Origin of the sequence: Streptomyces sp. NPDC053560, from assembly GCF_044544605.1 — a bacterium.
In the GTDB taxonomy this organism is placed as follows: Bacteria; Actinomycetota; Actinomycetes; order Streptomycetales; family Streptomycetaceae; genus Streptomyces.
On sequence record NZ_JBITXI010000019.1, the window covers coordinates 57,672 to 114,459 of the forward strand.

51 protein-coding genes (2 of these 51 only partly in view) are annotated in these 56,788 nt (G+C 71.8%); 21 read left to right on the plus strand and 30 right to left on the minus strand.

Annotated elements, in window-relative coordinates; all coding sequences use genetic code 11:
- The 4 genes from ACIGQF_RS34775 to ACIGQF_RS34790 all read left to right on the plus strand — a co-directional run.
- Nucleotides 1-784, plus strand: partial view of a class II fumarate hydratase gene (locus ACIGQF_RS34775; protein WP_399718888.1) — the 3' portion only. The gene continues 614 nt to the left of window position 1, outside the view; 784 of the gene's 1,398 nt are visible here — the last part of the coding sequence; the start codon falls outside the window, past its left edge; it ends in the stop codon at nt 782-784.
- A 56-nt stretch (nt 785-840) separates the two neighbouring features.
- A complete protein-coding gene (locus tag ACIGQF_RS34780; RefSeq protein WP_399718891.1) occupies nt 841-1,533 on the plus strand; it encodes a DUF402 domain-containing protein in 693 nt (230 codons plus the stop codon).
- Between the two features lie 280 nt (nt 1,534-1,813).
- Nucleotides 1,814-2,494 (plus strand): class I SAM-dependent methyltransferase, encoded by a 681-nt coding sequence (locus ACIGQF_RS34785; protein ID WP_361566745.1) that lies wholly within the window; start codon nt 1,814-1,816, stop codon nt 2,492-2,494.
- 47 nt (nt 2,495-2,541) lie between these two features.
- On the plus strand, nt 2,542-4,944 hold the full coding sequence (locus ACIGQF_RS34790; RefSeq protein ID WP_399718894.1) for a SpoIIE family protein phosphatase: 2,403 nt from the start codon (nt 2,542-2,544) through the stop codon (nt 4,942-4,944).
- A gap of 74 nt (nt 4,945-5,018) precedes the next feature.
- Here ACIGQF_RS34790 and ACIGQF_RS34795 read toward each other — a convergent pair whose 3' ends face one another.
- Complete coding sequence (locus ACIGQF_RS34795) at nt 5,019-7,250, minus strand: transglycosylase domain-containing protein (protein WP_399719083.1); 2,232 nt, start codon at nt 7,248-7,250, stop codon at nt 5,019-5,021.
- A 268-nt stretch (nt 7,251-7,518) separates the two neighbouring features.
- On the opposite strand from ACIGQF_RS34795, the gene ACIGQF_RS34800 reads away from it, so the two are divergent.
- The 7 genes from ACIGQF_RS34800 to ACIGQF_RS34830 all read left to right on the plus strand — a co-directional run bounded on the left by ACIGQF_RS34800 (nt 7,519) and on the right by ACIGQF_RS34830 (nt 15,713).
- Entirely contained in the window at nt 7,519-8,475 is a 957-nt protein-coding gene (locus ACIGQF_RS34800; RefSeq protein WP_399718897.1) for an SPFH domain-containing protein, read from the plus strand.
- Nucleotides 8,472-8,780, plus strand: coding sequence for a hypothetical protein (locus ACIGQF_RS34805; RefSeq protein ID WP_399718900.1), 309 nt, complete (start codon nt 8,472-8,474; stop codon nt 8,778-8,780). The genes ACIGQF_RS34800 and ACIGQF_RS34805 overlap by 4 nt, the downstream gene beginning before the upstream one ends.
- A gap of 143 nt (nt 8,781-8,923) precedes the next feature.
- Nucleotides 8,924-9,610 (plus strand): ABC transporter ATP-binding protein, encoded by a 687-nt coding sequence (locus ACIGQF_RS34810; RefSeq protein ID WP_399718902.1) that lies wholly within the window; start codon nt 8,924-8,926, stop codon nt 9,608-9,610.
- A complete protein-coding gene (locus ACIGQF_RS34815) occupies nt 9,607-12,009 on the plus strand; it encodes an FtsX-like permease family protein (protein ID WP_399718905.1) in 2,403 nt (800 codons plus the stop codon). Before ACIGQF_RS34810 ends, ACIGQF_RS34815 begins: the two co-directional genes overlap by 4 nt.
- An 85-nt stretch (nt 12,010-12,094) precedes the next feature.
- Nucleotides 12,095-12,619, plus strand: a complete 525-nt coding sequence (locus ACIGQF_RS34820) for a PadR family transcriptional regulator (RefSeq protein WP_399718908.1) — start codon at nt 12,095-12,097, stop codon at nt 12,617-12,619.
- A complete protein-coding gene (locus tag ACIGQF_RS34825; protein ID WP_399718911.1) occupies nt 12,616-13,302 on the plus strand; it encodes an ABC transporter ATP-binding protein in 687 nt (228 codons plus the stop codon). The genes ACIGQF_RS34820 and ACIGQF_RS34825 overlap by 4 nt, the downstream gene beginning before the upstream one ends.
- Nucleotides 13,302-15,713, plus strand: coding sequence for an ABC transporter permease (locus tag ACIGQF_RS34830; protein WP_399718914.1), 2,412 nt, complete (start codon nt 13,302-13,304; stop codon nt 15,711-15,713). Before ACIGQF_RS34825 ends, ACIGQF_RS34830 begins: the two co-directional genes overlap by 1 nt.
- 52 nt (nt 15,714-15,765) lie before the next feature.
- On the opposite strand, the gene ACIGQF_RS34835 is transcribed toward ACIGQF_RS34830, so the two are convergent.
- Nucleotides 15,766-16,725: a LysR substrate-binding domain-containing protein gene (locus ACIGQF_RS34835; protein ID WP_399718916.1), complete on the minus strand. Its 960-nt coding sequence runs from the start codon at nt 16,723-16,725 to the stop codon at nt 15,766-15,768.
- Between the two features lie 130 nt (nt 16,726-16,855).
- Between ACIGQF_RS34835 and ACIGQF_RS34840 the strand changes: the two genes are divergently transcribed.
- Together ACIGQF_RS34840 and ACIGQF_RS34845 are read left to right on the plus strand one after the other, a co-directional pair.
- Nucleotides 16,856-17,410 carry a peroxiredoxin gene (locus ACIGQF_RS34840; RefSeq protein WP_399718918.1) on the plus strand — a complete coding sequence of 185 codons (555 nt, stop codon included), beginning with the start codon at nt 16,856-16,858 and terminating at the stop codon, nt 17,408-17,410.
- Nucleotides 17,411-17,428: 18 nt separating this feature from the next.
- Nucleotides 17,429-17,965 carry an alkyl hydroperoxide reductase gene (locus ACIGQF_RS34845; RefSeq protein ID WP_399718920.1) on the plus strand — a complete coding sequence of 179 codons (537 nt, stop codon included), beginning with the start codon at nt 17,429-17,431 and terminating at the stop codon, nt 17,963-17,965.
- Nucleotides 17,966-18,218: 253 nt separating this feature from the next.
- Here ACIGQF_RS34845 and ACIGQF_RS34850 read toward each other — a convergent pair whose 3' ends face one another.
- The 4 genes from ACIGQF_RS34850 to ACIGQF_RS34865 form a co-directional block, all read right to left on the minus strand.
- On the minus strand, nt 18,219-19,784 hold the full coding sequence (locus ACIGQF_RS34850; protein WP_399718922.1) for an AI-2E family transporter: 1,566 nt from the start codon (nt 19,782-19,784) through the stop codon (nt 18,219-18,221).
- A 121-nt stretch (nt 19,785-19,905) separates the two neighbouring features.
- Nucleotides 19,906-20,619, minus strand: a complete 714-nt coding sequence (locus ACIGQF_RS34855; protein WP_399718925.1) for a transglycosylase SLT domain-containing protein — start codon at nt 20,617-20,619, stop codon at nt 19,906-19,908.
- Between the two features lie 452 nt (nt 20,620-21,071).
- Nucleotides 21,072-22,394 (minus strand): PhoH family protein, encoded by a 1,323-nt coding sequence (locus ACIGQF_RS34860; RefSeq protein ID WP_399718928.1) that lies wholly within the window; start codon nt 22,392-22,394, stop codon nt 21,072-21,074.
- 388 nt (nt 22,395-22,782) lie between these two features.
- Nucleotides 22,783-23,562 (minus strand): isoprenyl transferase, encoded by a 780-nt coding sequence (locus ACIGQF_RS34865; RefSeq protein WP_361566830.1) that lies wholly within the window; start codon nt 23,560-23,562, stop codon nt 22,783-22,785.
- 142 nt (nt 23,563-23,704) lie between these two features.
- Between ACIGQF_RS34865 and mgrA the strand changes: the two genes are divergently transcribed.
- Nucleotides 23,705-24,739 carry an L-glyceraldehyde 3-phosphate reductase gene (gene mgrA, locus ACIGQF_RS34870; protein WP_399718931.1) on the plus strand — a complete coding sequence of 345 codons (1,035 nt, stop codon included), beginning with the start codon at nt 23,705-23,707 and terminating at the stop codon, nt 24,737-24,739.
- Nucleotides 24,740-25,563: 824 nt separating this feature from the next.
- Here the strand turns inward: mgrA and ACIGQF_RS34875 are convergent.
- The gene (locus tag ACIGQF_RS34875) at nt 25,564-26,361 is read right to left on the minus strand and encodes a prepilin peptidase (RefSeq protein WP_399718934.1); all 798 of its coding nucleotides are present in this window, start codon (nt 26,359-26,361) and stop codon (nt 25,564-25,566) included.
- 161 nt (nt 26,362-26,522) lie between these two features.
- Here ACIGQF_RS34875 and ACIGQF_RS34880 point away from each other — a divergent pair, with 161 nt between their 5' ends.
- The gene (locus ACIGQF_RS34880) at nt 26,523-26,918 is read left to right on the plus strand and encodes a DUF192 domain-containing protein (protein WP_399718937.1); all 396 of its coding nucleotides are present in this window, start codon (nt 26,523-26,525) and stop codon (nt 26,916-26,918) included.
- Between the two features lie 48 nt (nt 26,919-26,966).
- Here ACIGQF_RS34880 and ACIGQF_RS34885 read toward each other — a convergent pair whose 3' ends face one another.
- The 15 genes from ACIGQF_RS34885 to ACIGQF_RS34955 form a co-directional block, all read right to left on the minus strand.
- Entirely contained in the window at nt 26,967-27,698 is a 732-nt protein-coding gene (locus ACIGQF_RS34885; RefSeq protein WP_399718941.1) for an Imm52 family immunity protein, read from the minus strand.
- A gap of 240 nt (nt 27,699-27,938) precedes the next feature.
- A complete protein-coding gene (locus tag ACIGQF_RS34890) occupies nt 27,939-28,553 on the minus strand; it encodes an OmpA family protein (protein WP_399718944.1) in 615 nt (204 codons plus the stop codon).
- A gap of 3 nt (nt 28,554-28,556) precedes the next feature.
- Nucleotides 28,557-29,171, minus strand: coding sequence for a hypothetical protein (locus tag ACIGQF_RS34895; protein ID WP_399718947.1), 615 nt, complete (start codon nt 29,169-29,171; stop codon nt 28,557-28,559).
- 45 nt (nt 29,172-29,216) lie between these two features.
- Nucleotides 29,217-29,915: a pilus assembly protein TadG-related protein gene (locus ACIGQF_RS34900; RefSeq protein ID WP_399719086.1), complete on the minus strand. Its 699-nt coding sequence runs from the start codon at nt 29,913-29,915 to the stop codon at nt 29,217-29,219.
- Nucleotides 29,912-30,154 (minus strand): Flp family type IVb pilin, encoded by a 243-nt coding sequence (locus ACIGQF_RS34905; protein ID WP_399719102.1) that lies wholly within the window; start codon nt 30,152-30,154, stop codon nt 29,912-29,914. The genes ACIGQF_RS34900 and ACIGQF_RS34905 overlap by 4 nt, the downstream gene beginning before the upstream one ends.
- A gap of 293 nt (nt 30,155-30,447) precedes the next feature.
- Nucleotides 30,448-31,758, minus strand: a complete 1,311-nt coding sequence (locus ACIGQF_RS34910; protein ID WP_399718950.1) for a response regulator — start codon at nt 31,756-31,758, stop codon at nt 30,448-30,450.
- Between the two features lie 14 nt (nt 31,759-31,772).
- Entirely contained in the window at nt 31,773-33,095 is a 1,323-nt protein-coding gene (locus tag ACIGQF_RS34915) for a sensor histidine kinase (RefSeq protein ID WP_399719089.1), read from the minus strand.
- A gap of 80 nt (nt 33,096-33,175) precedes the next feature.
- Complete coding sequence (locus ACIGQF_RS34920) at nt 33,176-34,045, minus strand: DUF5936 domain-containing protein (protein ID WP_399718953.1); 870 nt, start codon at nt 34,043-34,045, stop codon at nt 33,176-33,178.
- Nucleotides 34,046-34,056: 11 nt separating this feature from the next.
- The gene (locus tag ACIGQF_RS34925) at nt 34,057-34,995 is read right to left on the minus strand and encodes a type II secretion system F family protein (protein WP_399718956.1); all 939 of its coding nucleotides are present in this window, start codon (nt 34,993-34,995) and stop codon (nt 34,057-34,059) included.
- A gap of 45 nt (nt 34,996-35,040) precedes the next feature.
- Nucleotides 35,041-36,387, minus strand: coding sequence for a CpaF family protein (locus ACIGQF_RS34930; protein WP_361566680.1), 1,347 nt, complete (start codon nt 36,385-36,387; stop codon nt 35,041-35,043).
- The gene (locus ACIGQF_RS34935) at nt 36,384-36,764 is read right to left on the minus strand and encodes a TadE family protein (RefSeq protein ID WP_361566678.1); all 381 of its coding nucleotides are present in this window, start codon (nt 36,762-36,764) and stop codon (nt 36,384-36,386) included. The genes ACIGQF_RS34930 and ACIGQF_RS34935 overlap by 4 nt, the downstream gene beginning before the upstream one ends.
- A gap of 3 nt (nt 36,765-36,767) precedes the next feature.
- Nucleotides 36,768-37,166, minus strand: a complete 399-nt coding sequence (locus tag ACIGQF_RS34940; protein ID WP_399718960.1) for a TadE/TadG family type IV pilus assembly protein — start codon at nt 37,164-37,166, stop codon at nt 36,768-36,770.
- Between the two features lie 3 nt (nt 37,167-37,169).
- Nucleotides 37,170-38,468 carry a CpaE family protein gene (locus tag ACIGQF_RS34945; protein WP_399718963.1) on the minus strand — a complete coding sequence of 433 codons (1,299 nt, stop codon included), beginning with the start codon at nt 38,466-38,468 and terminating at the stop codon, nt 37,170-37,172.
- Nucleotides 38,469-38,476: 8 nt separating this feature from the next.
- Nucleotides 38,477-39,181 carry a Flp pilus assembly protein CpaB gene (gene cpaB, locus ACIGQF_RS34950; protein WP_399718965.1) on the minus strand — a complete coding sequence of 235 codons (705 nt, stop codon included), beginning with the start codon at nt 39,179-39,181 and terminating at the stop codon, nt 38,477-38,479.
- A 158-nt stretch (nt 39,182-39,339) separates the two neighbouring features.
- Nucleotides 39,340-40,224, minus strand: coding sequence for a hypothetical protein (locus ACIGQF_RS34955; RefSeq protein ID WP_399718968.1), 885 nt, complete (start codon nt 40,222-40,224; stop codon nt 39,340-39,342).
- Between the two features lie 619 nt (nt 40,225-40,843).
- Between ACIGQF_RS34955 and ACIGQF_RS34960 the strand changes: the two genes are divergently transcribed.
- Complete coding sequence (locus tag ACIGQF_RS34960) at nt 40,844-41,824, plus strand: chitinase (protein ID WP_399718971.1); 981 nt, start codon at nt 40,844-40,846, stop codon at nt 41,822-41,824.
- A 114-nt stretch (nt 41,825-41,938) separates the two neighbouring features.
- Here ACIGQF_RS34960 and ACIGQF_RS34965 read toward each other — a convergent pair whose 3' ends face one another.
- The 5 genes from ACIGQF_RS34965 to ACIGQF_RS34985 all read right to left on the minus strand — a co-directional run bounded on the left by ACIGQF_RS34965 (nt 41,939) and on the right by ACIGQF_RS34985 (nt 46,813).
- Entirely contained in the window at nt 41,939-42,850 is a 912-nt protein-coding gene (locus ACIGQF_RS34965) for a serine protease (RefSeq protein WP_399718974.1), read from the minus strand.
- A gap of 93 nt (nt 42,851-42,943) precedes the next feature.
- Nucleotides 42,944-44,416, minus strand: a complete 1,473-nt coding sequence (locus tag ACIGQF_RS34970; RefSeq protein ID WP_399718978.1) for a GntP family permease — start codon at nt 44,414-44,416, stop codon at nt 42,944-42,946.
- Between the two features lie 176 nt (nt 44,417-44,592).
- Complete coding sequence (locus tag ACIGQF_RS34975) at nt 44,593-45,003, minus strand: RidA family protein (RefSeq protein ID WP_361566655.1); 411 nt, start codon at nt 45,001-45,003, stop codon at nt 44,593-44,595.
- 8 nt (nt 45,004-45,011) lie between these two features.
- On the minus strand, nt 45,012-45,788 hold the full coding sequence (locus ACIGQF_RS34980; protein WP_361566653.1) for an IclR family transcriptional regulator: 777 nt from the start codon (nt 45,786-45,788) through the stop codon (nt 45,012-45,014).
- Complete coding sequence (locus ACIGQF_RS34985) at nt 45,785-46,813, minus strand: sugar kinase (protein ID WP_399719091.1); 1,029 nt, start codon at nt 46,811-46,813, stop codon at nt 45,785-45,787. The genes ACIGQF_RS34980 and ACIGQF_RS34985 overlap by 4 nt, the downstream gene beginning before the upstream one ends.
- A gap of 232 nt (nt 46,814-47,045) precedes the next feature.
- Here ACIGQF_RS34985 and ACIGQF_RS34990 point away from each other — a divergent pair, with 232 nt between their 5' ends.
- The 4 genes from ACIGQF_RS34990 to ACIGQF_RS35005 all read left to right on the plus strand — a co-directional run bounded on the left by ACIGQF_RS34990 (nt 47,046) and on the right by ACIGQF_RS35005 (nt 51,930).
- Nucleotides 47,046-48,338: an amino acid deaminase gene (locus ACIGQF_RS34990; protein ID WP_399718983.1), complete on the plus strand. Its 1,293-nt coding sequence runs from the start codon at nt 47,046-47,048 to the stop codon at nt 48,336-48,338.
- Between the two features lie 14 nt (nt 48,339-48,352).
- Nucleotides 48,353-49,978, plus strand: a complete 1,626-nt coding sequence (locus tag ACIGQF_RS34995; protein ID WP_399718985.1) for an amidohydrolase family protein — start codon at nt 48,353-48,355, stop codon at nt 49,976-49,978.
- A 255-nt stretch (nt 49,979-50,233) separates the two neighbouring features.
- Nucleotides 50,234-51,445, plus strand: a complete 1,212-nt coding sequence (locus tag ACIGQF_RS35000) for a pyridoxal phosphate-dependent aminotransferase (protein WP_361566646.1) — start codon at nt 50,234-50,236, stop codon at nt 51,443-51,445.
- Nucleotides 51,446-51,528: 83 nt separating this feature from the next.
- A complete protein-coding gene (locus tag ACIGQF_RS35005; protein ID WP_399718989.1) occupies nt 51,529-51,930 on the plus strand; it encodes a hypothetical protein in 402 nt (133 codons plus the stop codon).
- Between the two features lie 148 nt (nt 51,931-52,078).
- Here ACIGQF_RS35005 and ACIGQF_RS35010 read toward each other — a convergent pair whose 3' ends face one another.
- Nucleotides 52,079-53,929, minus strand: coding sequence for a phosphoenolpyruvate carboxykinase (GTP) (locus tag ACIGQF_RS35010; protein ID WP_399718992.1), 1,851 nt, complete (start codon nt 53,927-53,929; stop codon nt 52,079-52,081).
- Between the two features lie 229 nt (nt 53,930-54,158).
- Here ACIGQF_RS35010 and ACIGQF_RS35015 point away from each other — a divergent pair, with 229 nt between their 5' ends.
- On the plus strand, nt 54,159-54,884 hold the full coding sequence (locus ACIGQF_RS35015) for a hemolysin III family protein (protein ID WP_399718995.1): 726 nt from the start codon (nt 54,159-54,161) through the stop codon (nt 54,882-54,884).
- Between the two features lie 321 nt (nt 54,885-55,205).
- Here ACIGQF_RS35015 and ACIGQF_RS35020 read toward each other — a convergent pair whose 3' ends face one another.
- Both ACIGQF_RS35020 and ACIGQF_RS35025 read right to left on the minus strand, forming a co-directional pair.
- Nucleotides 55,206-56,225, minus strand: a complete 1,020-nt coding sequence (locus tag ACIGQF_RS35020) for an MDR family NADP-dependent oxidoreductase (RefSeq protein ID WP_399718998.1) — start codon at nt 56,223-56,225, stop codon at nt 55,206-55,208.
- A 130-nt stretch (nt 56,226-56,355) separates the two neighbouring features.
- Nucleotides 56,356-56,788, minus strand: the 3' end of a protein-coding gene (locus ACIGQF_RS35025) for a thioredoxin domain-containing protein (protein ID WP_399719001.1). Its footprint extends 1,598 nt past the window's final position; only the last 433 of its 2,031 coding nucleotides appear in the window; its start codon lies off the right edge, out of view; the stop codon is at nt 56,356-56,358.

Genomic DNA, 56,788 nt, shown 5'->3' on the forward strand with positions numbered 1-56,788 from the left:
GGTCCGGTACGGCGCCGAGCGGCTGCGGTCCTCGCTGCCCCGGCTCGCCGAACTCCCGCTGGGCGGCACGGCGGTGGGCACCGGCATCAACACCCCGCCCGGCTTCGCCGCCGCGGTCATCGAGGAGGTGGCGCAGGCCACCGGGCTGCCGCTGACCGAGGCGCGCAACCACTTCGAGGCGCAGGGCGCGCGGGACGGCATCGTGGAGACCAGCGGCCAGCTGCGCACGATCGCGGTCGGGCTGACGAAGATTGCGAATGATCTGCGGTGGATGGCTTCCGGGCCGCGTACGGGGCTGGCGGAGATCCAGCTGCCGGATCTGCAGCCGGGCTCCTCGATCATGCCGGGGAAGGTCAATCCGGTCATCCCCGAGGCGGCGCTGATGGTGGCCGCGCAGGTGACGGGGAACGACGCGACGGTGGCAGCGGCGGGCGCCGCGGGCAACTTCGAGCTGAACGTCATGCTGCCGGTGATCGCCAAAAACGTCCTGGAGTCGGTGCGACTTCTGGCCAATGTCTCGCGGCTGCTGGCGGACCGTACGGTCGACGGCATCACCGCCGACGTCGAGCGGGCGCGGGAGTACGCCGAGTCCTCCCCTTCGGTCGTCACTCCGCTCAACAAGTACCTCGGCTACGAGGAAGCGGCGAAGGTGGCCAAGAAGTCACTGGCCGAGCGGAAGACCATCCGCGAGGTGGTGATCGAGTCCGGATACGTCGAACGCGGCGCGCTGACCGAGGCCCAGCTGGACGAGGCCCTGGACGTGTTGCGCATGACGCATCCATGACGGTCGCTGCGGCCCACGTCACGGCAGTGCGGCGGTTCCGCCCCTAAGATCTGCGCATGACAGCGGATACGGTGGAGACAAGGGATGGCCATACGTCCGGGACCGCGCGCTGGGTGCCCGGCGAGCACATCCTGTGGCGCTATCGCGGCAATGCCACCGACCGCTTTCACATCTGCCGTCCCGTCACCGTCGTCCAGGACACCGACGACCTGCTCGCCGTGTGGCTGGCGCCGGGCACCGACTGCGTCAAGCCGGTGCTCGCGGACGGCACGCCGGTCCACCGCGAGCCGCTGGCCAGCCGGTACACCAAGCCGCGGCGCGTGGTGCGGGACCGCTGGTTCGGCACCGGCGTCCTGAAGCTGGCCCGGCCCGGCGACCCGTGGTCGGTGTGGCTCTTCTGGGAGCGCGGCTGGCTGTTCAAGAACTGGTACGTCAACTTGGAGGAGCCGCGCCGCCGCTGGGCCGGCGGCGTGGACTCCGAGGACCACTTCCTGGACATCGCGGTCTACCCGGACCGGCACTGGGAGTGGCGGGACGAGGACGAGTTCGCGCAGGCGCAGGCCGACGGGCTGATGCCGACCGCGCAGGCCGAGGAGGTACGGGTGGCGGCCCGCGCCGCGGTCGAGCGGATCGGCGAGTGGGGCGCCCCGTTCGCGGACGGCTGGGAGCACTGGCGGCCGGACCCGCAGTGGACCCTGCCGGCGCTGCCGGACGACTGGGCCCGGCTGTCCGGCCACTCCCCCTCGTGAGCGCCCCTTCGTGAGCGACCCCTCGTCAAAAAGCGGCCGCTTGTGCGGAATCCGCACCCACGGGAGTGAAGCGGCGGGCCTCAAGGCTGACGGAACCGTCCGAATTGCAGGGACTTCGGGGAACATGCGTTCCCATTTGCGCCATGCTCAGGGGCGAGCCCCCTTGCTGCGCCCCACGGGTTCAAACGTAGGATCGTCCTCCGCAAGAGGCCGAGAAGGCACAGACGCAACTCCAGAACTGGAAACCGAACTTGACCGCGGTCGCAGGAGGGGCGGGGTCGTGAGCGACAGCTACGACGGGTACGAGGGCCTGAACCGGTTAGCACTGGACCGGGCCGGGCAGGCCGAGGCGTTCAACGCGATCGCCTCGTCCTACGACAGCGCGTTCCCCCACAAGGAGGGGCAGCGTGCCGCCGGTGCCTGGCTCGCCGCCGCGCTGCCGGACGGCGCCCGCGTGCTGGACGTCGGCTGCGGCACGGGCCTGCCCACCGCTCAGCAGCTCTCCGGCGCCGGCCACCACGTCGTCGGTGTCGATCTCTCCGCCACCATGATCGAGATGGCGCGGGAGAACGTTCCGGCCGCCGAGTTCCACCGCCTCGATCTCGCCGATCTGCGGGACGGCCGGCTCGGCGGCCCCGGCTCGTTCGACGGCATCGCCGCGTTCTTCTCCCTGCTGATGCTGCCGCGCGCGGAGATCCCGTACGCGCTGCGGATGCTGCACTCACTCCTGCGGCCGGAAGGGCTGCTCGCCCTGTCGATGGTCGAGTCCGACGTGGACGACTACCCGATTCCGTTCCTGGGCAACACGATCCGGGTATCGGGTTACCTGCGGGACGACTTGCGCCATGTCGTGCGCGACGCGGGTTTCGAAGTCACCGGGGAGGACTCGTATGCGTATGCCCCGGCCAGTACGGACGTGCCACCCGAGATCCAGCTCTTTCTGCACCTGCGACGCGCTTGAGACGCAGCGCGCCCGGCGCGCAGCCCCGGACGGATGGAATCCCACGCGTGACGGAGCACCCCACCTCCCACCCTTCGCGACCGGCACCCCTGCCGGCCGCGCCCCCGGCCATGTCGCCGCGGGGGCTGCCGGAGACGACGGCGCACGGCGCCGCCGATCCGCGCAACGCCCTGCAGCGGCCCGTCGGCCCCGCCCCTGCCGACCTGCCGGGGTCCGCCCTGCCCGGTTCCGTGGCGGCCGGTCCGCCCGAGCGCACCGGCGGCTCCGGTGAACTGCCCGCGCCCCCGGGGCGCAGCGGGAAGAAGCGCCGACGCCAGCGGGACCGGCGGACCGCGGACGCCGCGGACCACAACGCCGCGCAGGGCGCCGGCGGCCACACCCAGGCCGGCGGGCCGGGCGGCGAGCCCGTCGGCGACCCGGCCCGGGACCGCGGTGCCACGCACGGCGGGGCACGGTCCCGTGCCGAGGAGCCGGACAGCGGCTCCGGCGCGCACGAGAACGGCGGTCCGGGCGGCATCGGCCGGCCCCGGGACGGCGAAGGCCGGGCCCGGCAGCGGCCGCAGGACTCCGCGGTACCGCCCGCGGGGCCGCGGCGCGGCCGCAGCACCCAGAACGGCGGCGGAACACGCCGGCAGGCCGAGGAGCCGGTGCGCCCGGAGGCGCCGCCGGCCCGTTCGGCACATCCGGCCGAGGGGGGTGAGCCGATGCCGGCACGGCAGCCCGGCGGGGACCGGCTGCGCTTCGTCGGCGCCGCCACCCGGCGGATCGCACGCGGTATCGACCTGGACGAGATCGTGCTCGGGCTGTGCCGGGCGACGGTCCCGACGTTCGCCGACGCGATCCTGGTGTATCTGCGCGACCCGCTGCCGGTGGGCGACGAGCGGCCGGCCGGCCCCGTCGTGCTGCGGCTGCGGCGTACCGACCGGATCCCCGAGGAGGCGGACACCAACGGCGGCCGGCTGCCCACCCTTCCCGCGCAGCCCGACCTGGGCCCGGCGATGGGCGGGTCGGCGGCCGAGCTGGCCGAGGTCGTGCCCGGCGGGCCGCTGGCCGAGGTGCTGCGCGGGGTGCGCCCGCTCTTCGGTGAGGCGCAGGCCGCGCAGGCGGCGCTGCCCGAACTGCTCGGTACCGGCACCCGCATGCCGCCGGGCCAGCGCGTCATCCTGGCGCCGCTGCGCGGCCGCCGCCGGGTGATCGGCGCCGCGGTCTTCCTGCGCCGCCCCGACCGGCCCGCGTTCGAGCCGGACGACCTGCTGGTGGCGGCGCAGCTGGCCACTCACACGGCGCTCGGCGTGGACAAGGCGGTGCTGTACGGGCGCGAGGCGTACATCGCCGACGCGCTGCAGCGCACGATGCTGCCCGACTCCCTCCCGCAGCCCACCGGCGTCCGGCTCGCCAGCCGGTACCTCCCGGCCGCGGAGACCGCCCGGGTCGGCGGCGACTGGTACGACGCGATCCCGCTGCCGGGGTCCCGAGTGGCCCTGGTCGTCGGCGATGTGATGGGCCATTCGATGACCTCGGCCGCGATCATGGGTCAGCTGCGCACCACCGCGCAGACCCTGGCCGGGCTCGACCTGCCGCCGCAGGAGGTGCTGCACCACCTCGACGAGCAGGCCCAGCGGCTCGGCACGGACCGGATGGCGACCTGCCTGTACGCGGTCTACGACCCGGTCGCGCACCGGATCATCGTGGCCAACGCCGGGCATCCGCCGCCGGTCATGCTGCACCGCGGCGGCCGCGCCGAGGTGCTGCGCGTCCCGCCCGGCGCGCCCATCGGCGTCGGCGGCGTGGACTTCGAGGCCGTCGAGCTGGACGCGCCCGCCGGGGCGACCCTCGTCCTGTACACCGACGGCCTGGTGGAGTCCCGGATACGGGACGTCTGGACCGGCATAGAGCAGCTGCGCGAGCGGCTGACGGAGACGGCCCGGCTGACCGGTCCGAACCCGCCGCCGCTGGAGCCGCTCTGCGACGAGGTGCTGGACATGCTCGGCCCGGGCGACCGGGACGACGACATCGCGCTGCTCGCGGCCCGCTTCGACGGGATCGCGCCGAGCGACGTGGCGTACTGGTATCTGGACCCGAAGGCGCAGACCGCCGGGCAGGCCCGCCGGCTGGCCCGAAGAGCCCTGCAGCGCTGGGGGCTCGAAGAGCTCACGGATCAGGTGGAGTTGCTGGTCAGCGAGGTCGTGACCAACGCCGTACGGTATGCGGAGCGGCCCATCACGCTGCGGCTGCTCCGCACGGACGTACTGCGCTGCGAGGTCGGTGACGACGTGCCGCAGCTCCCGCGGCTGCGCCAGGCGCGCCCGTCGGACGAGGGCGGCCGGGGCCTGTACCTGGTCAACCGGCTGGCCCGGCGCTGGGGCGCGACCCGCCTGAGCACCGGCAAGGTGGTGTGGTTCGAGCTGTCGATGCCGCCCGTGGCACGGCGGCTGCCGGGGCGGGAGTAGCCGCCCGCCCGGTTCCGCGTACGCGTGCGGCCCCCGTCCTCCGAAGAGGGCGGGGGCCGCACGGCGTGACCGGGTCAGTCGCCCAGCATCGGGTGCCTGCCGTTTCCGTTTCCGTTGTCCTCCTCGTCCCCGCCGGGCAGCGGGAGGTCCTCGGACTCGCTCGGTGACGGGGAGGTGGAGGGCGAGGGGGACGTGCTGGTTTCCGACTCGCTCGGCGACGGGGAGGCCGAGGGCGAGGGGGACTCGGAGGTCTCCGACGGGGACGGCGAGGGGGACTCGGACTCCTCGGTCTCGGTCGGCGTCGGGCTGGGCGGCGGGGCGACGCCGGCGCCCATGTCGGTGTCCAGGTCGAAGCGGGCCGTCAGGTCGTCGCCCAGCGCGTTCTGGGTGTAGGCGGCCCAGATCTCCGCGGGGTAGCCACCGCCGTTGACGCGGCCGCCGCCGCCCGCGCCCTTGAGCGTGACCTGGGGGTGCGGCGCGTCCGCGTCCTCGCCGAAGAGGCCGACGGCGGTGACCAGCCGGGGCGTGTAGCCCACGAACCAGGCCGACTTGTTGTCGTCGGAGGTACCGGTCTTGCCCGCGATGTCGTAGTCGGTGTTGCGGACCGCGGTGCCGGTGCCGTCCTTGACCACGCCCGTCAGCACGGAGGTCACGGTGTCCGCGGTCGTCCGGTTGAGGACCTGTCCGCCGACCGGGTCCGGCAGGTCGACCGGGTCCTCCTCGCCGCGCTGCGCGTGCGTCACCAGCTGCGGGGTGATCTTCTTGCCGTGGTTGTCCAGCGTGGCGTAGACGCCGGCCATCTGCAGCGGGCTGGCGCCCATCGAGCCGAGCGTCATGGCCGGGCGGGACGACATCTTCTCCGCGTCCATGCCGAGCTGCCCGGCGGTCTGCCGGACCTTCTCCAGGCCGACGTCCACGCCCATCTGCGCGAAGACGGAGTTGACGGAGTTGTTCATGGCCGTCTGGACGCTGATCGGGCCGTAGTCCTTCTCGTCCTCGTTGGGCGGCGCGAAGCCGATGGCGCTGCCCTTGACGGGCCGGCGGCTGGTGCCGTCGTAGACCGTGCTCGGGTTGATCGGCGTGCCGTCCTGGGTGGTGGAGTTCTTCTCCAGGGCGGTCGCGAGGATCAGCGGCTTGAAGGTGGAGGCGGGCTGGTAGTCGGCGCGGGTGGCGTTGTTGAGGTAGTGCTCCAGATAGCCCTTGCCGCCGTACATCGCCACGACGTGGCCGGTCTTGGGGTCGACGGAGACCGCGCCGGCCTGCGCGTCGGCGTCCACGTCCCGGACCTTCGGGTCGAGCTTGCTGGTCAGCTTCTCCTTGACGGCCGACTCCATCGCCTTCTGGCGCTTCTTCTCGACGCCGAGGGTGACGGTCCAGCCGCCGGCCGCGAGGTCCTCCTCGGTGACGCCCTGCTTCTCCAGCTCCTGGTCGGCGAGCTTGACCAGGTAGCCCTTCTGCCCCTTCAGGCCCGAGCTGGGCTTGGGGTCGTCCGGCACGGGGAACTTCAGGCCCTGCCGCTTCCCGGCGTCGAGCCAGTGCATCTCGACCATGTTGTCGAGGGTGTAGTTCCAGCGTGCCTGCACGCGCTTCCGGCCGGCGTCGGTGGCGCTCGCCCAGTCGTACTGGCTGGGCGCCTGGAGCAGCGAGGCCAGGTACGCGCCCTGGGCGACCGTCAGGTCGCGGGTGTGGACGCCGTAGTACGCCTGCGCCGCGGCCTCGATGCCGTACGCGCCGCGGCCGTAGTAGCTGGTGTTGATGTAGCCGGCCAGGATCTCGTTCTTGCCGAGCTTCTGGTCGACCTTCAGGGAGATCACGATCTCCTTGAGCTTGCGGCTGACCGTCTGTTCCTGCGTCAGGTAGTAGTTCTTCACGAACTGCTGGGTGATGGTCGAGCCGCCCTGCTTGCCCCGGCCGCGCAGGGTGTTGAGGATGCCGCGCGTGGTGCCCTTCAGGTCGATGCCGGAGTCCTTGTAGAAGGACTTGTTCTCGGCGGCGACGAAGGTGTGCTGGACATCCTTGGGGATGTCGCTGATCGGCACGCTCTCGCGGTTGAAGCCGGTACGGGCCAGGACGGAGCCGTCGGCGTACTTGTAGACGTTGCTCTGCGCGGCGGCCTGGCCGTTGGCGGAGGCCGGCACGTCGATGAAGAGGTACAGGCCGACGAAGCCGACGATGCCCAGCAGGCAGACGGTGAAGAACGCCCCGAGCAGCTTCTTGAAGGTGAAGAAGCGGCCCACGCCGCGTTTCTTCGCTTTCGCCCGGCGCCTGCCCCTTTTCTGCGCCCGTCTCGCCTCGGCTCGGCCCATCTCTGTCGTCACTCCAGTCGTTCCGCCCCCATTGACCCAGCCTCCGAAGCTAACCCCCTGGTGTCATCACATACTCATCGATCAAGCATTTTCCGGACGTGACAATGAGCACCCCATTCCTGTGCAACCGTTCGACGCTTCCCTCGATCGCGCCCGGCCGCTGCTTGCGCCGCCGCCACCCAGGGGCTTAAATAGCTATCACTTTGCTAGACCAGTGAAAGCACGCTGACGAGTACGGCCACGGAGTGCCGTACGGAACGGGGGACCCATGTCCGACTCCACGCCCACACCGCCCGCCGCCACCGATCCCGACGCCCCGAAGCTGCCGGAGCCGCAGGTCAGGGAGGTCACCGCACACAGCATCCCGGGCGGCCTCGGCCTGCTGCTGACCGTCGTCGGCTTCATCGGCGGCATCGCGCTGGCGATCCTCGGCGGGGCGTCCGCCTCGGGCGGCAGCAGGGCGCTCGGCGTCACGCTGATCGTCGTCGGCGTCGTACTGCTGCTCGTCTCGCTCTTCTGCATGGGCGGCGTGAAGATGGTGGCGCCCGGCGAGGCGCGGGTCATCCAGCTCTTCGGCCGGTACGTCGGCACGATCCGTACCGACGGCCTGCGCTGGATCAACCCGCTCACCAGCGCCACCAAGATCTCCACCCGGGTCCGCAACCACGAGACCGCGGTCCTGAAGGTCAACGACGCGTACGGCAACCCCATCGAGCTGGCCTCGATCGTCGTCTGGAAGGTCGAGGACACCGCGCAGGCGCTGTTCGAGGTGGACGACTTCCTGGAGTTCGTCGCCACGCAGACCGAGGCGGCCGTCCGGCACATCGCGATCGAGTACCCCTACGACGCGCACGACGAGGACGCGCTCTCGCTCCGCGGCAACGCCGAGGAGATCACCGAGAAGCTCGCCGCCGAGCTGACCGCGCGGGTCGAGGCGGCCGGCGTCCGGATCATCGAGGCGCGCTTCAGCCACCTCGCCTACGCCCCGGAGATCGCCTCGGCGATGCTCCAGCGGCAGCAGGCCGGCGCCGTCGTGGCGGCCCGCTACCAGATCGTCGAGGGCGCGGTGGGCATGGTCGAGTCGGCGCTCGACCGGATCAACGAGCAGGGCATCGTCGAGCTGGACGAGGAGCGCAAGGCCGCCATGGTCTCGAACCTGATGGTGGTGCTCTGCGGAGACCGTGCCGCGCAGCCCGTCCTGAACACGGGCTCGCTGTACCAGTGAGTGAGGAGCCCGGGGCACCGGGGCGGCGGCCGCGGCAGCGCAAGCAGGTGCTGCTGCGGCTCGACCCGGCCGTCCACGACGCGCTGGCGCGGTGGGCCGGTGACGAGCTGCGCAGCGTCAACGCGCAGATCGAGTTCCTGCTGCGCGGCACGCTGGCGGAGGCGGGCCGGCTGCCCAAGGACGCCGGGGCGATGCGGCGCCGGGGGCGGCCGCCGAAGAACCCGGAACCGGCGCCCGAGGAGACCGGCCCCGCGGACGGCTCGTCCGAGGAGACCGGACCTTCGGACGGCCCGACCGAGGAGTGACCCGAGCGCAACGGCCCCGAAGGCCCGACCGGCCTTCGGGGCTCACCCTCACCCATCTATACACTCGATGTATACATCTCGTGTAGTGTGCTCCGCATGCTCTTGGAACACCCCCACCCGTCCGTTCGTCCGGAGGCCCGCGCATGACACCGGCCGGTTCCCTGCTCGCCGCCCGCGACCTGCGCAAGGCGTACGGGCGCACTCCCGCGCTGGACGGCGCGGACTTCTCGGTCCACCCCGGCGAGGTGGTCGCCGTCATGGGCCCGTCCGGCTCCGGCAAGTCCACGCTCCTGCACTGCCTCGCCGGCATCGTCCGCCCCGACTCCGGCACCGTCCACTACGACGGCCGCGAGCTGACCTCCCTGCCGGACGCTGAGCGCAGCGCCCTGCGCCGCACCGACTTCGGCTTCGTCTTCCAGTTCGGCCAGCTCGTTCCCGAACTCACCTGCCTGGAGAACGTCGCCCTCCCCCTCCGACTCAACGGCGCCAAACGCAAGGCCGCCGAAGCCACCGCCCGCGAATGGCTCACCCGCCTGGAGGTCGACGACGTCCACGGCAAGCGCCCCGGCGAAACCTCCGGCGGCCAGGGCCAGCGCGTGGCCGTGGCCCGCGCACTCGCCGGCCGCCCCCGCGTCCTCTTCGCCGACGAACCCACCGGCGCACTGGACTCCCTCAACGGCGAACGCGTCATGACCCTGCTGACCGACGCCGCCCGCGACACCCACGCCGCCGTCGTCCTCGTCACCCACGAGGCCCGCGTCGCCGCCTACTCCGACCGCGAAGTCGTCGTCCGCGACGGCACCGCGCGGGAACTGGCGGGCACCGCATGAGCACCACCGACCAGCGGTCCCGCGTCCGCGCCGGGAACGCGCCGGCCCCACCCTCCGGCGTCACCGTCCGGCTGCGCGACCTGTCGATGGGTGTGCGCTTCGCGCTCGCCGGCGGCCGCGAGGGCTGGACCCGTACGCTGCTGACCGCCGTCGGCGTCGGGCTGGGCGTGGCCCTCCTGCTCGCCGCCACGTCCGTGCCGAACCTCCTGCAGAACCGGGCGGAACGCGGCGACGCCCGCCAGGTACCGGAGAGCACGAAGACGGTGTCCCGCGGGGACGACACCCTGCTGGCCGCCGAGGCCGAGACCGTTTACCGCGGCGACACGGTGCACGGCACGCTGCTGCGCCCCGACGGCTCCCGGCCGCCGGTCCCGCCCGGTATGACCGAAGTGCCGGGCCCCGGCGAGATGGTGGTCTCCCCCGCCCTGCGCGAGCTGCTGTCCTCCCCCGAAGGCCGGCTGCTGCGCGACCGGCTGGACTACCGGATCACCGGCACCATCGGGGACGCCGGGCTGGTGGGCCCGGCCGAGCTGACGTACTACGCGGGCAGTGACACCCTCACCGGCGGCGCGGCGCACCGTATCGCGTCCTTCGGTACGCACTCCGAGCCCGAGCCGCTCAACCCCCTGCTCTCCGTCCTGATCGTCGTGGCCTGCGTGGTGCTGCTGATGCCGGTGGCCATCTTCATCGCCACCGCCGTCCGCTTCGGCGGCGAGCGCCGCGACCGGCGGCTGGCCGCGCTCCGGCTGATCGGCGCGGACGCCGCGACGACGCGGCGGACCGCGGCCGGCGAGGCGCTGTTCGGCGCGGTGTGCGGGCTGCTGGCCGGCGCCGTAATGTTCCTGGCCGGGCGGCAGTTCATCGGCTCGTTCACGGTCTGGGAGGTCAATGCCTTCCCCGCCGACATGACGCCGGTACCGGCCCTGGCCGCGCTGATCGTGGTCGCCGTGCCGCTCGCCGCCGTGGTGGTGACGCTCTTCGCGCTGCGCGGCGTGACCATCGAACCCCTGGGGGTCGTACGGCACACGGTGGCCCCGCGGCGGCGCATGTGGTGGCGGCTCCCGATGCCCCTCGCGGGCATCGGCATCCTGCTGCTGGCCAGGGCGCTCAAGAAGGACGGGGTGGCGGCCCCGGCATTCGTCATCGCGAGCGGCACCGTGCTGGTGCTGCTCGGCCTCGCGCTGCTGCTGCCGTGGGCCGTCGAAGCGGTCGTGGCCCGCTTCTCGGGCGGCCCCGTGCCCTGGCAGCTGGCCGTCCGCAGGCTCCAGTTGTCCGGCGGCGGCGCGGCGCGCGCGGTCAGCGGGATCACCGTCGCGGTGGCCGGCGCGATCGCCCTGCAGATGCTCCTCGGCGCGATCCAGGCGGACTTCATGAAGGTCACCGGCCAGGACGGGCGCCGGGCCCAGCTGGATCTGTCGCTGCCGACCGCGGACGTCGGCACCACCCGGCAGATGGTCAAGGAGTTCCGCGGGACCGAGGGCGTACGCGGCATCATCGCCGGCATCGAGGCCGACGCGGCGCGTCCCGGACCGCTGCGCAAGGGCGAGGACTTCATCCCGCGCACCCGGTTCACGGTCGGCGACTGCCCCTCGCTGCGCGAGATGGCGCACCTGGGTTCCTGCCGGGACGGCGACGTCTTCATCGTCCACGACAGCACCGGCATGGTCCCCGACGACTACATCGGCGAGACCGCGCGCCCCGGCAAGCAGGTGATCTTCAACCTGGACGCCACGACGGACAAGCCCGACGGCCCGCCGCGGCTGTGGACCCTCCCGAAGTCCGCTCGTCCGGTCGACTCCCGCAAGGACCCGGCGGGCCGCACCACGTTCGGCATCTTCGCCACCCCGGGCGCCGTGGACACCGGGCTGCTCGATTCGCCCGTCGCCCGCGCCATGGTGAAGACCGACCCGCGGGTGCCTGACGCCGCCGAGTACGTCCGCAACACCGCGGCCCGGATCGACCCGCTGATGAAGGTCTCCACGCTGCAGAACCTCCAGCGGGACAAGAACTACGCGAGCGTGCGCACCGGCCTGCTGATCGGCTCGGCCGCGACCATGGCGCTGATCGCCGCGAGCATGCTGATCTCGATGGTGGAGCAGCTGCGCGAACGGCGCCGGCTGCTGTCGGTACTGGTCGCCTTCGGCACCCGGCGGACGACGCTGGGCTGGTCGGTGCTCTGGCAGACCGCGCTGCCGGTCGGGCTGGGGCTGGCGCTGGCCGTCGCGGGCGGCAGCGCGCTGGGCGTCACCCTGCTGGGGCTGGTCGGCAAGTCGGCGCCGGACTTGTCGGTGCTCTGGCCGCCGGTCGCCACCGGCGCCGCGCTGGTGCTGGCGGTCACCCTCATCAGCCTGCCGCCGCTGTGGCGGATGATGCGGCCGGACGGGCTGCGTACGGAATGAGGCAGTGCGGGCGGAGCCGGACGGCTCCGCCCGCTATGCACAGCACGTATACACGCAGCGCACACCACGACGTAGAGTGAGTCGCATGTCTATCGGTCATACCCTGCTGGGCCTCCTGGAGTCCGGACCCCGCCATGGCTACGACCTGAAGCGGGCCTTCGACGAGCACTTCGGCCAGGACCGCCCGCTGCACTACGGACAGGTCTACTCGACCATGTCCCGGCTGCTGAAGAACGGCCTGGTGGAGGTGGACGGCGTCGAGGCCGGGGCCGGGCCCGAGCGCAAGCGGTACGCCATCACCGACGCGGGCGTGACCGACGTGGCCCAGTGGCTGCACCGCCCGGAGAAGCCCGAGCCGTACCTGCAGTCCACCCTCTACACCAAGGTGGTGCTCGCCCTGCTGACCGGCCGGGACGCCGCCGAGCTGCTGGACACCCAGCGCACCGAGCATCTGCGGCTGATGCGCGGGCTGACCGAGCGCAAGCGCAAGGGCGACCTCGCCGACCAGCTGATCTGCGACCACGCCCTGTTTCACCTCGAAGCCGATCTGCGCTGGCTGGAGCTGACCGCGGCCCGCCTCGACAAGCTGGCGCAGGCGGTCCGCACATGACGCCGGAGGGCTCGGTCCTCTCCGGCGAAGGACTCCACAAGCACTACGGGCGCACTCCCGCGCTGGACGGCGCGGACTTCTCGGTCCACCCCGGCGAGGTGGTCGCCGTCATGGGTCCCTCCGGCTCCGGCAAGTCCACGCTCCTGCACTGCCTCGCCGGCATCGTCCGCCCCGACTCCGGCACCGTCCACTACGACGGCCGCGAGCTGACCTCCCTGCCGGACGCTGAGCGCAGCGCCCTGCGCCGCACCGACTTCGGCTTCGTCTTCCAGTTCGGCCAGCTCGTCCCCGAACTCACCTGCCTGGAGAACGTCGCCCTCCCCCTCCGGCTCAACGGCGCCAAACGCAAGGCCGCCGAAGCCACCGCCCGCGAATGGCTCACCCGCCTCGAAGTGGACGACCTCGCCCGCCACCGCCCCGGCGAGACCTCCGGCGGCCAGGGCCAGCGCGTGGCCGTGGCCCGCGCACTCGCCGGCCGCCCCCGCGTCCTCTTCGCCGACGAACCCACCGGCGCACTGGACTCCCTCAACGGCGAACGCGTCATGACCCTGCTGACCGACGCCGCCCGCGACACCCACGCCGCCGTCGTCCTCGTCACCCACGAGGCCCGCGTCGCCGCCTACTCCGACCGCGAGATCACCGTCCGCGACGGCCGGGTCAAGGAATTCCTGGCGGGTCTGTGATGGCCCTGCTCGACACGCGGGGCACCGGCAGCCGGTCCGGCCGCGCGCCCCACCGCCCGTCCGGCGGTCCCGCCGCCTGGCTGCGCGATCTCGCCCTGGGCGCCCGGTTCGCGGTCACCGGCGGCCGCGAGGGCTGGTTCCGTACGGCGCTCAGCGCGGTCGGCGTGGGCATCGGCGTCGCGGTGCTGCTGCTCGCCGCCTCGGCCCCCACGCTGCTCAACGCCTGGCACGGGCGGGAGAAGGCCCGCGAGAACCTCGGCCAGCTGCACGAGCCGCGCGCCTCCGACCACACCCTCCGCTACGCCCAGGCCGACACCTCCTTCCACGGCGACGCCGTCCGCGGCCGCCTGGTCAGGCCCGACGGCGCCCACCCGCCCGTACCGCCGGGGCTGCAACGGCTCCCGGGCCCCGGCGAGATGGTGGTCTCCCCCGCCCTGCGCGACCTGCTCGCGAAGCCCGGCAGCGGGCCGCTCCGCGACCGCCTGGACTACAAGGCCGTCGGCACCATCGGCGACGCCGGACTGCTCGGCCCGCAGGAGCTGACGTTCGTCGCGGGGATGGACGACCGGTCGGTGGGCGAGTCGTACCGCATCAGCCGCTTCGGGAAGATCTTCGACCCGCGGCCGCCGAGCACCCGGCTCGTCCTGCTCATCGTCCTGGCGTGCGTGGTCCTGCTGATGCCGGTCATGGTGTTCGTCGGAACCGCCGTGCGCTTCGGCAGCGACCGGCGCGAGGCCCGGCTCGCCGCGCTCCGTCTGGTCGGCGCCGACATCCCCACCACCCGCCGGATCGCCGCGGGCGAGGCGGTGGTCGGCGCCGTGCTCGGCCTGGCCGTGGGGCTGATGGTCTTCCTCGCGGGGCGGCAGGCGGCCGGCGCCGTCACCCTCTGGGACGTCAACGTCTTCCCCGCCGACGTGGTGCCGGCCCCGGCCCTCGCGGCCCTGATCGCCGTACTGGTACCGGCGGTGGCCGTCGGCGTCACGCTGTTCGCGCAGCGCTCGGTGACCGCCGAGCCGCTGGGCGTGGTCCGCGACCGCCCGGCACGGCGGCGGCGCATCGCCTGGCGTCTCGTCCTGCCGCTTACCGGCCTGGGCCTGCTGTCGTCGCTGATCTGGGCGCCGGACCCGGTCTGGTTCCGCGCCGTACGGCTGGGCGTCGGCTCGGCCCTGCTGCTCCTCGGGGTCACCACGCTGCTGCCCTGGCTGGTCGAGGCCGTGGTGGGGCGGCTGCACGGCGGGCCGGTGCCCTGGCAGCTGGCCGTGCGCCGGCTCCAGCTGTCCAGCGCCGCGGCCAACCGGGCCGTCGCCGGCATCACCGTCGCGGTGGCCGGCGCGATCGCCATCCACATGGTCTTCACCACCTACCAGGCCGGCTTCGCGCACGCGTACGCGAAGACCGCGTCCCGCCAGGTGATCGAGCTGAGCGGCAGCGCCGCCGACTGGCGGGGGACCGAGAAGGTGCTGGCCGCGCTGCGCGACACACCGGGCGTGACCTCGGCACACGGCAGTGTCGACGCGCTGGTGGGGCGGCCCGGCGACCGCGGCACCCGGGGCGCCGACGGCTTCGTCAGCTCCGACAGCGCCTTCGTGACCGTCGGCGACTGCGCCGAACTGCGGCGCCTGGCCCGGGTCGGCAGCTGCCGGGACGGCGACGTCTTCGTGACGGAGCCGCGCGGCAGCCACGCCGACCGGGCCGACTTCATCCGTCCCGGCGCCCGGCTGAACCTGAACCCGCCCGGCGGCTACACCACGCCCGGCCCGCCCCGGCCGTGGACCGTCCCGGACTCGGCCCGCCGGGTGACGGCCGTCCAGCGCCCCGGCGAGGAACTGCCCGGCGACCTCCTCGCCACCCCCGGCGCCCTGTCCCCCGCCCTGCTTCAGGCCCCCGAGATGAGGCTGCGCGTCGGGTACGACAAGGCCGGGGAGGCCGCCACGGTGGAGCGCATCCGCACGGCGGCGTTCCGCGCGAACCCGGGGATGCGGGAAATGTCCGCGATCGACAACCCGCACGACCGGCAGTACGCCGGGGTGCGCACCGCGGTGTACGTCGGTGCCGTGGTGGTCCTGCTGCTCATCGGCGCGGGACTGATCGTCTCCACGGTCGAGCAACTGCGCGAGCGGCGACGGCTGCTGTCCGTGCTGGACGCGTACGGCACCCCGCGCTCGACGATGGGCTGGTCGGTGCTGTGGCAGACCGCGATCCCCGTGGTGCTGGGACTGGGGCTGGCGGTCACCGCCGGCGTCGGCCTCGGCACGGTCCTGCTGACCACGAACAAGACCGGCGTCCAGGTGGACTGGCCGGTGGTCGCCGGCCTCGCGGGCAGCGGCGCCGGGCTGATCCTGCTGGTCACCCTGCTGAGCCTGCCGCCGCTGTGGCGCATGATGCGCCCGGACGGACTGCGTACGGAGTGACGGAGCGGGCGGGGGGGGGCGGCCGGCGGGCGCGTCCCCCGGGCGCCCGCCGTCAGGCCGCGATGCGTACCGGCAGCGGCCGCAGGGCCTCGCGCAGCGCCGCGGCGAACTCCTCGAACTCGCGCTGCCGCGCCGCGCCCGTCCGCATCGCCAGGGCGATCCGCCGGGAGGGTGCCGGGTCGTCGAAGTATCCGGTGGTCAGCGCCTCGTTGCGGCCGGTCTCCACGCGCAGCGCGGTACGCGGCAGCAGCGTGACACCCATGCCGCCGGCCACCAGCTGGACGAGAGTGGAGAGCCCGGCCGCGCTCGTCGTCACCGCCGCCCCCTCCTCGCGGCCCGCCTCCCTGCAGATGTCCAGCGCCTGGTCGCGGAGGCAGTGCCCCTCGTCCAGGAGCAGCAGGTCCAGCTCGCGCAGCGCGTCGCGGGGTATGTCGCCCCGGCCGCCGAGCCAGTGGTCCTTGGGCGCGACCAGCACGAAGTCCTCGTCGAAGAGCGGTACTTCGGTGACGCCCGCGACGCCGAGGGGGACGGCGAGCAGCAGCAGGTCCAGCCGGCCGTGCGCGAGCCCGTCCAGCAGCGAGGCGGTCTGCTCCTCGTGCACCTGGAGGTCGAGGTCGGGATAGGTGCTGTGGACGAGATTCAGCACGGCGGGGAGCAGGTACGGCGCGCAGGTCGGGATGACGCCGAGGCGCAGGACGCCGGTGAAGGGCGCGCGGGCCGCCTCGGCCTCCTCCATCAGATCGCCGACCGCCTCCATCACTGTGCGTGCCCGGGCCGCGACCCGCTCACCGGCGGGCGACAGCAGGACCTTGCGGGTCGTACGCTCCAGAAGCTGGACGCCGAGCGCGTCCTCCAGCGCCGAGACCGCACCGGAGAGCGCGGGCTGGCTCATACCGATCTCGGCGGCAGCCTCCCGGAAATGCAGGTGCTCAGCGACCGCGGCGAAGGCGCGGAGCTGCGAGAGCGAGGGCTGCCGGGGACGTCCGGCAGCCGGGGTAGTGGGTGAGGCCACTGATAACCACCTCCGATCAACACCCCCGAGTCTAGCTATTTCCCTGATCAATGCTCACTGTGGCACTGTGGACAGCGTCCAACCCCCAGGAAAGCCCCAAAAGGGATTTCCGACCCTGCAAGGAGTGCGCGTGCTCACTGTCGGTGACAAGTTCCCCGAGTTCGACCTGACTGCCTGTGTCTCGCTGGAGAAGGGCCAGGAGTTCGAGCAGATCAACCACAAGACCTACGAGGGCAAGTGGAAGATCGTCTTCGCGTGGCCCAAGGACTTCACCTTCGTGTGCCCCACCGAGATCGCGGCCTTCGGCAAGCTGAACGAGGAGTTCGCCGACCGTGACGCCCAGATCCTGGGCTTCTCCGGTGACTCCGAGTTCGTGCACCACGCCTGGCGCAAGGACCACCCGGACCTGACCGACCTGCCCTTCCCGATGCTCGCGGACTCCAAGCACGAGCTCATGCGTGACCTGGGCATCGAGGGCGAGGACGGCTTCGCGCAGCGTGCCGTGTTCATCGTGGACCAGAACAACGAGATCCAGTTCACCATGGTCACCGCCGGCTCCGTGGGCCGTAACCCCAAGGAGGTCCTGCGGGTCCTGGACGCCCTGCAGACCGACGAGCTGTGCCCCTGCAACTGGAGCAAGGGCGACGAGACCCTGGACCCGGTCGCGCTGCTCTCGGGCGAGTGAAAGGGAGACTGAACGCACATGGCTCTCGATGACCTGAAGTCCGCCGTTCCGGACTACGCCAAGGACCTCAAGCTGAACCTCGGTTCGGTGATCGGCAACAGCGATCTGCCGCAGCAGCAGCTGTGGGGCACCGTGCTGGCCTGCGCCATCGCGTCGCGCTCGCCGAAGGTGCTGCGCGAGCTGGAGCCGGAGGCCAAGGCCAACCTCTCCGCCGAGGCGTACACCGCCGCCAAGTCCGCCGCCGCCGTCATGGCGATGAACAACGTCTACTACCGGACCCGGCACCTGCTGTCGGACCCGGAGTACGGCAACCTGCGGGCCGGCCTGCGCATGAACGTCATCGGCAACCCCGGTGTCGACAAGGTCGACTTCGAGCTGTGGTCGCTGGCCGTCTCGGCCATCAACGGCTGCGGCATGTGCCTGGACTCGCACGAGCAGGTCCTGCGCAAGGCCGGTGTGGACCGCGAGACGATCCAGGAGGCCTTCAAGATCGCGGCCGTCCTGCAGGCGGTCGGCACCACGCTTGACGCGGAGGCGGCGCTGGCCGCCGAGTAGTACCGGTTGCTGCGGGCCGGCTGACCGGCCCCCGCATCCAAAAGGCCCCCGCGGACATCGCGTCCGCGGGGGCCTTCGCGCGCATGCCGCCCGGGTAACCCGGCGGCCCGCCGTAGAGGCCCGGCCCCGTGGCCGAGCGCGCCACCGTCGTGGCCGGTCGCGCAGTTCCCCGCGCCCCTGAAGGGGCGCGGGGAACTGCGCGAGCGACCAGCGCGGCGGGAGAGCCGGGCTACAAGGGCGGGCCCAACGGCGCCTAGGCGTCGGCGTCCCGGGACGGCATCACGCTCGCGGCCGTCGCGCCGTGTGGTGCCGGGGCCGTGCGGAGGGCCTGTTCGTGCGCGTACGCGCGCAGGTAGGTCGCCACCGTATTCGTGACGGCCACCAGCGGCACCGCGACCACCGCGCCGCCGATGCCCGCGACCAGGCCGCCCGCGGCGACCGCGAGGATCACGGCCAGCGGATGCACCCGCACCGCCCGGCCGAGGATGAAGGGCTGCAGGATGTGGCCCTCGATCTGCTGTACGGCGAGCACGACCACCAGCACCATCAGGGCGGTGAACACGCCCTGGGTCACCAGCGCGACCACGCACGCCAGCGCGCCCGAAACCACCGCGCCGACCAGCGGGATGAAGGCGAACAGGAAGATGAAGACCGCGAGCGGCACGGCCAGCGGCACGTTCAGGAAGTAGAGCCCTATGCCGATGAAGATCGCGTCGATCAGGGCCACGATCACCGTGCCCCGCACATAGGCGGTCAGCGTCCGCCAGGCCCGGGGCCCGGCGCCCGCCACGCCTCCGCGCGCCGCGCTCGGCACCAGCTTCAGCAGCCACTCCCAGATGCGCCGCCCGTCGTACAGCAGGAAGAGCGTGGTGAACATCGCGAGGAGGATGCCGGTGAGCATCTCGATGACGACCGTGACGCCTTCCAGACCGGCGCTGGTGATCTCCTCGGTGTTCGAACCGATGGCGTCCTGGAGGTTCTTCGCGATGTCGTTGATCTGGCCCTCGGTCACATGGAACGGGCTCTTCAGCAGCCAGTCCTTCAGCTCGCTGATGCCGTCCTGCACGCGGCTGGAGACCGAGTCGATGTTGTCCATGACCTGCCAGACCACGAACCAGCCGACCAGGCCCATGATGACGAAGCCGGCGATGAACGTGATCGCCGTCGCCGGCCCCCTCGGCAGCCCCCGGTGCCGGAGCCAGGCCACCGTCGGCTGGAGCAGCGCGGTGATCAGCAGCGCCGCGACGAACGCCAGCACCACGAGCTGGATGCTGGTGATGGCACGCGCCAGTACGTACACGGCGAGGGCCAGTACCAGCAGCCGCCAGCCGGCCTCGGCGGCGACCCGTATCCCCCAGGGCACCGCGTCCACCGGCTCGGGCCGGCGCTGAACGGCGGGTGCGTAGGCGGGCGGCGCGGGCACGGACGCGGCGGGCGGCCGGCCGTCGTCGGCCGTGCTGCCGTTCCCGCCGGCCTTGGCGGCGCCGTCAGCGGACGCTGTGGCGCCGGAAGTGGCTGCTGTGACGTCCGAGGCGGGGAAAGCGGCAGACGGCCCTTCCGCGGGCCCGGTGGCCGCCTCCACGGGCCCGTTGGCCGCTTCCGCGTGGCCGTCGTCGCCGCTCGGCACGGGCCGGCCGGGCACGACGGGCGGCTCCAGCGGCATGGGCGGCACCTCGTGACCGTTCCGCGCGCTGTGCCCCAGCCGCTGATCACCATCTGCGGCCGCGGCCTCCGTGCGCCGGCGCCGTTCTTCGAGGCGCTCGGCCAGCCGCGACAGGCCGGCACCCGCACCGCCGACCCACTGAGGCAGTCTGGACATGTCGCTTCCTCTTCCCCCCTCGTTACGCGTCACTGTCGGAACGACGTTACCCGGGCCCGACGCGCGAAACCCCCGACCCTTGTCCGGTCGGGGGTTTCGCGTCGCTGTACTGCGAGCCGGTCTAGTACCAGCTGTTGGCCTGCCAGAACGACCAGGCGCCGCAGGGGCTGCCGTAGCGGTCGTTCATGTAGCCCAGGCCCCACTTGATCTGGGTCGCCGGGTTGGTCTGCCAGTCGGAGCCGGCCGAGGCCATCTTCGAGCCGGGCAGCGCCTGGACGAGGCCGTAGGCGCCGGACGAGGCGTTGGTCGCACGGTAGTTCCAGCCGGACTCGTGGTCCACGATGTTGCTGAAGCACTGGAACTGGTCCGACGGCATCATCTGCCGGGCCATGGCCTGCGTCTCGGCGACCGAGTACGAGGCCTTGACGGCGATGTCACCGAGGGAGCCGCGCTCGGCGGAGCGGCTGGCGGCCTGCTCCTTCGCCTCCGCGCGCTCCTTCGCCGCCTGCTTCTCGGCAGCGACCTGCTTCTCGGCCGCTTCCTTCTTGTCCTGCGCGCTCTTGGCGGCCGCCTTGCGGGCGTCCTCCTGCGCGGACTTCAGGGCGGCGGCATCCGCCTGGGTGGACTGGTCATCCGCCTGCTGCACGAGGGACGCCGTCTCCACCTGGGCCTGCTGGCCCGCGGGGATGTCGGCGATCGTCGCGTCGGCAGCGGCGGCCTCGGTGTTGGCGACCGAGCCCGGCTGGCTGCCGGACGCGACGCCGACAACGGCGCCGACTGTGGTGACCGCGGTGGCGGAGGCCACGGCGAATCCCCGGACCGAAATCCGGCTCACACGTTTTCCTTCCAGCGTCGACCGCGACGTGACCATCGCGGACGCAATCGTGCCCCTGACGCTGGCCTCCGTATTGCTCCGTCCCCGAAGTGCTGGTGGGGTCGGCTGGTCACAGGAGGCACTGGCCCGGTACGTCCCCCTCGGGGGTCCGCGTGGTGCTCGGGCGGCATACGGCGAACGCTTTTCAGTTCTGTGGTTCTACACCGCTGGGGGTGCTGATGTGCCGTATGCGGGGCCTGACAGGTCCCAGACTCTGCCCGAAGCGGACGCACGGAATCAATTCCGAGCCGGGTGTGAAAGCTCACACCTCGTTTACGCCACAGACTTTCCGGATATCGCCGCGCGCGACAACGCCGCCCGGCTAGGCTCTCTGGCTTCGCCGGACGGCGCAGGTCACACAACGGGTCGGACCCCTCCGACCGCCTCATTCGGGGCGCGGCCCCTATACAGGATCAGATGCGGCCGTCCTCCAGCATTTCGGTCACCAGAGCGGCGATCGGCGAGCGCTCCGAGCGGTTGAGTGTGACGTGCGCGAAGAGCGGATGCCCCTTCAGCTTCTCCACGACGGCGACCACACCGTCGTAGCGCCCGACCCTGAGGTTGTCGCGCTGCGCGACGTCATGGGTGAGCACCACTCGCGAATTCGCCCCGATTCGGGACAGAACGGTCAATAGGACGTTCCGTTCCAGGGACTGCGCCTCGTCGACGATCACGAACGCGTCGTGCAGCGACCGGCCGCGGATGTGGGTGAGCGGCAGCACCTCCAGCATCCCGCGGCCCACCACCTCCTCGATGACGTCGGCGGAGGTCACGGAGGTGAGGGTGTCGAAGACGGCCTGGGCCCACGGGCCCATCTTCTCCGCCTCCGTGCCCGGCAGGTAGCCCAACTCCTGCCCGCCCACGGCGTACAGCGGCCGGAAGACCATCACCTTTCTGTGCTGCCGGCGCTCCAGCACGGCCTCCAGGCCCGCGCACAGCGCCAGTGCCGACTTGCCCGTACCGGCCCGGCCGCCCATCGAGACGATCCCGACCTCCTGGTCGAGCAGCAGGTCCAGCGCGATCCGCTGCTCGGCGCTGCGGCCGTGGATGCCGAACGCCTCCCGGTCGCCGCGCACCAGCCGCACCCGGCCGTCGGCGGTGACCCGGCCCAGCGCCTTGCCACGGTCCGACTGGAGCACCAGGCCGGTGTGGACGGGGAGCTCGGCGGCCTCCGGGACGTACGCGCTCTCCACGGAGAAGAGGTCGTCGACCTGTTCGGCGGTGATCGTCAGCTCCGCCATGCCCGTCCAGCCGGAGTCCGTGATCGCCAGTTCGGCGCGGTACTCCTCCGCCAGCAGGCCGACCGAGGACGCCTTGATGCGCAGCGGCAGGTCCTTGGAGACGACCGTGACGTCGTACCCCTCGGCCTGGAGGTTGCGGGCGACCGCGAGGATGCGCGAGTCGTTGTCCCCGAGCTGGTACCCCGCGGGGAGCACCCCCGGGTCGGAGTGGTTCAGTTCGACCCTCAGTGTGCCGCCGACCTCCCCGATCGGGATGGGGGCGTCCAGGCGGCCGTACCGTACGCGGTAGTCGTCCAGGAGGCGGAGCGCCTGCCGGGCGAAGTAGCCGAGTTCGGGATGGTGCCGCTTGGCTTCCAGTTCCGTGACGACCACTACCGGGAGCACTACTTCGTGCTCCTCGAAGCGGGCCATGGCGCCTGGATCCGCCAGCAGGACGCTGGTGTCGAGGACGTAGGTGCGCCGGTCGGCCTCACGGCGCTGCTTGCTGTTCACCACGGGTGGACGAACCCCCTCGGATGAGGTCGGGGTGCGACGGCGTCGCGGGGGATGGGGCCGGGCTCGGGCCGCGAAGCGCGGGCCGGGCACCGGCCCTCCGCGTCGGACGTGCGGTTCGCACGATCGTCCGTGGTGCGCAACGGGCCTCCCGGGCGGACGGCCCCATGCCGTCCGCTGCGAGCGGCACCCACTGGACCTGGCTTTTCGGGTGCCGTCCTGGAAGGGATATTCCCGGGAACACCTGCGGGCATGCCCCGGCACAGGTCGCACGGCCAGTGAATTCGTGGTTACGGATGAACCGCTGAGCCCATGTGACGCATCGGGCCCGCCCCCTGACAGCCCGTCGCCGCCCCCGAGAGGCCCGCCCCGACTGCTCCGAGAGGGTGTCCTAGACGCCGTACCGCCGGTGCCGGTAGGCGTAGTCGCGCAGGGCCCGCAGGAAATCCACCTTGCGGAAGGCGGGCCAGAAGACCTCGCAGAAGTAGTACTCCGAGTGGGCGCTCTGCCACAGCATGAAGCCGGACAGCCGCTGCTCGCCGCTCGTACGGATCACCAGGTCCGGGTCCGGCTGGCCGCGGGTGTAGAGGTGCTCGGAGATCTTCTCGACGTCGACGCCGTCGGCGATCTCCTCGACGGAGGCACCGCGTCCGGCCTCGTCCAGCAGCAGCGAGCGGACCGCGTCCGCGATCTCCTGCCGGCCGCCGTAGCCGACCGCGACGTTGACGACGATGCCGCCGATGTCGCCGGTGGCCTCCTCGGCCTCCTTCAGCACCCGCTGGGTGCCGGCGGGGAGCAGGTCACGGTTGCCGACGTGGTGCACCCGCCAGCGGCCGTCGGCCGCCAGCCGCCGCACGGTGTTCTCGATGATGCCGAGGAGCGGCTTCAGCTCCTTCTCCGGCCGGTCGAGGTTGTCGGTGGAGAGCATCCACAAGGTGACGACCTGGACGTCGGTCTCCTCGCACCAGCCGAGCATCTCCTCGATCTTCGCCGCGCCCGCCTGGTGCCCCTGCTCGGTGGTCAGGCCGTCGGCACGGGCCCAGCGGCGGTTGCCGTCCAGGATGACGCCGATGTGCTTGGGCACCTGGGAGTGGTCCAGCCGGCGCTCCACCCGGCGTTCGTACAGCTTGTACACGAACTCCCGCACAACAGGGGGATACGGGATACCCATCCCGGAAGATCGCAGCATGTGTGGTCCAGCCCCTCCGTGCCAATTGGCGGTCGCCCCCGTCGCCTCAAGGCCGCAACTTTACTTCTCAGGGGTGGCAATGACCCAATCAGGTGTGTCACAACTCCGTGATAAGGAGTGAAGCATGACAAGCACCTCCGGCTACCTGGCCGACGATTCCCGGTACGACTCCATGGAGTACCGCCGCACCGGCCGCAGCGGTCTGAAACTCCCTGCGATCTCTCTCGGGCTCTGGCACAACTTCGGCGACGACCGCACCCTGTCGTCGCAGCGCGCGATCCTGCGCCGCGCCTTCGACCTGGGCATCACCCACTTCGACCTGGCGAACAACTACGGTCCGCCGCCCGGCTCGGCCGAGCTGAACTTCGGGAAGATCTTCGCGCAGGACTTCCGGCGCTACCGGGACGAAATGATCCTTTCCACGAAGGCCGGATATCTGATGCACCCCGGTCCGTACGGAGAATGGGGATCCCGGAAATACCTGCTCTCGTCGCTGGATGCGTCCCTCGGCCGGATGGGCGTCGATTACGTCGACATCTTCTACTCGCACCGATTCGACCCGGACACTCCCCTTGAGGAGACGATGGGCGCGCTGGCTTCCGCGGTACAGCAGGGCAAGGCCCTGTATGTGGGTGTTTCCTCCTACAACTCCGCGCAGACCCGCGAGGCGGCCCGCATTCTGCGGGAAATGGGCGTGCGCCCGCTGATCCACCAGCCCTCGTACAGCATGATCAACCGCTGGACCGAGGACGACGGGCTGCTGGACACCCTGGAGGCGGCCGGCATGGGCTGCATCTCCTTCGCGCCGCTGGCCCAGGGCATGCTCACCGACAAGTACCTGAACGGCATCCCCGAGGGTTCGCGCGCCTCGCAGGGCAAGTCGCTGGATCCGAAGCTGCTCTCCGAGGACGTCGTACGGCGGCTGCGCGGGCTGAACGACATCGCCGCGCGCCGCGGCCAGTCCCTCGCACAGCTCGCGCTCCAGTGGGTGCTGCGGGATCCGCGGATGACCTCGGCGCTGATCGGGGCGAGCAGCGTGGCGCAGTTGGAGGCGAACGTCGCGGCGCTCGGCGGGGCCGCGCTCACCGACGCCGAGCTGGCCGAGATCGAAGAATTCGCCACCTCGACGGACGGCGTGAACATCTGGGCGCGGCGGTAACCGGCGGCGCTCCGGACCCCGGGAAGAAAAAGCGGGCCGGTCCGTGGGGGGGATACGGACCGGCCCGAGGGGGGGTTCCCACCATAACCCCGCGCGGGGTGTGCTTCGCGCATCAGAGGCGGTCAGCCCGCGCGTCGCAAAGTTGATCAAGGTGTGCGGCGGACACGGAAACGGCCCGCGAATTCATTTAACGATCTTGAATGCATGCCGCTTCGCCCGCTCCATGGCGGGCCCGACGGCTCGAACGATCTTGAACGGCGCGGCACCACGCCCCGCGGCCCCCGCCGCCCAGCCCGCGTGACACACCTCTCGCCGGCCCGGTACGGGTAGCCCGCAGGAGCGACAGCCCGGCGGTCGCGTACTTGACGGCCGGGCGGCGGCGCGGCGGTGGGGCGCAAAGGGAAGCGCTCCGGGCGCGGCGCGGCGCACCCGGAGCGCGAGGCATGACCGGACTTCCCGGCCGGTCGCACCGGACCCCGGTCCTCGTAACGGACTCCCCCGGTCGTCATGCGGTCGTTCCGTCTCGGTCCTCCGCGACCCCCAATCGTCACGTCCTCACGTCCTGCCCTGTCCGGGCAGCACCGCGTCGACGACCCGCACATCAGCTGGTGGCTCGTCACCACGGGCCCCGCGCCCCCCTTCGGGAGGCGGCGGACAGCCCGCGTGATGCGCTTCCAGCTGATCGCGTGCGAGCGGTGCGGAAACGACCATAGGGCACATACCCCCCGTATGTACTATCTTCCCGGCCAACTTCCCTTTTCACGCCGCGCAATTACCCCCGTTGCCACGGGACGGCCCATACGGCACACGGCTGCCCGGGAGCGTCAGGACACGCCGTACGCCCCGAGCAGCAGGCCGAGCAGCGCGCCCAGGGCCATGAAGGGGCCGAACGGCATCGCGGACTTCCGGCCCACCCGCCGCACGATCATCATTCCGATCCCGTAGACCGACCCCAGCACGAAGCCGGCGAAGGCGCCGAGGAAGAGCACGCCCCAGCCGTACCAGCCGAGCGCGGTCCCCAGCGTCAGGGCCAGCTTCACGTCCCCGAAGCCCAGCCCGTCGGGCCGGATCAGGAAGAGCACGAAATACCCGCCCGCGAGCCCGAGCCCGCCGAGCAGCGCGCCGGTCCAGGTCCCGCCGTGGCCGGGCAGCAGGGTCGCGGCCCCGAGGAGCGCGGCGGTGGCCACGGCCGCCGGCAGGGTCAGCACGTCCGGCAGCCGGTGCACGGCCGCGTCGACCGTCCCGAGCAGCACCGCGACCGGCACGAGCAGCAGCCAGACGGCCAGCTCCGGGCGGGGCCCGGCGGCCGCGGCCAGCAGCGCGCAGGCCGCAGCGGCGACGAGGGGCGCAGCGGTACGGGCGGGGCCGTAGGCGCGGCAGGCGGCGGGCGGGCGGCCGACGGGAGCAGGAACGGCGGCGGGGACGAGCGCGGCGGGCGCCACGGCCGGACAGCGGGCGAGGCCCAGCCAGCCGCGCGCCACGCCGGTGATCGGGTGGCCGTCCGGGCACGCCGTGCGCCGGTCCTCCTCGGGCTCGACGGCCAGCCGGTACGCGGCGCGCGGCACGAGCAGCCCGGCCGCGGCCCCGTACGCGGCGGCGAGGGCGATCAGGAGCGGATGCACCCCTCGAACGTACGGCCAGAAACCGTCCCGGTCATGGGCCCTGGGGCCCAACCCTGGGCAACCATGGGCCGCACCGGCCGCTCGCGGCGCGCCACCGCACGCCGCGCCGGTAGCATCCCCGGCCGGCCGGGCGGGGGCCGCGGCGTACGGGAGGGAACACGATGGGCAGATGGCACGACGGCCGGGGGCGGCTGTGGCTCGCGGGCGGGAGCGGGACCGGGAGCGGGGACGAGGCCGGGGGAGCGGCCCCCCGGGCGCCGCTCCCCCTGGAGGTCGCGGCGTCCTACCGTGCGCGCACGCGCGGCCTGCTGGGCCGGGACGGGATCGAGGGGGCCCTGCTGCTGACGCCCGCGAGCAGCGTGCACACCTTCCGCATGCGCTTCGCGATCGACGTCGCGTACCTGGACCGCCGGCTGACCGTCCTCGCCGTCCGCACCATGCGGCCGAACCGGCTGGGCCGCCCCCGGCTGCGCTCCCGGCACGTCCTGGAGGCCGAGGCGGGCGCGATGGCCGCCTGGGGCCTGCGCCCTGGCACCCGCCTGACGGTCGAGACGTGACCGGTGCCGGGGGCTACCGGTGCCGGGAGGTGAGCGGGTGGCCCGCTCTCACCACTTCGCGCGGTCCATCGGGTACGGCAGCTCCTCCAGCGCGCCGGCCTTGCGGAGCAGGCCGTTGACCGCGAGCACATGGTCGGCGTCGGGCGCCGAGCCGTCCGGCCGGCTCAGGTCGAGCACCAGGCCGCCGTGCTCGGTGACCGACCGGCGCCCCGGTACGTCCTCCGGGACCAGTGCGCTGCGCCCGCTGGAGAGGTAGACCGCCCGGCCGCAGCGGGGCGTGGAGTTGTCCAGCTCGTACTCCTTCTCCAGCACGCCGAGGAGGTCGTCGTCGGCGATGTCGCCCCAGTCCGCGTCCCAGGACTCCACGATCGCGGTGAGCACCTCGGGGAGCCGGGCGACCAGCGGGGCCGAATCGTTCAGGTCGGCGGAGCGCACGGTGATGACCGCGGTCTGCGGTGCGAACTGCGGTGTCCCGCCCGCGCCGACGCTGAGGGTGATGATGGGCCGGCCGGGGGCCGCCGCGACCAGGACGGCGGAGTACCCGATCGTGGCGGCGTCGTCCTGCGGGTTGACGCGCTCCAGGTACGAGGTGAACCAGGCCGCGTCGGCGTTCTCGGGCAGCTGCTCGGCCTGCCCGACCGCCTCGGCCCGCCAGCCGGCGAAGTCCTCCGGCGCGATCTTCGCCAGCCGCCTCAGGAGACGCAGCCAGCGCTCGGCGAGCTGGTCGGGGCTCTCCTGCCGCGGCCCCCAGACACCGCCGACCGTCAGATCCAGTGCCATGTGAGCTCCACTCCGGTGTTCCGTATGTTGCCGTTCGTTGCGTCCGGCACGTACGGCAGCCATCAGGCCGGCGCTCGCCCGGTCCGGATGCACGCTGTCATCCGCCCCCCGGCCGCGTCGAGTCCGTCCTGCTCTCTTCTCCACCACCTTCAGGGGATATGTGGTGCGTCTTCACATCGAGGCGCCCGTCACGGACGCCCGTGCCGCGTGCCGCGTGAAGCGGCGTGGTGGCGATCGCGGTCACTCGGCGCGCGGGAAGGAGACCTCCACGCGGCGGTTCTTCTTGCGCCCGTCCTCCGAGTCGTTGCTCGCGACGGGCGCGTCCTCGCCGTAGCCGCGTATCTCGAAGGTGATGGCGCTGCCGTCCAAGTCCTCGTTCAGCTGCTGCTGCACCGCGTCGGCGCGCTCCTTGGACAGCTTCAGCCCGTGTTCGGACGAGCCGAGGTCGTCGGTGTAGCCGGCCACGGTCACGTTGGTGGCCTGCTGCTTCTTGATCTCCTCGGCGATCTGCCGGATCCGGTCGTTCGCCACGTCCGACAGCTTCGCGCTGTCCTTCCCGAACAGCACCTCGGCCTGGAGCTGGAACTTCACATCGGAGTTGGAGTCCTCCCGCTGCTCCGTACCGCGCTCGTCCCCGACGACGGTCTTGATGTCCAGCACCTTGGGCGCGGCGAGCGACTTCCCTTCGGGGAGCTTGAGGTCGGGGTCGTTGACGTCGACCTTGCCGATGAAGACGGAGGGCGCCGGGGGTACGTCGTCGGCGACCGCTGTCGGCACGGCGGCTGCCGAGAACCCCGTGGCCAGCACGGTGGAGAGCAGGAGCGCGGGAGTGCGCTTCCGGTATATCGTCCTCATCGGTCACGCGTCCGTGAGCGCGAGCGAGGCGGACTGGAACGTGGGAATCTGCAGGTCAACCTCGGTGGTGCTCTTCGGCGGGGCCGGGAACTGCATGAAGACCCGGTTCTCCGAGCGGGGCTTGATGCTGGAGAGCCCGAGCGTCGTCAGCGGGCGGTCCTCGGTGTCCCGGAGGGTGTAGTACCGCTTCTTCTCCGCCTTGTCGATCAGCGAAGCGCCACCCAGTGAGCCGCCGCCCGCGCCCTTCTGCAGGGCCAGTTCGGGCCCCGTCCAGAAGTCCGTACCGAAGTACTCGGAGTCGGAGCTGTTCTTGATGACGCCGTTGACCGTGACGAAGCCGCCGGAGTCGCGCGTCGCCGAGGTAACGTCGAGGCTTATCCCGTCCGCACCCTTGAGCGTGGCGATCACCCTGCTGTCGTCGGGCTGCTCCGGCTGCTCGGCCTGTTCCGGCTCTTTCGCCCGGTCCTCGCCCTTCCCGCCCTCGGTGCCTTGGCCGGCGGCAGTGTTGGCACTCCGGTTCCCGTCCTCACCGCACGAGGACAGTGTCAAGGCGAGTGCCGCCGCGAGGGAGGCGGCGGCCACCATCCGTCGCGCCCGGGTGATCTGCCACATACTCATCAACTCGTCCTCTACTCGTCTTCGCGCCGTCAGCCGCGAGCGGGCTCAGTCGGCAAGCCTTACGGCGAACAGGTCCGCGGCGCGCGGGAAGTCAGGACGCGCGGGGCCCGGTTCGTCGGGATCGATGGACCACTCCTGGCCGTCACACATCAGGTACAGGCGCTGGGAGTCGCGGCCCTTGTCCTTGTCCTTGTCGTCCGTGCCGGGTGCCGGATCCGGGTCACCGGTGCCGTCCTCTTCCGGCTCCTCCTCCGGCACCGCGCACTTCGGCTCGATGACCGCCGTGGCCTTCGCCTCCGACTGCTCGTTCTCGGTGCCCGGGATGACCGAGGCACCCATGCCGCCGGTGGTGCGCACCTGGACGGTGAAACCCTGCCGCTGGTCGCTGAGTTGCCGGCAGCCGCCGCCCGCCACCTGGGCTTCGTTGTGCGCGGCGAAGCTGCCGGCCGCCACGCAGGCGCGGGCCGCGTCGTACACCTCGCCGCGGAGGAACACGGCCCAGTCGGCGGGCTCGTGGAGGGAGGCGAGCAGACCGTCGCGCAGCTGCTCGCGGGCGTCCTGTGCGGCCCCGAGCGCCGCCGCGTCGGCCGCGGACTGGGCGCCGTTCCTGGAAGCCGCCGCCTGGCCTACGGCGAAGTAGGCGAAGGCAAGAAAAAGCAGGCCCGCCACCACCGTGATGTAGATGGGGAGGGCCTGCCCGGAATCGCCGAAGTCACGGCGCGTCCGCGCCGCGGCATCGGTCAGCCGCCGGTCTTCACGCTGCTGATAGCTTCCTTGATCTTCGTTTTGATCGTGGTGCCGATGTCCGTGAACCCGGCGATCGCCGCCATGATCGCCACGACCACCACGATCATGCCGATGTACTCCACCGCGGTCTGCCCCTTCGAGCGTTCGCGGCCGTACATCCGCTCGATGCAGGCGTCCCGCCAGGACCCGATGCGCACCTGGGTGGCGGTCGTGGCCTTCAGCATCCGCTGGTTCATGGTGGTGTTCCCCTCCGGGTTCGGCCGGCCGGCAGCCGGCCCGCGCGCAAGCGTTCACGCCGACCGTCGTGACGGCCGCCGCGTCCGCGCGGCCGGTACCGCCGGCGTCCCGGGAAACGTACGCCGGGAACACCCCGCCCGGCATGGGCCCCCGGGCCCAATCGCGGGCCCAAACCCCCTTCAGGGCCCAAATCCGGGCCCAATTCCGGGCCCAGCCCCGACCCCGGCCCTGGGCCCGCATCCCGGCGCGGGACGTGCCGCGCACCCGGTGTGCCGGGCGGGCCCTTCCCTCTTCAGCCATGGCTCTGCGTTTCCCCTCGGGCGGTGCCGAGCCAGACGGCGATGGCCTGGCTGCGGCTGGTGGCCGGCAGCTTGGTGAAGATCCGGTTGATGTGGTTCTTCACGGTCTTCTCGCTGATGAAGCACGTGGCGGCGATCTGCGCGTTGGTCATGCCTGCCGCGATCAGTTCCATCACCTCCGCCTCGCGATGGCTCAGCCCGAACCGGTCCGTACCGTTTCCCCGCGGTGTCAGCGGGGCACGGCCCCCACCGTCCCGCTGTGCGGGGACCACCGGGGCCGCGCCGTACGGCCCAGTCGCAGACTGTGCCATACCGGCTTGCGGTTGCGAAGTGGTTTGCGAGGGTCGCGATGAATTCGAGACCGAGTACGCCCCGCAATACTGCGGACTTGCTCCACTCGCGGGGCCATTCTGACCGGAATTGCCATTTGCAGGAGCAGCGCGTTCTTCCGGTGTCGCCCGGCGTTGGCCGGAAGGTGAACCCCCGGCTCCTTGGCCGGTTCCGTACGCCGCGCGGCCCGGATCGTCCGTTCCGTACGGCGCATCGCCCGTTCCGTACCGCGTCTCGCCCGTGCCGTCCGCTCCGTACGCCGACCCCAGGCCCTCCGGGAGGGGCCCGTACGAGGCGTCCGGTGCGGGCGGGGCCGCGCGGACGTGGGCCAGCAGGGCGTTGCAGGCCGTGGCGGTGAAGCGGGCGCGGCCCGCGGTGATGTCCCGTACGGCGGCGGCCAGTTCGTCGGCGGTGAACTCGCCGTGTACGAGGTAGCCGCCCGCGCCGAGCCGCAGCGACTCCCGCACGATGTCGCTCTCCCGGCTGTAGGTCAGCATCATCACGGGCGCCAGCCGGGCGAGGTGGGGCAGGGCGGAGATGCCGTCGACGCCGGGCATGCGGACGTCGAGCAGGATGACGTCGGGGCGGTGCAGCCGCGCCTCCTCGTACGCCTGCCGGCCGTCGGCGGCCTCCGCCACGACCTGGATGTCGGGGCGCCCGGAGAGCAGGACGGTGAGCCCGGCGCGTACGACGGGGTTGTCGTCCGCGACGACCACCCGCAGCGGCGGGCCCGGTTCGGGCGCGTGGCCGCCGGGCACGGCGAAGGGGTCGGCCGGCGCGGCGGCGGAGGGGGCCGCCGGTAAGGGCGAGGCGCCGCCCTCCCCGCCGAAAGCTGAAGAGCCGTCGAAGGGTGAGGGATCGTCGAAGACCGAGGGGTCATCGAGGACGAACGGGTCCTCGAAGACGAAGGAGTCGCCGACGAGGGCGAAGGGGTCGGTGGCGGGCGCTCCGCCCGACTCACGGAATTCCGGCATGGCGCGGCCTCCTCTCACGGCCTGGCGGGGGGACGGGTCGGTTGGTCGGGTGCGGGTGTGAACGGCGGTATGAGCGGCTTGGGCACCACCGCCGCCAGCGGCAGCTCCACCCGGACCTCGGTGCCCCGGGTGGCGCGGCCGCGGCCGATGCGGATGCGGGCGCCGATGCCGGCCGCCCGTTCCACCATGCCGACCAGGCCGAAGTGGCCGGCCCTGCGGAGGCCGTCCAGGGTCGTACCGGGCGGCAGACCGCAGCCGTCGTCGTACACGCTGATGCGGAGGCTGCTCTCGACCACGCCCGCCGCGACGTCCAGGCGGCTGGGGGCCGCGTGCCGGCGGGCGTTGTCCATGGCCTCGGTGGCGATGGTGAGGAGCTGGCGGGCGATGGCGTGCGGGACCTGGGGCGCGGGGCCGTCGCCGAGCGGGCGGTAGCAGGCGGGGATGTCGGCGCGGCGGGCGAAGTCGGCGACCTTGGCGGAGAGTTCCCCCGCTACGTCGACACCGCCGCACAGGCCGGTCTCGCGCCGCAGGTCGGAGAGGAGTTCGCGGGACTCGGCCGCGGCCCGGCGGGCGGCGCGGGAGACCAGTTCCGCCCGGCGCTTGACGGTCGTGGGGTCCGTACGGTCGGCGGAGCCGGCCAGCCCGTCGGCGGCCATCGCCAGGCCGTGCAGGGTCTTGGCGACCGAGTCGTGCATCTCGCGTGCGAGGCGGGCGCGTTCGGACTCGACGGCCTCGTGGACGGCGAGCCGGGAGCGGGTCTCGGTGAGCGCCTGGCTCGCGGCGCCGAAGCGCAGCATCAGATTGCGGAGGGTGACGCCGGCCGCGCCGGCCACGACGCAGACGCCGGGCAGGAACGTCGAGCCGGCCAGGGTCACTTCGAGGTCGGCGTCGCCCACGTACGCCAGCAGGACGATGCACACGGTGAGGGACGCGAAGACGCCCGCGCCGCGCCAGCCGTAGGCCAGACCGGCCAGCAGCGGCGTGCACATCGTGACGTAGCTGAGCGGGCTGGCGGGCGAGGCCGTGAAGAGCAGCAGGGCGCCGAAGGCGGCGTCCACCGCGAGCAGGACGGGGTGGTGCAGCAGCAGTGGTCCGAACCGTTCCCAGTCGCGGAAGAGCAGGTACGAGGCCATGAAGGTGAACAGCACGGCGGAGCAGATCAGGACGGTGGGCCAGCCCCGCTTGGTCCCGAGGATGGCGAAGGGCGCCGCGAGGGCGATCATCGCGAGCCGGAAGCCGAAGACCTGCCGGCACAGTGCCTGGAGGGCGCTCAGCTGAAGCCGGAGGGTCGGCTCCTCGGGCGGCGGTGCCGTGCCCTCCGGGCCGTGCGGCGGCAGCGGGCCGCCGGCGGTGATGGGCGCGGCGGCTCCCCGCCGGAACACCACGCGCCGCCGGTCCCGCCGCACAGCCCCGCTCCTCACCCCAGGAGCCCCGATCCCAGGAACATGCCGGCGCCGATCAGCAGGATGGTGGCCGGGACCATGACCATGGTGATCGTGGTGGTGGCCTTCGGCACCGCCCTGGCCGCCTTGCGGCGGGCGTTCTGGGCGTCCGTGCGCCGCATGTCGTTGGCGATGGCGATGAGCGTGTCGACGATCGGGGCGCCCAGCTCCTCGCCCTGCTGGAGGGCGGTGACGAACATGGCCACCTGCTCGGAGTCGTTGCGCCTGCGCAGTTCCTCGAAGGCCTGGCGGCGGCTGACGCCCATGTCCATCTGGCGCAGGGTGATGCGGAGTTCGTCGGACCAGGGACCCTGGTACTTCTCGGCGGTGCGGTCCAGCGCCTGGCGGAAGCCGAGCCCGGCGGAGACCACGACGGCGAGGACGTCGAGGAAGTCGGGGAGGGTGCGCTCGATGGACTCCTTGCGCTGCCGGATCGCGGCCCAGAGGGAGACCTCGACCCAGCAGGCGGCGAACGCGATCATGAGGAGGGCGAGGATCACCTGGCCGTTGGCGGCCATGGCGAGGGCGCCGAGCGCGCCGGTGACGCCGTAGACGAAGCGGCGGGCCGCGTACCGGTCGACGGTGAGCCCGCCGGGGTTGCCCGCCATGTCGATGCGCTTGCGCAGCCGGTCGACGCGCTTGGGGCCCATCAGGCGCAGTACGGCCGGCGCGTACCGCATGCCGAGCCGGTCGATGGCCGAGCCCGCCGCGCTGGTGCGGGAGGAGCCGACCTCCAGGGCGACCACGAGGTCGCCGGGCAGCTTGGCCTCGGAGCGGTACAGCCGCCAGCCGTACACGGCGCCGAGGACGGACAGGCCGAGGAGGAGGGCGAAGAGGAGTCCCATGGTGCGGCCTCTCAGACGTCGATCTTGCCGAGCCGGCGGACGAGGAAGAAGCCCAGCGCGTACAGGGCGAGCGCGACGAGGATCGCGCCCTGGCCCAGGACACTGCCGGTGATCTTGTCCAGCGCTCCGGGCCAGATGTTGTTCATGACCAGCAGCGCGCCCAGGCCCATCAGCGGCACGATGTAGCCGGTGGCGGTGACCTGCGACAGCTGGGTACGGACCTCGCGGCGGGTCTCCTTGCGCTCCTCCAGGGTCTCGGTGAGGTTGCGCAGCGAGCTGACGACCGTGCCGCCGGCCCGGTTGGAGAGCACCAGCGTGGTGACCAGGACGACCAGTTCGCGGGAGGGCAGCCGCTCGGCGAGCGCGCCGAGCGCGTCCTCCACGGAGTGGCCGATGGCGAGCTGGTCGGCGACCTTGCCCAGCTCCTCGCCGGCCGGGGCCTCCAGCTCCTCGGCGGCCATGGCCAGTGCGGTACGGAGCGCCAGTCCGGCCTGGGTGGCGTTGGCGAGGACGCGGGAGAGCTCGGGGAGCTGGTTGATGAACCGCTCGGTGCGCTTCTGGCGCTGCCAGCCGAGGTACGCGAAAGCTCCCCACAGCCCCGTCGCGCCGGCGATCGGCCCGAAGAACGGGGCGAGCAGCACACTGGCGAGGAGCCACAGGCCGAGGACCGCGGCGACCATGGCGACGAAGAACGCGCCGGGCGTGATGTCCAGCCCGGTGGCGGCGAGCCGGGTCTCCAGCCGCTTGCCGAACCGTGTCCGGCGCAGCCTGCGGTCCAGGCCGTGGAAGGCACGGCGGTGGCCCGGCGCGCGCGGCTGCCCCGACCGGTCGAGCCGGTCGACCAGCGCGGCGTGCTGCGCGCGGCCCGAGGCGGCGGCGTGTACGCCGAGGACGGCGAGCAGGCAGCACACCAGCGTGGCGCCGATGGTCAGGAGCGCGAGGTTGTCCATGGCGGCGGGGGATCCTCCGGGAAGGGGGCGGGGGCGGACGGAGGGTCAGGCGGGGTACTCGCCCTTGCGGACGACGAGCTGTCCGGCGTCGTCGGCGACGCCGAAGGCGGCGGGGAGCGGCTCGTTCTTCATGTAGAGGCGTTCGGCGACCCGGCGGGGCAGCGGGTAGTACTCGAAGGCGCCGTGCACCGTGCCGTCCGGGCCCATCGGCTGCGGCACGAATCTGGCGACCGAGACGATGCGGTAGTCCTCGCGGCCGCGGGAGTCCACGATCGCGATCTCGCTGATCTTCCGGGTGCCGTCGGCGTGCCGGGTGAGCTGGACGAGGACGTCCAGCGCGCTGTTGATCTGGTCCTTGATGGCCACGAACGGGATCTCGACCTCGGACATCGACGCCAGGGTCTGGAGCCGCATCAGCGCGTCCTCCGCGCTGTTGGCGTGCACGGTGGCCAGCGAGCCGTCGTGACCGGTGGACATCGCCTGGAGCATGTCCAGCGTCTCGCCGCCGCGCACCTCGCCGACGATGATCCGGTCGGGGCGCATCCGCAGCGAGTTGCGCACCAGGTCGCGGATGGTGATCCGGCCCTTGCCCTCGACGTTGGCCGGGCGGGCCTCCAGCGTGATGACGTGCGTCTGCTGGAGCTGGAGCTCGGCGGAGTCCTCGATGGTGATGATGCGCTCGCCCTCGGGGATCAGCCCGGAGAGCGCGTTGAGCAGCGTGGTCTTGCCGGAGCCGGTCGCGCCGGAGACGACGACGTTGAACTTCGCCCGCACCAGGCCCGAGAGCAGCATCAGCATGTGCTCGTCCAGCGAGCCGAGGCCGATCATCTCCCGGAGGGTGTAGGAGCGGGGGAAGCGGCGGATGGTGAGCGTGGCGCCGGACAGCGAGAGCGGCGGGATGACGACGTTGACCCGCTCGCCGGAGGGCAGCCGCGCGTCGACCATCGGATTGGTCTCGTCGACCCGGCGGTTGACGGTGGAGACGATGCGCTCGATGGTCTGCATCAGCTGCTCGTTGGAGGCGAACCGCAGCGGCAGCAGCTCGACCTTGCCGGCCCGCTCGACGAAGATCTGGTCGGGCCCGTTCACCATGATCTCGGTGACCGAGGCGTCCTCCAGCAGCGGTTCGAGGATGCCCAGGCCGAGCGCCTCGTCGACGACGCGGCGGATGAGCATGGCCCGCTCGTGGGTGGAGAGGACCGGGCCCTCGCGGCTGATGATGTGGCCCAGTACGCGTTCCAGCCGGGCCCGCCGCTCGGCGGCGGCCAGCGAGGACATCTCCGCGAGGTCGATCTCCTCCAGCAGCTTGCCGCGGTAGACGGCGACGAGGTGGTTCTCCTCCTGCTGGCCGTTGGGGGCCTCGGGAGCGTTGATGCGCGCCCTCAGGCTCATGGTGCGGACTCCTTCGTACGCGGCATGGTCACGGTCTTCTCGGTGGCGAGGCCGTCGACGAACGGGATGACCGAAGGGATGGTCACCTTCGCGGTGACGGACACCCGGTCCGGCGCGGGGCGCTCGACGAAGTCGGCCCCGTCCGCGATCCAGGCGCTCATCGCGGCCTTCCCGGCCTGGACGTAACCGATCTCCGGCTCGTCCAGCCCCGCGGTCCGGGCCGCGGCCCGCGCCCCCGTACCGGCCTGCTGGATCGCGTACGCCGCGATGCCGAACTGGACCAGGGCCAGACCCACCAGGATCAGCACCGGCAGCATGCCGAGGAACTCGACCACGGTCTGTCCGCGGTCGCCCCTCTTCTTCGCGCGCAGCACCATGGCTCAGTCCCCTTCCCGTACGGCGGCGGCCTCGCCGGTGACGTCGAACGGGAAGGCGAAGGAGCCCGGGAAGAGGACCGGGACCCGCAGCGTGACCCGGGCCCTGACCAGGCCGGGCGCGTCGCTGCAGCGGACGGCGGCGGTGGCCCGCCAGCTCGCCCCCAGGTCCTGCGTCCCGCCGCGCTCGCACGCTCCGGGGCCGCCGGAGCCCGCCGCGCGCGCGGCCCCGTCGGCGGCGTTGCCGGCCAGCGTGTACGTGAAGCCGACCAGCGCGCACTGCCACAGCAGCACCAGGGTGATCACGATGAGCGGAAGCATGCCGAGGAACTCCACCGCGACCTGCCCCCGGTCCTCCCGCGCTCGCCGTACGCGCCGCGCGACCCGTACCCGCCAGGCCGTCATCCGTCAGCCCTCCCCTGCCGGTCTGCCGGCGGCGGGCGCGCCGCCCCGGCGCCGCCGGAGCCCGATCGAGCCGCGGTCGTTGCGGTACCGGCCGCGCCTGTTGCGGCCGTGCCCCGGCGCCCCGTCGTCCGGGCCCTGGCCCAGGCCCAGTTCGCCGGCCAGCGCCCACATCGCCTGCTTGACCGTGCCGCGGTCGTCCAGGTCCTGCATCCGGCCCGAGTCGACCGCGGGCTGGAGCTCCTTGAAGCCCGCGGGCACCGCCGTACGGGCCACCCGGGTGCCGACGATCCGCTGGACCAGCGGCGGCTGGATCTCCGTGCCGCGGTTGTGCCGGTTGACCACCGCGAGGGTGTCCTCGGCCTTGCGCACCTGGAGGCGGTCCCACATCCGTACGGTGCGCTTGGCGGCCCGTACGGTGACCACGTCCGGGGTGACGACCAGCACCGCGCCGTCGGCCATCTCGATGGCGGCGGCGTTCGCGCCGGTCAGCTGGGACCCGCAGTCGATGATCACCACGTGGTACCGGCTGCGCAGCGCGTTGATGATCTGCCGGGTGGTCCGCTCGTCCACCTCCTCGCCGCGCTCGCCCTCGCCCGGCGCGAGCAGCAGCCCGACGCCCGTCTCGTGGTGCATCACCACGTCCTGGAGGACCCGCGGCGAGATGTCCTTGATACCGGCCAGGTCGGCGATCGACCGGCGGAACTGCACGTCCAGGTAGGAGCCGACGTCACCGCTCTGGAGGTCCATGTCGACCAGCGCCACGTGCGTGCCCACCGACCGGGCCGCCAGCGCCAGCTGCACGGCGAGCGTGGTGGTGCCGACGCCGCCCTTGGCGCCGCTGACCGTGATGACCGTGCCGCCGGCACCGGCCGGCAGCGTCGGGTCGGCGGTGAGGTGGCGGCGCACGCCGGTGGCCCAGTTGGCGGCGGCCTGGAGCCGCGCCGACAGCTCGTCGTAGGAGAGGGGCAGCCCGACGACGCCGCGCGCGCCGGCGTCCATGGCGGCGGAGTACACCGAGGGCCCGGCGTCGGCGGTCATCAGGACCACGCCGACCGCGGGGAAGCGCAGGGCCACCTCGCGCACCAGCTCCAGCGCCGGCAGCGGGCCGACGCGCTCGTGCACGAGGACGACCTCCGGCAGGTCGGCGACCGACTCGTCGGCGAGCTGCCCGAGGGTGTCGAGCAGCAGCGTCGAATCGGCGACGGGCCGGCCGGGGTCGGCGTCCGGCAGCTGGCTCAGCAGCGTCGTCACCGAGCGGGCCGCGTCGGCGTCCCCGACGGCCGGGAGGATTCGTGTGACCATCCGTTACCTCACTTGTCCCCGGCCAGGGTGTAGTCCCGCTGGTCGTCCGGGATGGTGGCGTCGCTGCCCGGCGCGACCAGCGCCAGGCGTACGTGGGTGGCGAAGGACTCCGCGTACGCCACGCGCTGCGCGTCGAGGGTCTTGAGCGCGAAGGTGATCGGCACCGCTTCGCCGCCCCCGTTCGCCGCCTCGCCGGGCCGCGGCTTGAGCGCGGTCAGCCGGCCGACGTCGATGACCTTGGCGTTGCTGACGATGACCTTGGAGCTGTCGGCGTCGCCTTCCTTGCCCGCGAAGGTGGCGTAGATGTTGACCGTGGCACCGGGCGTGATCTTGCCGGCCACGCCGGTCGCGGCGTCGATCATGATCGCGATCTCCTGCTGGCCGGGCTGGAGGGCCGGCCGGTCGGCGACCATGTCGCTCTGCAGCAGCGAGCCCTTGCGCAGCGGGTTGACCGCGATCCGGCCCACCACCTCGTCGAGGTTCCGTACCGCGGTTCTGGGCAGCCAGCGCTCGGGAAGCCGGATCTTCCGGAACTGCCCCGCCTCCAGGGTCTTGTACGCGGCGACGTCGGTCCTGAGCTCGTAGGCGGAGACCTCGGGGCCCACCTTGGACTCCACGTCGCTGATCACCGACAGGACGCCGGCGAAGGCGCCGAATGCGCACAGGACCGACAGGAGCAGCAGGATGATGCCGCGGCGCTGGCGTGAGTTCATGGTTGCGGACTACCTCGTTCAGGGCGGTTACGGTGAGCGGGGCGGGGCATGACGCAGGGGAGGCGCGGGAGCGGTGGGTCCGTGACCGGGTGGCGGAGTGCCGCCGTCGCCGAGTAATCCGTCCATGTGCCCACTGTGGCCGCCGCACCGGGTGGCCGCTACCGCGACCGGCCGGACGGTCCGGCTCCGCGCGCTGCGGCGGTGCCGGAGGGGCTGCGGTGTTCGGCGGGAAGCACGGGAGCGGCGCAGAACGCGCAGCGGTCACCGATGAGTTCCAGGCCGCACCAGGGGCAGGGGAAGCGGTGCACGGAGGCGACCAGCTGAGCGAGTACGGCCGTGTCCGCGATGCCGGCCGCGAACTCGGTCAGCCTGCCGGTCCCCCACCAGCGCGCGGATTCCGCGGGCAGTTCGGCCTGGTGCACGGCCTGTACGGCCCACTGGCCGGCCAGGGTGTGCAGCCACTCCGAGGTGAGCTGGCCCTCGGCCACCGTCATGTGGGTGGCGAACTCCGGGCCCGGCAGCCGGGCGTCCTCGGCGCCGGGCATGACCAGCTGCGGGGTGGGGTGGGCCAGCACGGCGAACTGCGAGCCGGGCACCCACGACCGGGCGTGCGCCTTGAGGCTGACGGGCACGGCGTCGAGCCGGGTCACGCTGTTCAGCAGCGCGCCCGCGTGGATGTAGTACGTGAGCAGCCGGGCCGCGGCGCCCAGGACGCCGGGACCGACGTCGCAGACGGACAGCTGGCGCAGCTGACGGACCAGCAGGCCGACGCCGAGCGGCGGTAAGTCGCTGCCGATCAGGGCGATCCGGTCGCTCTCCAGGACGGCGCGGAGGGTGTGCAGCCGGCGGACGTGCTCCTCGGACACCGCGCGGGAGTGGACCACGAGGACGTGGCCGTGCTGCTCCAGGAGGAAGTGCATCTGGGACAGGGCGTCGTCCAGCGACTGGCGTTCCGGGGGGCCGAGCACATGCGCCGGGGGCGTGATCCGGTCGGGGGGCGCGAGCACCAGATCAGGACTGGTGACTGCTATCGCGGTCGGCATGTGTGTGTCCCCGTTTCACCACGTCACTCGCTCCACAACTTCCCTCGCTGCGGTGTCCTGTCTTCCGCAGACTTTAGCCGCGTCCCAGGCGCCAGAAAACACTTCGCCGGCTCCGGAGGCCGCCACGGCAGCGTTCTCACGGTAGCCATTCTGAGGATCATTTACCGATCAACCTCGATCTATCCATGACCGTTGAAAAAGAACGCGCAAATGCACGTGCATCCGCAGATGCGTACCGCCTATTTCGCGACATTGCCGACAACCAGCGCTATACAGCGCTCAGTTGCACCGTAGCCCCCTACAACACCCCTTCAGCGCCCGGCCGTACCACCCCCTTCGCCACCATTGCGCCCCTTTCGCGACGGCGCCGCATCGCCGGAATTTCCCCCTTCTCACCGGAATGGACTGCGGAACACATCGACCGCCCGGAATTCATCGGGCGACCGCCGGAAACCTCCCCCGGAAGTGATCACGATCAATTCCCCATTCGAGTACGGCTCTTGACAGAACCATTGGTCTGGACCACGTTGTACGGCAGCACGCAGGGGCCCCTGAGCGCGCACTCCGTAACACCCGACTTCCCCCCACGGAGGCTGTTGTGGTTCGCGCACGTCCAAGAATGTTCACGCTCACGAAGAGACTGCTCGGCTGTCTTGCCGCCGCCGCGCTGACGACCGCGGGGCTGACCGCGGCGGGCGCCGTCGACGAGGCCCGGGCCGCCGCCCCACCTGCGCACGCGCTCACCGGTTACTGGCAGAACTTCGACAACGGCGCCACCGTCCAGAAGCTCAAGGACGTCCCCGACGCGTACGACATCATCGCCGTCGCGTTCGCGGATGCCACCGGTACGCCGGGCGAGGTCGGCTTCACCCTCGACCCGGCGCTCGGCTACGGCTCGGTGGACGACTTCAAGGCGGACATCAAGGCCAAGCAGGCGGCCGGCAAGTCCGTGATCGTCTCGGTCGGCGGCGAGAAGGGCGCGGTCTCGGTCGCCGACGACGCCTCCGCGCAGAAGTTTGCGGATTCGGTCGGGAAGCTGATGTCGGAATACGGATTCGACGGCGTCGACATCGACCTGGAGAACGGCCTCAATTCGACCTACATGACCAAGGCGCTGAAGTCGCTGCACGACGCGCACGGCGACCTGGTGGTCACCATGGCGCCGCAGACCGTCGACATGCAGTCGCCGCAGAACGAGTACTTCAAGACAGCGCTGGCCATCAAGGACTTCCTCACGGTCGTCAACATGCAGTACTACAACAGCGGCTCCATGAACGGCTGCGACGGCAAGGTCTACAGCCAGGGCTCGGTGGACTTCCTCACCTCGCTGGCCTGTATCCAACTGGAGAACGGCCTGGATCCGTCGCAGGTCGGCATCGGCGTTCCGGCGTCCTCGAAGGCGGCCGGCAGCGGATACGTCGAGCCGTCCGTGGTCAACGCGGCGCTGGACTGCCTCACCAAGGGCACCGGCTGCGGCGCGTTCAAGCCGTCCAAGACCTACCCCGGGCTGCGGGGCGCCATGACCTGGTCGACCAACTGGGACGCGGCGAACGGCAACGCCTTCGCGAACGAGGTGGGCGGGCACGTGCACGGCCTCTGACAGTCGTCCGCCTCCCCCGGACCCCCCACATCGCGGGTCTCCCCACCGCCCGCGAACGGGCCCGCCGCCGGCTCTCCCCGGCGGCGGGTCCTTTTCCCTCTCACGGCGGGGCGGTCACTCCCCGGCCGGCCTGGGCAGCGTGCACCCCTCCCGGTTCAGGTCGAGCTTGTTGCCCGTACCGAAGCACTTCGGTATCCCGTACGTCTGCTGGGCGTAGCCGATGCCCTGATGGATGGTCACCGTGCCGTCGGCGGCGACCTCACAGGGGTTGTTCAGCGTGCAGCGCGCCCCGTCCTCGTTGAGGGTGTTGTTCACGGCCGCGACCTTGCCGGTGGCGGTGTCGACCACCGGTGAGCCGGAGGTGCCGCCGATCGTGTGGCAGCTGGAGGTGTAGCGGACCGAGTCCTTCCAGGTCCACTCGCCCTCCTTCAGCGTCGGCGCGAAGCCGTCGATGCCGCAGGAGTAGATCTTCTTCCAGTAGCCGGAGACGACCTTGATCGAGGCGCCCTGGGCCGGCCGCTCGGTGGCCAGCGCAAGCGCCTTGATGCCGTACTTCCGCTGGATGTCGGCGTACGTGGAGGTGAGTTCGTACAGTGAGACGTCGGTGTCCGTCATCGTCGCGTACGCGACCTTGCTCGCCCGGACCGTGCCCTTGTTGGCGCCGGTCGAGCTGAGCAGGGTGAAGCTGCGGCTGGACGCCTTGTCGACGACGACCTCGCCGGCCCCCGGCATGCCCGACTCCAGGCAGTGGCCGTTGGAGAGGACCAGTGCCTTGTCGGTGTCCTGGGAGTTCGGCAGCCGCACCACCGAACCGGAACAGTTGCTGAGCGCCACGGTGCCGGCGAAGTCGACGGCCCGCGGCGCCGCTTTGTGCTGCGTGAGCTCGACCTGGACCTCGGCCGTGACCGGCCGGCCGTCGCCGCCGGGCAGATGCGCGTCGGCCACGGCGGGCCCGGCGCCGGCGCCGACGAGGGCGGCCGCGCCCAGTAGGGCGCCGGCGAGAGCGGTGCTGAGAGGTCTGTGCATGTGGGGTCCTCTCCGGTATGCGTACCGGAGGTTTCACCCCCCGGTGTTGTCATGCACATACTCCGGGCGCCGGGGGGTGAAGGCAATGGGGCGTCAGACGACCAGACTGACTGCCGCGGCCACCACGAAGCCCGCGACGGAGAGCACGGACTCCAGGACCGTCCAGGTCTTCAGGGTGTCGCGCTCGGAGATCCCGAAGTACTTCGAGACCATCCAGAAACCGCCGTCGTTCACGTGCGAGGCGAAGATCGAGCCCGCCGAGATGGCCATGATGACCAGGGCCAGGTGCGGCTGGGAGAGGTGCTGGGCCTCGACCAGCGGCAGGACGATGCCGGCGGTGGTGACGATGGCGACCGTGGCGGAGCCCTGGGCGACGCGGAGCACGACGGACAGCAGCCAGGCCAGCACGATGACGGGCAGGCCCACGTCGTGGAAGGTGTCGGAGAGGGCGTCCGCGACGCCGCTGCCCTTGAGGACGGCGCCGAAGATTCCGCCGGCGCCGACGACCAGCAGGATGTTGCCGACCGGCTTCAGGGACGCGGTGGAGACCGTCTCCAGGGACTTGCGGGACCAGCCGCGGCGGATGCCGAGCAGGTAGTACGCGAGGAGCAGCGCGATGGTCAGGGCCACGAAGGGGTGGCCGAAGAACTCGATGACCGAGCGGCCGGAGGACGGCTGCAGCCCGATGGAGGAGAACGTCGCGAGCAGGATGAGGATCAGCGGGGTGCCGATGATGGCGAGGACGGTGCCCAGCGGCACGGGCTTCTCGTGGGCGTCGACGCCCGCGGCGGCCTTCTCGGCCGCGACCGCGGCCTTGGCCTCCTCGGCGGCCTCGACCATGTCCTGCGGTACGGGCACGAAGACCCGCTTGCCGATCCACGCGGAGTACGCCCAGGCGGCCAGCACGGCGGGGATGCCGCAGACCAGGCCCATCAGGATGATCCAGCCCAGGTCGACCTTGAACAGGCCGGCGGCGGCGACCGGGCCCGGGTGCGGCGGCAGGAAGGCGTGCGTCATGGACAGGCCGGCCAGCAGCGGCATGGCGTAGAGGACGACCGACTTGCCGGACCGTTTGGCGGCCGCGTAGACGATCGGCGCGAGCACGAAGATGCCCACGTCGAAGAAGACCGGGATACCGAAGATGAGGCCGGTCAGGCCCATCGCGAGCGGGGCGCGCTTCTCACCGAAGAGGCGCAGCAGCCGGGCGCTGAGCACCTCGGCGCCGCCGGAGACCTCAAGGATCGCGCCGAGCATCGTGCCGAGGCCGATGATGATCGCGACGTGTCCGAGGATGCCGCCCATGCCGCTCTCGATCATCGAGACGACGTCGGACTTCTGGACGGTGCCGAAGAGTTCGGTGACGGAGAGGCCGGCGGCCAGGCCGACCGCGATGGAGACGGAGAGCAGCGCGACGAAGGGCTGCAGCCTGACCTTGATGATCAGGAAGAGGAGCAGGACGATGCCGAGCGCGGCGACGGTGAGCAGACCGGCCGTGCCCGGTATGAGGGCGAGCAGACCGCCGGTGTGCGGTGGTGGCGCTGGGGTGGGGGCCGCGGCGAGGAACATGGCAGGACTCCGTTGTCAGGCAGGGGGTTTCCAGGCAGGGGGGACCGCGGCACGGCGCCCCGTCGGTACGGGGCACCGCGCCGTGCGGCAGGTCGTGCAGGTGCGGGGGGTGGACTCGCGCTAACGGCAAGGGACCGGGGCCTCTTTCCGTGCAGAAGCGGGAGGGGGTACGCGGCTCAGCTCAGGACGGCGAGCGCGTCGATCTCGATGAGCAGGCCCTTGGGCAGGCCGACGTACACCGTCGTACGCGCGGCCGGCGCCTCCTTCAGACCCTGCTCCTCGAAGTAGGCGTTGTAGATCTCGTTCATCTCGGCGAAGTGGTCGACGTCCGTGAGGTAGACGCGCATCATCATGACGTCGTCCCAGGACGCGCCGCCCTCTTCCAGGATCGCCTTGACGTTGGCGAAGGTCTGGAGGGTCTGCTCGCGCAGGGTCGGGCCCGCGGGGGTGGGCGCCTTGCCCTCTTCCGCCGGGAGGAAGCCGACCTGGCCGGCGACCTGAAGGATGTTGCCCTTCTTGACGCCGTGCGAGAACTTGGCGGGCGGGGTGGTGTGGGTGGCCGGGGTGAGGGCGATCTTCTCGGTCATGGTGGTTCTCAGGCTTCCTTGTGGTCCTGCGGGGTTCTTACCGGGCCGTTGCCGGAGTACTCCCGGCTGATGGCATCCGCGGTACGGCGTACCAGCGGGAGCAGTGTGAGGAGTTCCTCGGCGGAGACGACGACGTTCGGTGCCGAGACCGACATCGCCGCGACCAGCCGGCCGTCCGCACCGCGGATGGGTGCCCCGATGCAGTTGATGGACTCCTCGTGGCCACCGAGGTCGGTGGCCCAGCCCTGTTCACGCACCTTGGCCAGCTCGGCCAGGAAGGCCGTGGCGTCGGGGGTCGAACGGGCTGTGTACTGGGGGTAGTCGAGCCGTTCGGCGACGGCGCGCCGCTCCGGCTCGGGGAGGTCGGCGAGCAGCAGCTTGGCGACCGCGGCGACGGTGATCGCGACGGGCTTGCCGATCCGCGAGTACATCCGTACCGGGTAGCGGCTCTCGACCTTGTCGATGTAGAGGACCTCGTTCTCCTCGTACACCGCGAGGTGGATGGTGTGGCCGACCTTCTCGTTGAGCGCGACGAGGTGGGGGTGGGCGATGTCGCGCACGTCGAGGTTCTCGACGGCCTCCTGGGCGAGGGCGAAGAGCCGGGCACCCAGGCGGTAGCGCTGGTCGGCCTGGCGGTAGACCATGCCGTGCTCGTGGAGGGTGCGCAGCAGCCGCAGCGCGGTGGACTTGTGCACGCCCAGCCGGTCGGCGACCTGCTCCAGGTTGGCCGGCCCCTGCGCGAGCAGCGGCAGGATGCTCAATGCGCGGTCGACTGTTTGGCTCATGAAGGGACCTCCACCCGTACGTCCACGGCCCCGTCCTCGGTCCATCCGGGGCCGAGTCGCAGTGTCCCCCAGGCCTCCGGGGTGAGTGCGACGAGGTGGTCGGCGAGTTCCCGCGCGGGCGGGGTGGCCAGGTCGCCGGGGACGGTGAGGGAGGCGGCGGCGATGAGGTGGCCGTGCCGGATCCGGTCGAAGACCGGCAGGCCGCGCAGGGTCGCGGAGAGGAACCCGGCGGCGAACGCGTCCCCGGCGCCGACCGGGGCCGCCACCTCGACGCGCAGCGCGGGCGCGAAGGTCACGGTGTCGGTGCCGTCGGGCTGCCGCTCGTACACCGTGGCGCCCTCGCTGCCCTGCTTGACGACGAGCACTCCGGGCTCGGGAAGGGCCTCGCGCACGGCGGCGTGGCCGTGCACGTCCCAGGCGGCCGCGGCCTCGTCCTCGCCGACGAAGACCAGGTCGCAGCCGCGGGCGAGGCCGAGGAGGATGCCGGGGGCCTGCTCGGCGCGGTCCTTCCACAGGCCGACGCGGTAGTTGAGGTCGAAGGAGACCAGCGGGCGGCCGGGGCGGCGCTCGGTGATCTTCTCCAGGAGGCCGAGGCAGGTGTCGGAGAGGGCCGCGGTGATGCCGGTGACGTGGACGACGCGGGCGTCCCACAGGGCCCGCTCGTCCGCGAGGTCCGGGCCGAGGGCCGAGGCGGCGGAGCCGGCGCGGTAGTAGACGACCTCGGCGAGCTGCTGCCTGTCCGGCTCCCCCTCCGCGCCGGTGGCCCGCTCGCCCGCCGTACGGAAGTAGATGCCGGTGGGGCGCCGCGGGTCGCGCCGGACGTGGCCGACGTCGACCCCGTGCGCGGCGACGGTCTCCAGGAGGTGGTCACCGAAGCCGTCCGTGCCGACCCGGGAAATCCAGCGCACGGGGTGCCCGATGGCGGCCAGCGCGCAGGCCACATTGGACTCGGCGCCGCCGATGGCGCGGTCGAAGGAGGGCACGTCGGCGAGCCTGCCGGGGCGTGCGGGCAGGAAGGTGACCATGGACTCGCCCAGGCAGACGACGTCGGTGGTGACGTTCGGTGGCGTGGTCACTGTGGTCACGGTGTTTCCCTGCTCCTCGCGGTGTGTGCTGGGGGTCCCGGTGGTGCGGAGCGCGTGTTCAGCTCCCTGTTTCCCACCATTGACCCGACGATGAATCGGATGCTAGACAGCGTTTAGCGATATGCGCAATGGGCGTTGCAGATGTTGCAACAAGGAATTTGAGGAGAATCCCATGGCCGCCGATCCCCGGTCCGACAACGCAGTCGGACGGCTCGCCGACGAACGGGTGGACCACCGCTTCAAGGCCCTCCCCCCGGACGCGGAGGGACTCACGGTCGGCGACCTGGCGGCCCAGCGCCGCAACCTCTTCACCGGCGGTTTCACCACCCCGGTACTCGCCCTGTCCGCCGAGTCGGTCGAGCACAACCTCGCGCTCATGGAGACCTACTCGGCCCGGCACGGCCTCGCCTTCGCGCCGCACGGCAAGACCTCCATGTCCCCACAGCTCTTCGCACGGCAGCTGGAGCACGGCGCTTGGGGCATCACCGCGGCCGTGCCGCACCAGGCCCGGGTCTACCGCGCCTTCGGCATCCAGCGGATCTTCCTCGCCAACGAGCTGGTGGACGCCGCCGCGCTGCGCTGGCTGGCCGGCGAGCTGGACGCCGACCCCGGCTTCCGCTTCATCTGCTATGTCGACTCGCTGCGCGGCATCGAGCTGATGAACGCGGCCCTGGTCGAGGCCGGCGCCACCCGCCCGGTGGACGTCGTCATCGAGCTGGGCGCGGGCGACTCGGCCCGTACCGGCGTACGGGACGAGGCCACCTGCCTGGACCTGGCCAACGCCGTCGCCGCCGCCGACACCCTCCGCCTGGTCGGCATCGCGGGGTACGAGGGCGAGGTGCCGGACGCGAACGCCGAGCGGGTCGCCGCCTGGCTGCGCCGCCTCGTGGCGCTCGTCGTCGACTTCGACAAGGCGGGCCGCTTCGCCGACCTGGACGAGATCGTGCTGAGCGCGGGCGGCAGCGCGTGGTTCGACACGGTCGCCGAGGTCTTCGCCGAGGTGCCCGAGCTGACCCGCCCGGTGCTCAAGCTGCTGCGCTCCGGTGCGTACGTCTCGCACGACGACGGCCACTACCGCCATCTCACCCCCTTCAACCGGCACCCCGACGAGGGCGCGCTCCAGCCCGCCTTCCGGCTCTGGGCGCAGGTCGTCTCGCGCCCCAACGGCGAGCAGGCGTTCGCCAACGCGGGCAAGCGGGACGCGGCGTACGACCTGGACCTCCCCGAGGCGCAGGTGGTGCGGTCCGGCCGCGACGGCTCGGTACGCCCCGCCGACGGCATCGCCGTGACCGGCCTCTCCGACCAGCACGCCTGGGTACGCACCGAGCCCGGCGCCGAGCTGGAGGTCGGCGACTGGATCGGGATGGGCCTGTCCCACCCGTGCACGTCCTTCGACAAGTGGCAGCTCATCCCGCTGGTCGAGGCCGACGGCACGGTTTCGGACTTCGTCCGTACGTTCTTCTGAGAGGGCCGCCCACCATGGATCTCGTCATTCGCGACGTCCGCGTCATCGACGGCACCGGCGCGCCCTCGTACCGAGCCGACGTGGCGCTCGACGGCGGCCGGATCGCCGCCATCCACCGTGCGGGAGACGGCGGCGCACGCCCGTCGGCCCGCCGCGTCGTGGACGCGCACGGTCTCGCCCTGTCCCCCGGCTTCATCGACATGCACGCCCACAGCGACCTCGCGCTCCTGCGTGACCCCGGGCACGAGGCGAAGGCCGCGCAGGGCGTCACGCTGGAGGTCATCGGCCAGGACGGGCTGTCGTACGCGCCCGTCGACGACCGCACTCTCGCCGAGGTCCGCGCCCAGATCGCGGGCTGGAACGGCGACGGGTCGGACATCGACTTCAGCTGGCGCTCGGTCGGCGAGTACCTGGACCGGCTGGACCACGGCTTCGACGGCAACGGCATCGCGATCAACGCCGCGTACCTGATCCCGCAGGGCACGGTACGGATGCTGGCGCTGGGCTGGGACGACCGGCCCGCCACCGACGCCGAACTGGCCCGCATGCGGCGGCTGGTCGCCGAGGGCCTGGAGGAGGGCGCCGTCGGCCTCTCCTCCGGACTCACCTACACCCCCGGCATGTACGCCTCGGACGCCGAGCTGACCGAGCTGTGCCGGGTGGTGGCGCGCTACGAGGGCTACTACTGCCCGCACCACCGCTCGTACGGCGCGGGCGCGCTCCAGGCGTACGAGGAGATGGTCGGCCTCACGCGCGAGGCGGGCTGCGCGCTGCACCTCGCGCACGCCACCATGAACTTCGGCGTGAACAAGGGCCGCGCCCCCGAGCTGCTGACGCTGCTGGACAAGGCGCTGGACTCCGGCGCCGACATCAGCCTCGACACCTACCCGTACACCCCCGGCTGCACCACGCTCGTCGCGATGCTGCCGAGCTGGGCGAGCGAGGGCGGTCCTGAGGGCATCCTGGCCCGGCTGCGCGACGACGCCGAGGCGGCCCGCATCCGCGAGGTGGTGGAGGTCGAGGGCGCCGACGGCTGCCACGGCGTGCCCATCGAGTGGGACGCGATCGAGATCTCCGGCGTCGCGCACCCCGAGCTCGACGCGTACGTCGGGAAGACCGTCGCGCAGAGCGCCGCCGAGCGCGGCGAGGAACCGTGGGTGACCGCCCGCCGGCTGCTCATCGAGGACCGCCTCGGCTCGACGATCCTGCAGCACGTCGGGCACGAGGAGAACGTCCGGCAGATCATGCGGCACCGCGTGCACACGGGCGGCAGCGACGGCATCCTGCAGGGCGCCAAGCCGCACCCGCGTGCGTACGGCACGTTCCCCCAGTACCTGGGCCGGTACGTCCGTGAGCTGGGCATCCTCTCGCTGGAGGAGTGCGTCGCGCACCTCACGGGGCGGGCCGCCGCCCGGCTGCGGCTGCCGGACCGCGGGCTGGTCCGCGAGGGGTACCGCGCGGACCTGGTGCTGTTCGACCCGGAGACCGTGGCGGCGGGCGCGACCTTCGAGGAGCCGCGCACCCTGCCGGTCGGCATCCCGCACGTGCTCATCGACGGCCGCTTCGTGATCGAGGACGGCAGGCGCACGGACGTGCTGGCGGGACGGTCGGTGCGGCGGACGCCCGCGACGCGCGACTGAACCCCGTACCGGCGGACATGTCGAAGCTCACATTCCGTCGGCGGACCGCCCGGCCCCCGCTGCGGATTCCGTTGTGCGGCTTCGATGGCGAAGCACTCGATGGTGAGCACATGGGAAATATCGGTGCGGTGTCGCGCGCGGCTTGGAATGTGCAGCGAGGGGCAGTGGGCGCCACCCGGCGCCCACTCCCCCGCCGCCCCCGGCGTGGCCCATAACACCAGGCGGGGCGCGTCGCACGCCCGTAAGGTGGCGGACATGCAGGTGATCCAGTCAACCAAGCTCGCCAACGTCTGCTACGAGATCCGTGGCCCGGTTCTTGAGGAGGCGATGCGGCTGGAGGCAGCAGGTCATCGCATTCTCAAGCTCAACACCGGCAATCCCGCCGCGTTCGGCTTCGACTGCCCGCCGGAGATCCTGGAGGACATCCTCCGCACGGTCGGCACGTCGCACGGCTACGGCGACGCCAAGGGCCTGCTCTCCGCGCGCCGCGCGGTGATGCAGCACTACCAGACCCGCGGCATCGACCTCTCGGTCGACGACATCTACCTCGGCAACGGCGTCTCCGAGCTGATCCAGATGTCGATGCAGGCACTGCTGGACGACGGCGACGAGGTACTGGTCCCGGCCCCCGACTACCCGCTGTGGACGGCGTCGGTGTCGCTGTCGGGCGGTACGGCCGTGCACTACCGCTGCGACGAGCAGGCGGACTGGATGCCGGACCTGGCCGACATCGAGCGGAAGGTCACCGACCGCACCAAGGCCATCGTCGTCATCAACCCGAACAACCCCACGGGCGCGGTCTACGACGACGAGCTGCTGCGCGGCATCGCGGAGATCGCCCGCCGGCACAACCTGATCGTCTGCGCGGACGAGATCTACGACAAGATCCTCTACGACGGCGTCACGCACACCCCGTTCGCGGCCCTCGCCCCCGACCTGCTGACCCTGACCTTCAACGGCCTGTCCAAGGCCTACCGGGTGGCCGGCTACCGCAGCGGCTGGCTCGCGGTCTGCGGCCCGAAGGCGCACGCCACCTCGTACATCGAGGGGCTGACGATCCTGGCGAACATGCGGCTGTGCGCCAACATGCCGGCCCAGCACGCGGTGGCCACCGCCCTCGGCGGCCGGCAGTCGATCAACGACCTGGTACTGCCGGGCGGCCGGCTGCTGGAGCAGCGGGACGCCGCGTTCGACCTGCTCTCGCAGATCCCGGGGGTCAGCTGCGTGAAGCCCCGGGGCGCGCTCTACGCCTTCCCGCGGCTGGACCCGAAGGTCTACAAGATCAAGGACGACCGGCAGATGGTGCTGGACCTGCTGCGCGCCGAGAAGATCATGATCGTGCACGGTACGGGCTTCAACTGGCCCGAGCCGGACCACTTCCGCCTGGTCACGCTGCCGAACAAGGACGACCTGACGGACGCGGTCACCCGCATCGGCACCTTCCTGGACGGCTACGGACAGTACTGAGCACAGCCGTTTGCTGTACGCGGGATAACTTTAGACTCGGTCTAATGTAGGCTGGTCTCCTGACGTTGCCAGGAGGCCATCCCATGTACGAGCCGATCCGCACCAAGTCGGTCCACTCCATGGCCGAGCAGGATTTCCCGCACCGCTCCCGCGCGGAGGAACTGGACATCCGGCTCGCCGGGCATCTGACCGCTCTGCTGACCACCCTCGACGAGCTGCGTGCGCTCACCCCGTCCGACGCACTCGACGATGCCGCCGACCGGCTCGCCGAGCAGGTCGCCCGGCTGCGCGGCGGCGACTTCCCGCTGCGCGCCCGGCCGTCCGGCGACGACCGGGGCCGGCTGCCCTCGCTCCGCCGGCGTGCCCACACGCTCGCCGGGAACGCCCTGGTCGTGGCCAACTCCCGGTCCGACAAGGCGGCCGCCGCACTCGCCGCCGAGGTACTGCGGCTGCACGACGACGCGGGGAAGCTGGCCACCGCCTGACCCCGCCCCCACACCTCCGGGGACGGCCGTGGTGCTCATCCCGTCCGTCCCCGGAGCTCCACCCCATGAGAAGGGCCCCGTCACCGATTCGGTGCCGGGGCCCTTCTCACGAGCCGTTCTCGCCGGCCGCTACGGCCGGCTGTTCCCGCTAGCCCAGACGCTGCACCAGCGCGCGGTACTCGTCCCACATCTCCTTCGGCGTGTGGTCACCGAAGGTGTTGAGGTGCTCGGGGATCAGCGAGGCCTCGTCGCGCCAGACCTCCTTGTCGACGCTGAGCAGGAAGTCGAGGTCAGCGTCCGGCAGGTCCAGCCCGGCGGTGTCCAGGGACTCCTTGGTCGGCAGGATGCCGATGGGGGTCTCGACGCCCTCGGCCTTGCCCTCCAGGCGCTCCACGATCCACTTCAGGACACGGCCGTTCTCGCCGAACCCGGGCCAGACGAACTTGCCCGCCTCGTTCTTGCGGAACCAGTTGACGTAGTAGATCTTGGGCAGCCTGGCCGCGTCGGCGTTCTTGCCGACCTTGACCCAGTGCCCCATGTAGTCGCCCATGTTGTAACCGCAGAACGGCAGCATGGCGAACGGGTCGCGGCGCAGCTCGCCGACCTTGCCCTCGGCCGCCGCGGTCTTCTCGGAGGCGACATTGGCGCCGAGGAAGACGCCGTGCTGCCAGTCGAAGGACTCGGTGACCAGCGGGACGGCGCTGGCGCGACGGCCGCCGAAGAGGATCGCCGAGATCGGCACGCCCTTGGGGTCCTCCCACTCGGGCGCGATGATCGGGCACTGGCCCGCCGGGGTGGTGAAGCGGGCGTTGGGGTGGGCCGCCGGGGTCCCGGACTCCGGGGTCCAGTCGTTGCCCTTCCAGTCGGTGAGGTGGGCGGGGGTCTCCTCCGTCATGCCCTCCCACCACACGTCGCCGTCGTCGGTGAGCGCGACGTTGGTGAAGACGGAGTTGCCCCACAGGGTCTTCATGGCGTTGGCGTTGGTGTGCTCGCCGGTGCCGGGCGCGACGCCGAAGAAACCGGCCTCCGGGTTGATCGCGTACAGCCGGCCGTCCTCGCCGAAGCGCATCCACGCGATGTCGTCACCGATGGTCTCGACCGTCCAGCCGGAGATCGTGGGCTCCAGCATCGCGAGGTTGGTCTTGCCGCAGGCCGACGGGAAGGCGGCGGCGACGTACTTCGCCTCGCCCTGCGGCGGCGTGAGCTTGAGGATCAGCATGTGCTCGGCGAGCCAGCCCTCGTCGCGCGCCATGACGGAGGCGATGCGCAGCGCGTAGCACTTCTTGCCGAGCAGGGCGTTGCCGCCGTAGCCGGAGCCGAAGGACCAGATCTCGCGGTCCTCGGGGAAGTGCGAGATGTACTTGGTGGAGTTGCAGGGCCAGGGCACGTCCGCCTCGCCCTCGGCGAGCGGGGCGCCCAGGGTGTGCACGGCCTTGACGAAGAACCCGTCCGAGCCCAGCTCGTCCAGGACCGGCTGGCCCATCCGGGTCATGGTGCGCATCGACACGGCGACGTACGCCGAGTCGGTGATCTCCACGCCCAGCGCGGACAGCGGCGAGCCCAGCGGGCCCATGCAGAACGGGACGACGTACATCGTCCGGCCGCGCATGGCACCCCGGAAGATGCCCTCCTCACCAGTGAAGCTGTTTCCCTTTTCCCCGGTAAAGATGGCCCGCATCTCGGCGGGGGCTTTCCAGCGGTTCGTCGGGCCCGCGTCCTCCTCCTTGTCGGAGCAGATGAAGGTGCGGTCCTCGACGCGGGCGACGTCGCTCGGGTCGGACGCCGCGTAGTAGGAGTTGGGTCGCTTGATCGGGTCGAGCTTCTTGAACGTCCCCTTGGCGACCAGCTCTTCACACAGGCGCTCGTACTCCGCCTCCGAGCCGTCGCACCAGACGATGCGGTCCGGCTGGGTGATCGACGCGATCTCATCGACCCAGGCGATGAGCTCCTGATGGGTGGTCGGGTGCTTGAGGGAGGGAGCCGCGTTGTCGCGCGCCACGATCGCTCCTAGATGAGGGGTTTATGCGAACATCAGCACAATGTCCGCTTTTGTAGATGTTGGCCCCTTGGGGGCTGCGACCCGGATGCTTCGTGACCGCTCATCCGGTGCCGACCGCACTCATTTGATCATCCGACGCCGACCGGATTCTGTCCAGAGGGCGCCTTGGTGACCGTCACCACTCCCGGACTGATCCGTAACTTACGGTGGCGTATATAGGCTGGCGCCCATGTCTTCCGCGCCCGAAGCCACCGCCGGCCACACGGCCGAAAGCAGCACTGCCCAGTCCGTGACCTCAGCGGTCTCCGCGCTCACCGCTCCGATCAAGCCGAAGCTGCGAGGCTGGCTGCATGCCGGGATGTTCCCTGCCGTGCTCTTCTCGGGGGTCATGCTCACCGCGCTGGCCGACAGCACGCGTGGACGCGTCGCGTGCGGCATCTACACGCTCTCCGCGTGTCTGCTCTTCGGCGTGAGCGCCATCTACCACCGCGGCAACTGGGGCCCGCGGGTCACCGGCATCCTGCGCCGGCTGGATCACGCCAATATCTTCCTGATCATCGCGGGGACCTACACCCCGCTGACCATCCTGCTGCTCCCCGACGGCCGCCGGGACCTGCTCCTGTGGGGCATCTGGGCGGCCGCCGCCCTCGGCATCGCCTTCCGTGTCTTCTGGGTCGGCGCACCCCGCTGGCTCTACACGCCGTGCTACATCGCGATGGGCTGGGCGGCGGTCTTCTTCCTCCCGGACTTCCTGCAGAAGGGCGGCATCGCCGTCCTCGTGCTCGTGATCGTCGGCGGGCTGCTCTACAGCGCGGGCGGCGTGATCTACGGGATCAAGCGGCCCAACCCGTCACCTCGGTGGTTCGGCTTCCATGAGGTCTTCCACTCCTTCACCCTCGCGGCGTTCGTCGTGCACTACGTCGGCATCTCGCTGGTGGCCTACACCCACGCCTGACGCCGCCCCCGGAGCGGTCCGGGCTCTCCCGGCGCCTCCCGCGCCCCTGGCCCACCGTGGCCGCGGCCTCGACGCCGCGGCCACTTGCCATGTCAGGGCCGCCACCCCGGCCAGCACCAGCGCGAGGACCACCGCGGTGCCGCCCAGGAGAAAGCCGCCCACACACACCCCGGCGGCCAGGACGACCGCTCCGTGCAGGGCCGTACGCATCCGCAACACCCCCTCCAGCTCTCACTGAATGTGACTGTGCGCGCTTAGAGCGTTACACATCCCACTGACAACGGGGAGACCGCCTGGTCCCGGGGAAGCGGGCCCGGTGCGCTACAGGTCCACCAGCACCGCGCCGAAGTGCCGGCCCTCGGTCAGCTCCCGCAGCGCGCGCGGAGCCTGCTCGATGCCGCTGAACCGCGCGTGCGGGAAGGTGAGCGTGCCGTCCCGCAGCCCCTCGCCGAACTCCCGGTTCCACTCCGGAATGAGGTCCAGGTGGTCATAGAGGGCCACACCGCGCAAGGTGATGCCGCGCGACAGGAACGACAGCGTGTCGATCTCGGTCGTGACGGCCCCGGAGCCGGACATCTGCGCGGCCAGCGCGCCGACGATCGCGACCCTCGCCCCCCGGTTGGCCAGCGCCAGGGCGGCCTGGAGCTGCTCGCCGCCCACGTTGTCGAAGACCGCGTCGACGCCGTCCGGTGCCGCCTTGCGCAGCTGCTCCAGAATGGGCCCCTCGCCCCGGATCACCACCGCGTCGTAGCCGAGACCGGCCATGAGCTGCTCGCCCTTGGCGCGCGATCCGGTGCTGCCGATGACGCGGGCCGCGCCGCGCTTCTTGGCCAGCTGCCCGGCCAGCGAGCCCACACCGCCGGCGGCACCGGTGATGAACACCGTGTCCCCGGGGCGTACATCGGCGCCCCTCCCGATGCCCATCAGCGCGGTGGGCCCCTGGGAGAGGTACGCGGCGGGGTCGGGCAGCAGGTCCGGCTCCAGGCGCTGCGCCCGGGAGGCGTCGACGACGGCGAACTCGCGCCAGCCGAGAGAGTGTTCCACAAGGTCACCGGGGCGGAGGTCGGTGCCGGGCGCGGCCACGACCTCGCCCACGGCGGCCCCGTGCAGCGGGGCGCCGATCTTGTAGTGCGGGAGCGGCACGGCGCTCCGTTCGTCCATGAGGGTGCGCATCACGGCGGCGACGCCCATGGTGGTGGTGCGGACGAGGGCCTGGCCGGGCGCCGGTTCCGGTACCGGCACCTCGACGATCTCGAAGAGGTCGTCGGTGACCGCGTCCCGGGGGCGGGCGGCCAGTCGTACTTCGCGGTGGGTGGTGGGGACTTCACTGCGCTGGGTCATGGCACCGACGCTAGTCCGTGGCCCCCACACGCGGTTGACGAACCGGTGCGATCCGGCTTTCCTCCCGGTGGCCGCGAGGCCCGCCGCCGTACGGGTCGTACGCGGCGGACCCGGCCCTCCGGTCGCCCGGTCACCCGGCGCGCAGCCGCTCCGCCAGCTCGCCCGGGTCGGTCGTGGGCCGCTCGCAGGTGAAGTCGCGGCACACGTAGGCCGCGGGCCGGCCCCCGACCAGCGGCCGGTCCTTCAGGAGCGGCACCTCCTCGCTCCCGGGGTCGCCGACCGCGACGACGGCGCCGGGCGCCGTGCTCAGCAGCGCGGAACGGTGCAGCTCACGGGTGGCCTCGTCGTCGTACGAGCCGATCACCGCGACCTCGCGCGGGCCGTCGAGCAGCGCCTCGGCGACCGCGAGACCCCAGCCGATGAAGCGCGGAGCGCGCCCGCTCAGCGCCTTGACGATGCCGAGCGCGCGTTCGGCGGCCTCCCGGTGCGGGGAGCTGCCCGTGAGCGCCGCGTACGAGAGGAGGGCGCCGGCCGCCGCGGTCCAGCCCGAGGGCGTGGCGTTG

Coding starts and splice junctions, on each gene's coding strand:
- ACIGQF_RS34780 (WP_399718891.1), top strand. CDS start 841: ATGACAGCGGATACGGTGGAGACAAGGGATGGCCATACGTCCGGGACC.
- ACIGQF_RS34795 (WP_399719083.1), bottom strand. CDS start 7,250: ATGGGCCGAGCCGAGGCGAGACGGGCGCAGAAAAGGGGCAGGCGCCGG.
- ACIGQF_RS34800 (WP_399718897.1), top strand. CDS start 7,519: ATGTCCGACTCCACGCCCACACCGCCCGCCGCCACCGATCCCGACGCC.
- ACIGQF_RS34810 (WP_399718902.1), top strand. CDS start 8,924: ATGACACCGGCCGGTTCCCTGCTCGCCGCCCGCGACCTGCGCAAGGCG.
- ACIGQF_RS34815 (WP_399718905.1), top strand. CDS start 9,607: ATGAGCACCACCGACCAGCGGTCCCGCGTCCGCGCCGGGAACGCGCCG.
- ACIGQF_RS34820 (WP_399718908.1), top strand. CDS start 12,095: ATGTCTATCGGTCATACCCTGCTGGGCCTCCTGGAGTCCGGACCCCGC.
- ACIGQF_RS34825 (WP_399718911.1), top strand. CDS start 12,616: ATGACGCCGGAGGGCTCGGTCCTCTCCGGCGAAGGACTCCACAAGCAC.
- ACIGQF_RS34830 (WP_399718914.1), top strand. CDS start 13,302: ATGGCCCTGCTCGACACGCGGGGCACCGGCAGCCGGTCCGGCCGCGCG.
- ACIGQF_RS34845 (WP_399718920.1), top strand. CDS start 17,429: ATGGCTCTCGATGACCTGAAGTCCGCCGTTCCGGACTACGCCAAGGAC.
- ACIGQF_RS34850 (WP_399718922.1), bottom strand. CDS start 19,784: ATGTCCAGACTGCCTCAGTGGGTCGGCGGTGCGGGTGCCGGCCTGTCG.
- ACIGQF_RS34865 (WP_361566830.1), bottom strand. CDS start 23,562: ATGGGTATCCCGTATCCCCCTGTTGTGCGGGAGTTCGTGTACAAGCTG.
- mgrA (WP_399718931.1), top strand. CDS start 23,705: ATGACAAGCACCTCCGGCTACCTGGCCGACGATTCCCGGTACGACTCC.
- ACIGQF_RS34880 (WP_399718937.1), top strand. CDS start 26,523: ATGGGCAGATGGCACGACGGCCGGGGGCGGCTGTGGCTCGCGGGCGGG.
- ACIGQF_RS34885 (WP_399718941.1), bottom strand. CDS start 27,698: ATGGCACTGGATCTGACGGTCGGCGGTGTCTGGGGGCCGCGGCAGGAG.
- ACIGQF_RS34890 (WP_399718944.1), bottom strand. CDS start 28,553: ATGAGGACGATATACCGGAAGCGCACTCCCGCGCTCCTGCTCTCCACC.
- ACIGQF_RS34895 (WP_399718947.1), bottom strand. CDS start 29,171: ATGAGTATGTGGCAGATCACCCGGGCGCGACGGATGGTGGCCGCCGCC.
- ACIGQF_RS34905 (WP_399719102.1), bottom strand. CDS start 30,154: ATGAACCAGCGGATGCTGAAGGCCACGACCGCCACCCAGGTGCGCATC.
- ACIGQF_RS34910 (WP_399718950.1), bottom strand. CDS start 31,758: ATGCCGGAATTCCGTGAGTCGGGCGGAGCGCCCGCCACCGACCCCTTC.
- ACIGQF_RS34920 (WP_399718953.1), bottom strand. CDS start 34,045: ATGGGACTCCTCTTCGCCCTCCTCCTCGGCCTGTCCGTCCTCGGCGCC.
- ACIGQF_RS34925 (WP_399718956.1), bottom strand. CDS start 34,995: ATGGACAACCTCGCGCTCCTGACCATCGGCGCCACGCTGGTGTGCTGC.
- ACIGQF_RS34930 (WP_361566680.1), bottom strand. CDS start 36,387: ATGAGCCTGAGGGCGCGCATCAACGCTCCCGAGGCCCCCAACGGCCAG.
- ACIGQF_RS34935 (WP_361566678.1), bottom strand. CDS start 36,764: ATGGTGCTGCGCGCGAAGAAGAGGGGCGACCGCGGACAGACCGTGGTC.
- ACIGQF_RS34940 (WP_399718960.1), bottom strand. CDS start 37,166: ATGACGGCCTGGCGGGTACGGGTCGCGCGGCGCGTACGGCGAGCGCGG.
- ACIGQF_RS34945 (WP_399718963.1), bottom strand. CDS start 38,468: ATGGTCACACGAATCCTCCCGGCCGTCGGGGACGCCGACGCGGCCCGC.
- cpaB (WP_399718965.1), bottom strand. CDS start 39,181: ATGAACTCACGCCAGCGCCGCGGCATCATCCTGCTGCTCCTGTCGGTC.
- ACIGQF_RS34955 (WP_399718968.1), bottom strand. CDS start 40,224: ATGCCGACCGCGATAGCAGTCACCAGTCCTGATCTGGTGCTCGCGCCC.
- ACIGQF_RS34960 (WP_399718971.1), top strand. CDS start 40,844: ATGTTCACGCTCACGAAGAGACTGCTCGGCTGTCTTGCCGCCGCCGCG.
- ACIGQF_RS34965 (WP_399718974.1), bottom strand. CDS start 42,850: ATGCACAGACCTCTCAGCACCGCTCTCGCCGGCGCCCTACTGGGCGCG.
- ACIGQF_RS34970 (WP_399718978.1), bottom strand. CDS start 44,416: ATGTTCCTCGCCGCGGCCCCCACCCCAGCGCCACCACCGCACACCGGC.
- ACIGQF_RS34975 (WP_361566655.1), bottom strand. CDS start 45,003: ATGACCGAGAAGATCGCCCTCACCCCGGCCACCCACACCACCCCGCCC.
- ACIGQF_RS34980 (WP_361566653.1), bottom strand. CDS start 45,788: ATGAGCCAAACAGTCGACCGCGCATTGAGCATCCTGCCGCTGCTCGCG.
- ACIGQF_RS34985 (WP_399719091.1), bottom strand. CDS start 46,813: ATGGTCACCTTCCTGCCCGCACGCCCCGGCAGGCTCGCCGACGTGCCC.
- ACIGQF_RS34990 (WP_399718983.1), top strand. CDS start 47,046: ATGGCCGCCGATCCCCGGTCCGACAACGCAGTCGGACGGCTCGCCGAC.
- ACIGQF_RS34995 (WP_399718985.1), top strand. CDS start 48,353: ATGGATCTCGTCATTCGCGACGTCCGCGTCATCGACGGCACCGGCGCG.
- ACIGQF_RS35000 (WP_361566646.1), top strand. CDS start 50,234: ATGCAGGTGATCCAGTCAACCAAGCTCGCCAACGTCTGCTACGAGATC.
- ACIGQF_RS35005 (WP_399718989.1), top strand. CDS start 51,529: ATGTACGAGCCGATCCGCACCAAGTCGGTCCACTCCATGGCCGAGCAG.
- ACIGQF_RS35015 (WP_399718995.1), top strand. CDS start 54,159: ATGTCTTCCGCGCCCGAAGCCACCGCCGGCCACACGGCCGAAAGCAGC.
- ACIGQF_RS35020 (WP_399718998.1), bottom strand. CDS start 56,225: ATGACCCAGCGCAGTGAAGTCCCCACCACCCACCGCGAAGTACGACTG.